Genomic DNA, 57,272 nt, shown 5'->3' on the forward strand with positions numbered 1-57,272 from the left:
GACGCGCTCGGTATCGGTGAATTGCGCTGCCAGAAGCGCCATTCCGGGATGGTCGGGATTGTCCTCGTAGTGTGCCCGGCAGAAGTCGCGCGCGCATTCGATGATGTCGCGGTGCTCGGACAACGATAGGAACCGTAGCGTGAGGGGGCGGCCGGACTGGTTGTAGCCCAGCACATCTCCCTCGCGACGCTCCTTCAGGTCGAGGTCGGCAAGCGCAAACCCATCGAGCGTGCTCGCCACCGCCTTCAACCTTTCGCCCCCCTTGGACGCCTCGGGCAGCTTCGTGGCCAGCAGGCACAGGCTGGCATGTTCCCCGCGGCCGATACGCCCGCGCAGCTGATGGAGCTGGCTGACGCCGAACCGGTCGGCGTCCATCACGAACATCACCGTCGCGTTGGGCACACTACGAGGACAATCCCGACCATCCCGGAATGGCGCTTCTGGCAGCGCAATTCACCGATACCGAGCGCGTCGAATACCTGGATAAGTCATGAGCCGCATACGGCTGATGTGGCTGGCGCTCGGCGTCACGGTAGCTGTTTTGGTGGCCATCCAGACGCTGGTCTCGGCGAACGAACGCGCCGCGTTGTTCGTCGCACAGGCCGACGCACCCATCGTCGCTCCCGGTGTCGATGTCCTCGGCGGAATCCCGCAGATTCCGGTGCGGATCCGTGGATTCGACTATCGCAGAGCGGCATTCGGTGAGTCGTGGACCGACGACAATTCTGCGCCTGGCGGTCACAACGGGTGCGACACGCGCAACGACATCCTCGACCGTGACCTGGTCGACAAGACTTACGTGTCAATCAAGCGGTGTCCCCACGCCGTAGCGACCGGCACGCTGCACGATCCCTACACCAACGCGACGATCCCGTTCATGCGCGGCAACCAGACCGGCGCCTCGGTGCAGATCGACCATATTGTTCCGTTGGCGCTGGCCTGGGATCTCGGTGCCCGGGACTGGCCCGACGACGTACGGCTGCGGTTCGCCAACGATCCGGCCAACCTGCTCGCCGTCGCGGGTCAACCCAATCAGGACAAGGGGGATTCCGAACCGGCGCTGTGGATGCCGCCCAACGTCGCATTCCGCTGTCAGTACGCCATTCAATTCATCGCGGTGCTGCGCGGTTACGGATTGCCCGTCGACGCGCCGTCGGCAGCCGTGTTGCACGACGCCGCCGCCACCTGTCCGACGGCCTGAGTTTGTCCTCGCGGGGAGCTGAAGTCAGCTGCCGGTGTAGGTGTCGGGATCGGGACGGAAGCGCGTGCCGTCGTCGAGCCCGTTGAGGGTCGCCATCTCATCGTCGGTCAGCTCGAAATCGAACACCTCGAGGTTCGACCTCACCCGCTCTGGCGACGACGAGCGCGGAATCACCACGTTGCCCAGTTGAATGCTCCACCGGATCAACACTTGTGCGGGCGTCTTGCCGTGACCCTCGGCGACCGAGACGATCGTCGGATTTTCCAGCAGCCTGCCGACGCCTAGCGGGCCGTAGGCCTCCGTGACGATCCCGCGGTCGCTGTGTACCCCGCGCAACGTCGACTGGTTGAGCAGGGGATGCAGCTCGATCTGGTTGACGGTCGGTGTCACGTACGACAGATCGATGATGTTGGACAGGTGCTCCTCGTGGAAATTGGCCACGCCGATCGACCGGGTGTGCCCGACCGACTGAGACTTCATCAGCCCGCCCCAACTGTCGATGTACTTGCCGTGCTCACCGGCGGGCCAGTGAATCAGGTAGAGATCGACGTAATCGAGCCCGAGCCGGTCCAGGCTCGCCTTGAGGGCGTCCTGCGACGATTGGAATCCCTGATCGGACGTCGACAACTTGGTGGTGACGAACAGTTCCTCGCGGGGCACATCCGATGCGGCGATCGCGCGCCCGACCGCGGCCTCGTTGCCGTAGCTCGCTGCGGTGTCGATCAACCGATAACCCGCTTCCAGCGCCGCGGCCACCGCTTCCTCGGTCTCGGCATCCGACAGCTCGCCGACGCCCAGGCCGAGGACCGGCATGGTGTGGTTGTCGTTGAGCGTCACGGTAGGAATTGCAGCCGCCGAAGTCATGTCACCTATCCCTACTGAGTTGGCCAATGGAAGTTCCGTGGATCGGGTCCCGACCGAGTTCGCTACTCGGTCAGCGAAGGTTCGAACACGTCAACGTTGCTCACAATCCGCTCTGGGGATCACCGACTCCGGATGACTATATTGCCGAGTTGGATATGCCACCTAATCAGTACCGGACGTTTCACCGCGCGGCTGACGCCAGCGTCGAGGCGGCGTTCTGCGATGGCGTTAGCATCGGTCAGCGTCAGCGAGGGAAGCGAGGGAGAAGTCATTGGCTCCGAGTCTGCCACCGCAACCTGAGACCCCCGCGGCGTGAACACCGTCGCCGCGCGGCCCGACCTGCGGGACCGACTGCTCACGGTGACCGGCGGTCCGACGCTGCGTGCAGTCGCCCGGATGCCCGACAGCGTCAAGCGTGCGCTGCTGGGCGGGCGCTCGGTCAGCATCGACGGCAACACACTGGACACCACACTGCAGTTCGTGCTGACCGCACAGCGGCTCAGCGGCAGGGAAGGACTGATCCTCAGCCACCACGTGCCGACCGCGCGGAGGCGGCTGAACCTGACGGCATCGCGATTTCCCAGGCTCCACGTTGACGTGACGTCGACGGACTTCACGATCGAGGGTCCCGCCGGCGCGATTCCGGTCCGGCACTACCGTCCCCGCGACGGCCAGGGCGCGCCGCTTCTGGTCTTCTACCACGGTGGAGGCTTCGTCGTCGGCGGCCTGGAAACCCACGGCCACCTGTGCGAGCTCATCTGTCAGAACGCCGGTTTGCACGTGCTGTTCGTTGGTTACCGGCTTGCCCCCGAGCACAAGGCTCCCGCGGCGATCGATGACGCCTACGCCGGCTATCTGTGGGCCCGCGAGCACGCCGCCGAACTCGGAGCCGACCCCCAGCGGGTGGCCGTCGGCGGCGACAGCGCAGGAGGCAACCTGACCGCGGTGGTCACGCTGCGGTCGCGAGACGACGACGCACCGCGGCCCGCCCTACAACTGCTGTTGTATCCGGTCACCAACTTCGCCGGCCAGACCCGGTCCTACGGCCTGTTCGCCGAGGGGTTCTTCCTTCGTCGCCAGGACATGGAATTCGGCCGCGGCCATTACATCGGCGGCTCGGGCATCGACCCCGCCGATCCCCGGGTGTCACCGCTGCTGGCCGACGATCTCGCCGGGCTGCCGCCGTCGATTCTGGTGACGACCGGCTTCGACCCGCTGCGCGACGAGGGCCGGTTGTACGCCGAGGCATTGCGCGCCGCGGGAAACTCGGTGGATTTCCGCGAGTACGGGTCACTGATTCACGCCTTCCCCAACTTCATGACGCTGGGCGGCGGCAGTGCGACCGCTATGGACGAGATCATCTCGGCGCTGCAAGAACATCTGAGCCGCAGCTGACAAGCGGCGTGAACCGCGCCGGTACCCTTGTCCCGTGGCCACGAAACCCAAGAAAAACGCCCGCTACGACCTCAACGCCGCTGATCGCCGGCGCAACCGTTTGATCCAGGTCGGGCTGACCGCGATCGTGGTGCTGCTCGGCGTCGGGTTGGTGCTCTACATCGTGATGGGCGGCGAGAAGAAACCGGCCTCGGGTGAGGTCAAGTCCATCCGGGTGGCGTCGGATTCGGTCATCACCAAGGAGGGCACCACGGAGCCCAAGGTGGTGCTCAGCATGTTCGAGGACTTCCTGTGCCCGGCATGCGGCAACTTCGAGAAGAACTTCGGCCCGACGGTGAACAAGCTCATCGACACCGGTGCCGTGGCCGCCGACTATTACATGGTCTCCATCCTCGATCGGGCCGGCGACGGATACTCATCGCGCGCGTCCAACGCGGCCTACTGCGTGGCCGACGAATCGATAGACGCGTTCCGGCGCTTCCACGCCGCCCTTTACGCCCAGCAGCCCGAGGAAAACGTCGGGCCGTTCCCCGACAACGCCCGCCTGATCGAGATCGCCCGCCAGGCCGGCGCCGGCGGCGGCGTGCCGGACTGCATCAACAAGGGCCGCTACGTCGAGATGGCCCAGGGCCTCGCGGCCGCGGCCGGCGTCCAGTCCACCCCGACCATCAAGATCAACGGTGAGGAATACAAGCTCGACACACCGCAGGCGCTGGTCGACAAGATCAAGGGAATCGTCGGCGACGTGCCCGGCCTGGTGGCGTTGCCGCCCAACCCTGACCGCAAGGCGCCGGCCGCGCCGTGACGTTCACCGCGGATGACGCCGCCGAGGCCGCCGAGGGCACGCGGTCATGTGTCGCGGTGCCCACCTCCAGCGCGGTATATGTGCTGGTCGCGGGGGTACTCGGGCTGGCGGCCGCGCTCGCGCTCACGGTCGAGAAGATCGAGATCCTGATCGACCCGAACTACGTGCCGTCCTGCAGCATCAACCCGGTGCTCTCCTGCGGTTCGGTGATGGTGACTCCGCAGGCGTCGGCGTTCGGCTTTCCGAATTCGCTGATCGGCATCGTGTCGTTCACCATCGTCGTCGTGACCGGTGTGCTGGCGATCGCCAAGGTGCGGCTGCCCCGCTGGTACTGGGGCGGCCTTGCCCTCGGCACGCTGCTGGGCGTCGCGTTCATTCACTGGCTGATCTTCCAGAGCCTGTACCGCATCGGCGCGTTGTGCCCGTACTGCATGGTCGTATGGGCGGTGACCATCCCGCTTCTGGTGGTGGTGGCCGCTCTCGCGCTGCAGCCCCACCTTGACGGTGGTGTGGTAGGAGTCGTCTACCAGTGGCGCTGGTCGCTGGTCACCCTGTGGTTCACCGCGCTGATCCTGATGATCCTGGTGCGGTTCTGGAGCTACTGGTCGACGCTTTCCTAGCCGCTTCGACGTGGGCGTTAGGGTTCTTGGGTGATCTCGAAAATCCTGGTGGCCAATCGCGGTGAGATCGCGATCCGTGCGTTTCGCGCCGCCTACGAGATGGGGATCACCACCGTCGCGGTGTATCCGTACGAAGATCGCAATTCCCAGCATCGGTTGAAGGCCGACGAGTCGTATCAGATCGGGGAGACGGGCCACCCGGTTCGCGCCTATCTGTCGGTCGACGAGATCATCCGCGTCGCCAAGCAGGCGGGCTGCGACGCCGTATACCCCGGCTACGGGTTCTTGTCGGAGAACCCCGATCTCGCCGCTGCCTGCGCCGAGGCCGGCATCACGTTCGTCGGACCCAGCGCCGAAGTCTTGGAGCTGACGGGCAACAAGGCGCGCGCGATCGAGGCCGCCCGCGCGGCGGGCCTGCCTGTCCTGAAGTCTTCGCAGCCCAGTTCGTCGGTCGACGAACTCGTCGAGGCTGCCGCGGGGATGGACTTTCCGTTGTTCGTCAAGGCGGTGTCCGGCGGTGGCGGCCGCGGCATGCGCCGAGTCGCCGATGCTGCTGCCCTACCCGAGGCGATCGAAGCCGCCAGCCGCGAGGCGGAGTCGGCGTTCGGCGACCCGATGGTCTATCTCGAGCAGGCGGTGCTCAACCCGCGCCACATCGAGGTGCAGATCCTGGCCGATACCCACGGCAACGTCATGCACCTGTTCGAACGTGATTGCAGCGTGCAGCGCCGCCACCAGAAGGTCATCGAGCTGGCACCCGCCCCGAACCTGCCCGAGCAGCTGCGCGAGAAGATCTGCGCCGACGCCGTCGCGTTCGCCCGCCAAATCGACTACTCGTTCGCGGGCACCGTCGAATTCCTACTCGACGAGCGCGGCCACCACGTGTTCATCGAGATGAATCCACGAATCCAGGTGGAGCACACCGTCACCGAGGAGATCACCGACGTCGACCTGGTCGCCAGCCAGATGCGAATCGCCGACGGGGAAACCCTCGACCAGCTCGGGTTGACTCAAGACACGCTGGTGCTGCACGGGGCTGCTCTGCAATGCCGGATCACCACCGAGGACCCTGCCAACGGCTTCCGGCCCGACACCGGCCGCATCACCGGGTACCGCTCACCGGGCGGTGCCGGTATCCGCCTCGACGGCGGTACCAATCTCGGTGCGGAGATCAGCGCGCATTTCGATTCGATGCTGGTGAAGCTCACCTGCCGCGGACGCGACTTTCCCGCGGCGATCGCCCGCGCCCGCCGCGCACTCGCCGAATTCCGGATCAGGGGCGTATCGACGAACATTCCGTTCCTGATGGCCGTGGTGAACGACCCCGACTTCCGGGCGGGCCGGATCACCACCTCGTTCATCGATCAGCGGCCCTACCTGCTGACCGCGCGCACACCTGCCGACCGCGGCACGAAGATCCTCAACTACCTCGCGGAAGTGACGGTGAACCAGCCGCACGGTCCGCGGCCGTCGACGGTCTATCCGCACGACAAGCTGCCGCAGATCGACCTGGAGGCGGCGCCGCCCAAGGGAAGCAAACAGGCGCTGGACGAGCTGGGACCCGAGGGGTTCGCACACTGGATGCGCGACTCGCCTGCGGTCGGGGTCACCGACACCACCTTCCGGGATGCGCACCAGTCGCTGCTCGCGACGCGGCTGCGCACCAACGGCCTGTTGATGGTGGCGCCGTATGTGGCGCGGATGATGCCGCAGCTGCTGTCGATCGAATGCTGGGGTGGGGCGACTTACGATGTGGCGCTTCGCTTTTTGAAGGAGGACCCGTGGGAGCGGCTGTCTGCGCTTCGGGAAGCCGTGCCCAACATCTGTCTGCAGATGCTGCTGCGCGGACGCAACACCGTCGGCTACACGCCGTACCCGGAAGTCGTCACCAAAGCATTCGTGGAGGAGGCGACGGCCACCGGGATCGACATCTACCGCATCTTCGATGCGCTCAACAACGTCGAGTCGATGCGGCCCGCGATCGACGCCGTGCGCGAAACCGGTTCCGCCATCGCTGAAGTCGCGATGAGCTACACCGGCGATCTTTCCGATCCCAGCGAGAAGCTCTACACGCTGGACTACTACCTGAAGCTGGCCGAGCAGATCGTCGACGCGGGTGCCCATGTGCTGGCGATCAAGGACATGGCCGGGCTGCTGCGACCGCAGGCCGCCACGGCGTTGGTTTCGGCGCTGCGATCGCGGTTCGATCTGCCGGTGCACGTGCACACCCACGACACCCCCGGCGGTCAGCTGGCGACTTACCTCGCGGCTTGGCAGGCGGGGGCCAGCGCGGTGGACGGAGCGGCGGCGCCGCTTGCCGGCACCACCAGCCAACCCGCGTTGAGTTCGATCGTCGCCGCCACCGCGCACACCGAATACGACACCGGCTTGTCGCTGGCTGCGGTGTGCGAGCTCGAGCCATATTGGGAAGCGCTGCGAAAGGTATACGCGCCCTTCGATGTTGCCGCAGCCGGCCCTCCTGCGCCGACGGGGCGCGTGTATCGGCACGAGATTCCCGGTGGCCAGCTGAGCAACCTGCGTCAGCAGGCCATTGCGCTCGGGTTGGGGGACCGGTTCGAAGAAATCGAGGAAAGCTATGCGGGAGCCGACCGGATTCTCGGCCGGCTGGTTAAGGTGACGCCGTCGTCGAAGGTGGTCGGCGACCTCGCGCTGGCATTGGTCGGCGCCGGTGTGACCGCCGACGAATTCGCCTCTGACCCTGCGCGATTCGACATTCCGGACTCGGTCATCGAGTTCCTGCGGGGCGAGTTGGGCGACCCGCCCGGCGGCTGGCCTGAACCGCTGCGCACCAAGGCGTTGGCGGGCAGGCCGCCTGCGAAGCCGACCGAGGAGCTCACCGCCGACGACGAGACGGTGCTGGCCACGCCGGGTCCCGAGCGTCAGGCGTGTCTCAACCGGTTGCTATTCCCTGGTCCGACAAAGGAATTCGATGCCCATCGCGATCAGTACGGTGATACCTCGAGCTTGTCGGCCAACCAGTTCTTCTACGGCCTGCGGCGCGGCGACGAGCATCGGGTGACGCTCGAGCGCGGCGTCGAACTGCTGATCGGGCTGGAGGCCATCTCCGAACCCGACGAGCGCGGCATGCGCACCGTCATGTGCATCCTCAACGGACAACTGCGTCCGGTGCTGGTCCGCGACCGCAGCATCGCCAGCGAGGTACCCACCGCCGAGAAGGCCGACCGGGCCAATCCCGACCATGTCGCCGCGCCGTTCGCGGGCGTGGTCACCGTCGCCGTCACCGACGGCGACACCGTCGAGGCCGGCCAGACCGTCGCAACCATCGAGGCGATGAAGATGGAGGCGGCCATCACTGCGCCCAAGGCCGGCACCGTCGAGCGGATCGCGGTATCGACGACGGCACAGGTCGAAGGCGGTGACCTGCTGGTGGTGGTGAGCTGACCCGCATCATCGCCGGAGTATTCGGCGGCCGGCGGATCGCGGTGCCCGCGCGGGGCACCCGCCCCACCACCGACCGGGTTCGCGAGTCGTTGTTCAACGTGCTGGCCGCACGCGTGGACCTGGCCGGTGTTGCCGTGCTCGATCTGTACGCGGGGTCGGGGGCGCTCGGGTTGGAGGCGCTGTCGCGCGGTGCGGCCACCGCGTTGCTCGTCGAGTCGGATCACAGGGCCGCGGCCATCATCGAGCAGAACATCAAGACGCTCGGCGTGACGGGTGCGAGGGTGCACCGCGGCGCGGTGGCCTCGGTGCTCGCCGCAGGCACCGACGCGCCGGTCGATGTGGTTTTCGCCGACCCCCCGTACGCCGTCGCGGCCGACGAGCTGGGCGACGTGCTCACCGCCCTCGCCGCCCGCGGCTGGACCACCGAGGGCACCGTCGTCGTCGTCGAACGCAGCGCATCGGGGCCCGAGCTGAGCTGGCCGCTGGGCTGGCAACCGTGGCAGGCCCGGCGCTACGGCGACACCCGCCTCGAGATGGCCGTCGCAACCGGTCGGGTCTGAGCTGCCCTGATAGCGTCTCGACCCATGAGCGGCGCGGTATGCCCGGGATCCTTCGACCCGGTGACCCTCGGCCATATCGACGTCTTCGAGCGCGCGGCCGCCCAGTTCGACGAGGTCGTGGTGGCTGTCCTCGTCAACCCCAACAAGAAGGGGATGTTCGACGTCGACGAACGCATCGCGATGATCGAGGAGTCGACGACGCACCTGCCGAACCTGCGCGCCGAATCGGGCCAGGGCCTAGTCGTCGACTTCGCGAAGGCCTTGGGCTTGACTGCGATCGTCAAGGGTCTGCGGACCGGTACCGATTTCGAATACGAGCTGCAGATGGCGCAGATGAACAAGCACATCGCCGGGGTGGACACGTTCTTCGTCGCCACCACGCCGCGGTATTCCTTCGTGTCGTCGTCGCTGGCCAAGGAAGTGGCATCGCTCGGCGGAGACGTCTCTGAGCTGCTGCCCGATCCGGTCAACGTGCGCCTGCGCGACAAGCTCAAGGGTTAACCTGCCGCACGCTCGGGTAGCCCTGGGGTGGCGCGACAGCCCCTCTGCGCCCATCAGCCCATAAATATCGGAGGTAGTTCCCTATGGTCGAGACATTCGTGCAGTCGACCGACGACGCGGTCAAGTTTTTGACCGATCAGCACAACCTGATCAAGGACCTGTTCGAAGAGGTGTTCGCCGCCTCCAGCGATGAGGCGCGCGAAAAGGCCTTCACCGAGCTGCGTCAGCTGCTCGCCGTCCACGAGACGGCCGAGGAGATGGTGATACATCCGCGTGCCCGGCACGAACTGCGCGACGGGGACGCCATTGTCGATGCCAGGCTCGCCGAAGAGCATTCCGCCAAGGAGCAATTGTCGAAACTGGAGAAGATGGACGTCGCCTCAAAGGATTTCATCTCTGAATTGACCACGTTCCGCGACGCCGTCGTCGACCATGCCCATCACGAGGAAACCGAGGAATTCAACAAGCTAGAGCGCAAGCTCAGCTCCGATGACCTCGAGCGGATGGCGAAAGCATTGCAGGCCGCAGAGGCGATCGCGCCGACGCGGCCCCATGCCGGCGTCGAATCGGCGAAGCTAAACTTCGCGGTCGGCCCATTCGCTTCGATGCTCGATCGGGCCCGCGATTTGATCAAGGCGGCGACCGGATAACGAATTCGTCGAACACAAAGACCGTCCCATGCGGGCGGTCTTTGTTTGTGCCCGATATCCTCTCCGCGCACGCGTTGACATAATGTGACGAAACTAGTAGACGACCGGCCTGGATGGGGCCGCTGGGCAGCCGGCGGGCGACACACCGACGGCGCTAGCGTAGTCACAGCGGTAACACCAGGCACACTGGTAACAACAACTACGCCTGGAGGGTGTGCCGTGTACCGAGTTTTTGAAGCGCTCGACGAACTGGGTGCGATCGTCGAAGAGGCCCGCGGTGTGCCGATGACGGCCGGTTGCGTGGTGCCCCGCGGTGACGTGCTCGAGCTGATTGACGACATCAAGGACGCCATCCCTGGCGAACTCGACGACGCCCAGGACGTGCTGGATGCGCGCGACCAGCTGCTCAACGAGGCCAAAGAGCATTCCGGCTCGATGGTGGCGACCGCGCGCGCCGAGGCCGATTCGATGCTGAACCACGCCCGCACGGAGGCCGATCGTCTGCTGGCCGACGCCAAGTCCCAGGCCGACCGCATGGTCGCCGAGGCGCGCCAGCACAGCGAGCGGATGGTCACCGAAGCCCGCGACGAGGCTGCCCGCATCAGCGCCACGGCCAAGCGCGAGTACGAGGCCAGCGCCGGCCGGGCCAAGGCCGAGGCCGACCGGCTCATCGAGAACGGCAACCTCTCCTATGAGAAGGCCGTCCAAGAGGGCATCAAGGAGCAGCAACGCCTGGTGTCGCAGACCGAGATCGTCCAGTCGGCGACCGCCGAGGCCACCCGGCTCATCGACGCGGCGCACGCGGAGGCCGACCGCCTGCGCGGCGAATGCGACATCTACGTCGACAACAAGCTCGCGGAATTCGAGGAGTTCCTCAACGGGACGCTGCGCTCGGTGGGCCGTGGTCGTCACCAGCTGCGCACGGCCGCCGGCACGCACGACTACGTGGCGCGCTAACTCGGCTCGGCCCGCCAGGTGCGGGTCGTACGATCTTAGGTATGGCCTCCCACTATTCGGGGCATAGGGATGCCCGTTCGCCGCTCGTGATCAACATCGCCCGGCTGGGGCGTCGACCGGGATCGATGATGACCGTCCACGAGACGGTGCCCAGCCCGACACGCATCGGCGTCGAGCTGGTGGCGATCGACAAAGGCGCGCCGCTGGAGTTGGACCTGCGGATCGAGTCGGTATCGGAAGGCGCGCTGGTCACCGGCACGGTGTCGGCGCCCACAACGGGTGAGTGCGCAAGGTGCCTGACACCGATCACCGGCGACGTCCGCATCGACCTCACCGAGCTCTACGCCTACCCGGACAGCACCACCGAGGCCACGACGGAACCTGATGAAGTAGGACACGTGGGCTCCAGTGGCCAGCCAAACACCATCGACCTAGAGCAGCCGGTCGTCGACGGTGTGGGGCTGGCGCTGCCGTTCTCGCCGCTGTGCGAAGCGGATTGCCAAGGACTGTGCCCTGATTGCGGTATCCCGATGGCGACGGCCGAGCCCGGGCATCGTCACGAGAAGCTCGATCCGCGCTGGGCCAAGCTCGCCTCGATGTTGGAGACCGACGACAAGTGACGGGTGATCGCGCCGCACTGGTCAAGGCGCTCGGAGTCGAGATGCCCGACGAGTTGCTCACCATGGCGCTCACACACCGCAGCTATTCCTACGAAAACGGCGGGCTGCCGACGAATGAGCGGCTGGAGTTTCTCGGCGATGCGGTGCTGGGGCTGACCATCACCGAGGAGCTCTACCACCGCCATCCCGACCGTTCGGAGGGCGATCTGGCCAAGCTGCGAGCCAGCATCGTCAACACCCAGGCGCTCGCCGACGTCGGCCGCGCGCTGACCGACGACGGTCTGGGCGCCTACCTACTACTGGGCAAGGGCGAAGAGAACTCCGGCGGCGCCGACAAGTCGAGCATTCTGGCCGACGGCATCGAATCTTTGCTTGGCGCAATATATCTCGAGCACGGCTTGTCGGTGGCGCGCGAGGTGATTCTGCGGCTTTTCGGTTCGTTGATCGACACCGCACCGACGCTGGGCGCGGGTCTGGACTGGAAGAGCAGCCTGCAGGAGCTGACCGCCGCCCGCGGCATGGGCGCGCCGTCATATGTAGTGACCGCGACGGGACCCGACCACGACAAGGAATTCACCGCAACCGTCGTCGTGTTCAACACCGAGTACGGCAGGGGAGTCGGGCGCACCAAGAAAGAAGCCGAGTTGAAGGCGGCCGCCGCGGCGTGGACGGCCCTCGCCGACTCTGACGTAGATGCCTGAACTGCCCGAGGTTGAGGTTGTTCGGCGGGGGCTCGACGCACATGTGGTCGGCAAGACGATCACGGCCGTGCGCGTGCACCATCCCCGTGCGGTGCGACGGCACGAGGCCGGCCCCGCGGATCTCACTGCGCGACTGCTGAATACGCGCGTCACGGGCACGGGCCGTCGCGGTAAGTATCTGTGGCTGACGCTCGGCGACGGGTCGGCGTTGGTCGTGCATCTGGGGATGAGCGGTCAGATGCTGGTGGGGACGCGCACGCGAGGAGCACAAGATGCATCCGTGCCAGAGGCACACCTGCGGATCGCGACGCTGCTGGACGACGGCACGGCGCTGAGCTTCGTCGACCAGAGGACGTTCGGCGGCTGGATGCTGACCGACATGGTGACCGTCGACGGGACCGACGTGCCGGTCCCTGTCGCCCATATCGCCCGCGACCCGCTGGATCCCCGGTTCAACCGCGATGCTGTCGTTACGGTGTTGCGGCGCAAGCATTCCGAGATCAAGCGTCAACTCTTGGATCAGACGGTGGTGTCGGGTATCGGCAACATCTACGCCGACGAAGCGCTGTGGCGCGCCAGGATCAACGGCGCACGGCTGGCGTCGTCGCTGAGCCGTAAACAGCTCGGCGAGCTGCTGGGTTCTGCGACCGAGGTGATGACGGAGGCCCTCGGTCAGGGCGGCACGTCATTCGACTCGCTGTATGTCAACGTCAACGGCGAGTCCGGCTACTTCGACCGGTCGTTGGACGCCTACGGCCGCGAGGGCGAGCCATGCCGGCGCTGTGGCGCGGTGATGCGACGGGAGAAGTTCATGAACCGCTCGTCCTTCTACTGCCCGAAATGCCAACCCCGCCCGCGGGTGCGGCGGTCCTAGATTCCCGCGAAACGGAATTCCAGCACCCGTCCACTCGCAGTTCTGGTGCTGGAATATCGTTTCGCGCGACGTTGTAGGAAGAGGAACCATGATGGAACTGTGGGTCGAGCGCACCGGCGTGCGCCGCTACACCGGGCACAGCACGCGGGGCGCGCAGGTGCTCGTCGGCAGCGAGGACGTCGAGGGCGTGTTCACCCCCGGCGAGCTGATGAAGATTGCGCTCGCGGCGTGCAGCGGCATGGCCAGCGACGTCCCGCTCCAACGCCGCCTCGGCGAGGACTACCAGACGACGATCAAGGTGTCCGGTGCGGCCGACCGCGACCAGGAGCGCTACCCGCTGCTCGAAGAGCGCATGGAACTAGACCTGTCCGAGCTGTCGGCAGACGAGCGGGTCCGGGTACTCACCGTCGTGAGCCGGGCGATCGACCAGGTGTGCACGGTCGGCCGGACGCTCAAGTCCGGGACAGAAGTGACATTTGAGGTTGTTGATGCAGGAGTTAGCTGACGTTCGGCTGACGGCCTGGGTGCACGGCCACGTGCAGGGGGTCGGATTCCGGTGGTGGACGCGTTCGCGGGCCCTGGAACTGGGGCTGACGGGATACGCGTCGAACCGCTCCGACGGACGTGTCCAGGTCGTCGCGCAGGGCCCCCGCGACGCCTGCCAACGGCTGCTTGACCTGCTGGAAAGCGGGAATACTCCGGGCCGCGTCGAGAAAGTCATCGCCGATTGGTCAGAAGTGGGCGACGCGATCGCGGGGTTCACCGAGCGATAGCCCTCGCGGCGGTAGTGTGGCCCATCGTGCACCTCAAGAGTCTGACGCTGAAGGGCTTCAAGTCCTTTGCTTCGCCGACGACTCTGCGCTTTGAACCAGGCATCACCTGCGTGGTCGGACCCAACGGTTCGGGCAAGTCGAATGTGGTCGATGCGCTCACCTGGGTGATGGGGGAGCAGGGCGCCAAGACCCTGCGCGGCGGCAAGATGGAAGACGTCATCTTTGCGGGCACGTCGTCGCGGCCACCGCTGGGCCGCGCCGAGGTCACCGTCACGATCGACAATTCCGACAACTCGCTGCCGATCGACTACTCCGAGGTCTCGATCACCCGACGGATGTTCCGCGACGGCGGCAGCGAATACGAAATCAACGGCAGCAGTTGCCGTTTGATGGATGTCCAGGAACTGCTGAGCGACTCCGGCATCGGCCGCGAGATGCATGTCATCGTCGGCCAGGGCAAGCTCTCGGAGATCCTGGAGTCACGCCCCGAGGATCGCCGTGCCTTCATCGAAGAGGCCGCTGGTGTCCTGAAGCACCGCAAGCGTAAGGAAAAGGCGGTCCGCAAGCTCGACGCGATGTCGGCTAACCTGGCCCGGCTGTCGGATCTCACCACCGAACTGCGCCGCCAGCTCAAGCCGCTGGGCAGGCAGGCCGAGATGGCGCGCCGCGCGCAGACCATCCAGGCCGATCTGCGCGACGCCCGACTGCGCCTTGCCGCCGACGATCTCGTCAGCCGCAGAGGCGAATTCGAGAACACCAACCAGGCCGAGACGTCGCTGCGCCGCGAACACGACGAGATGACCACCCAGCTGGAGACCGCCACCGTCGAACTCGACGCACACGAGTCGGCCGTCGCGGGGCTCAGCGAGCGCGCCGAGGCCGCCCAGCAGAGCTGGTTCCGGCTGTCGGCGCTGGCCGAACGCGTCAGCGCGACCGTCCGGATCGCCAGCGAGCGCGCCCAGCACCTCGACACCGAACCCGAGACATCCAGCGGCGCCGACCCGGAGACGCTCGAGGCCGAGGCCGACGAGGTCGCCGCCCACGAGCGGCAACTGCTGGCCGAACTGAACGAGTCCCGTGAGCGGCTGACCGCGGCCCGCGACGAACTCACCGAACGCGAGAGGGTCGCGGCCGAGGCCGAGCGCGCTCACCTCGCCGCCGTACGCGCCGAGGCCGACCGCCGCGAAGGGCTGGCCCGGCTGGCGGGCCAGGTCGACACCATGCGCACCCGCGTGGAGTCCATCGACGAGACGGTCGCTCGGTTGACGGTGAACATCGAAGAGGCCGGCGCCCGCGCTCAGCAGGCGCAGGCCGAGTTCGAGACCGTGCAGGGCCGCGTCGGTGAGCTCGATGCGGGCGAGGTCGGGCTCGACGAGCATCACGACCGAACCGTCGCCGCCCTGCGGCTAGCCGACGAACGCGTGGCGGAACTTCAGGCAGGTGAACGCAACGCCGAGCGTCATGTGGCGTCGCTGCGTGCCCGCATCGACGCCCTCTCTGTAGGTCTCGACCGCAAGGACGGCGCGGCGTGGCTTCAGCGAAACCTTTCCGGCGCAGGGCTTTTCGGCTCTGTGGCGAATCTGGTCAAGGTGCGCCCCGGCTACGAGGCCGCCGTCGCCGCGGTGCTTGGCGCGGCGGCCGACGCCGTCGCCGCCGAGAGTTTCGGCGCGGCTCGGTCCGCGGTCGCTGCGCTGAAAGAGTCCGACGGCGGCCGCGCGGCGATCGTGCTCGGCGACTGGCCGGACCAGGCGCCCGCGCCCCTCGGTCCGCTGCCTGAAGGCGCGCTGTGGGCTAGCGATCTGGTGGAGGTGCCGGCGCGGCTGCGCGGCGCACTGACAGCGATGCTGTCGGGCGTGGCAGTGGTGCGCGATCTGAGCGCGGCGCTCGATCTGGTCGCGCAGCGCCCGCAACTGCGTGCTGTGACCACCGACGGCGATCTCGTTGGCGCCGGCTGGGTCAGCGGGGGGTCGGATCGCAAGCCCAGCACGCTCGAGATCACCTCCGAGGTCGAGAAGGCCCGCGCCGAACTGGCCGAGGCTGAAAAGCAGGTCGGTGAGCTGAGCGCGGCGCTGGCCGGCGCGCTGGAAGAGCAGAAGGCGCGTCAGGACGCCGCCGAGCACGCCTTGGCCGCGCTCAACGAGTCCGACGCCGCGATCTCGGCGATCTATGAACAGCTCGGCAGGCTTGGCCAGGACGCCCGCTCTGCCGACGAGGAGTGGCAGCGGCTGATCCGGCAGCGCGACGAGCTGGAGGCCGGCCGGGTGCAAACGGTCGAGGAGCTGGCCGCGCTCGAGCAGCGGTTGCACAACGCCGAGCAGGCGCCGTTGGTCGACTCCGCACCTGCCGACCGCCAGGAGACGGTGGCGGCGGCCGAAGCCGCGCGTGCCGCCGAGGTCGAGGCCCGGCTGGCCGTGCGTACTGCCGAAGAGCGCGCGAATGCTGTTCGCGGACGAGCGGATTCACTGCGCCGCGCCGCGGCAGCCGAGCGCGAGGCCAGGCTGCGTGCGCAGCGCGCGCGGGAAGCCCGCGAGCATGCCGCGGCCGTCGCGGCGGCCGTCGCGGAGTCGGGACGTGCACTGGCGCAACGGTTGGCCTCGACGGTGAGCGTGGCATCGCGGCGCCGTGACGCCCTGGCCAACGAACGCCGTCAGCGGATCGAGGCGTTGGCGAAGGTGCGTGAGCAGGTCACCGAACTCACAACGAAGATCGCCGCGGTCACCGAGGCGCTGCATCGTGACGAGGTCGCGAAAGCCGAAGCGGCACTTCGGATTGAGCAGCTCGAGCAGCAGGTCCTCGACCAGTTCGGGATGGCTACCGCCGACCTGATCGCCGAATACGGTCCCGATGCGCCGCTGCCGCCGTCCGAACTCGAGATGGCCGAGTACGAACAGGCCCGCGAACGCGGCGAGCAGGTCACAGCGCCGGCGCCGATGCCGTTCGATCGGCCGACGCAGTTGCGTCGCGCGAAGAAGGCCGAACGCGAACTCAACGAACTCGGTCGGGTGAACCCGCTGGCGCTGGAGGAGTTCGCGGCGCTCGAAGAGCGCTACAACTTCCTGTCCACCCAGCTGGAGGACGTCAAGGCCGCGCGCAAGGACCTGCTCGACGTCATCGCCGATGTCGACACCCGCATCCTGCAGGTGTTCACCGAAGCGTTCGTCGACGTGGAACGTGAATTCCAGCAAGTGTTTTCGACGCTGTTCCCCGGCGGCGAGGGCAGGCTGCTGCTCACCGATCCCAACGACATGCTGACTACGGGCATCGAGGTCGAAGCGCGTCCGCCGGGCAAGAAGATCAAGCGGCTGTCGTTGCTGTCCGGCGGTGAGAAGTCGCTGACCGCGGTGGCGATGCTGGTGGCGATATTCCGGGCGCGGCCTTCGCCGTTCTACGTGATGGACGAGGTGGAAGCCGCGCTGGACGACGCCAACCTGCGCCGCCTGATCGCCTTGTTCGAGCAGCTGCGGGAACGCTCGCAGCTGATCGTCATCACCCACCAGAAGCCGACAATGGAAGTCGCCGACGCGCTCTACGGCGTGACGATGCGCGATGACGGCATCACGGCGGTGATTTCGCAGCGCATGCGCGGCCAGGAGCTGGTGACCGCGAGCTGACCGGCGCTCCTTCGTCCCTGTCTCGCCGTGATCGACGAAATGGCGTGAGTTACTCGCACTTTTGCGCCCACTTGTTGGTTCGGGCGCACGAGGGCCGGTCGTCACCGTCGTCGACCGCCACTGGGACAATGACACGGTGTCTGAAGGTCTCTGGATCGCAATCGCGGTCATCGCCGTACTGGTCGTCGTCGCTCTTGTGGTGGTCGGCCTGGTCCGATCCCGCCGCGCAAAGATCCGCCTCGACTCGTCGACCAGCACCGACACCGCCATTGACCGCTCCGGCGGCTACACCGCCTCTTCGGGCATCACGTTCACTCAGTCATCTGCAAACGCCGCGCCGGCGGCTCCTCCGCAGTCCTTGGACACCAGCGGCCTGCCGGCCGTCGGTGACGACGCCTCCATCCCGCGCGACGCCCCGAAACGGCCCATCGCCGAGGTCCAGCTGCCCGACGCGCCCGCGCCCCCTGAGACCCAGGAAGCGCCTCCCGCGCCTGACCTCGACGCCATTGCGCCGACTGCGCCAGATGTCGACGCCATTGCGCCGACTGCGCCAGATGTCGACGCCATTGCGCCGACTGAAGGTCGCCTCGAGCGGCTGCGGGGACGGTTGGCCAAGTCGCAGAACGCTCTCGGCCGCAGCGTGCTCGGCCTGCTCGGCGGTGGCGATCTCGACGAGGACTCCTGGGAGGCCGTCGAGGACACCCTGCTGATCGCCGATCTGGGCTCGGTCGTCACCGAGTCGGTGGTCAGCGCGCTGCGCGAACGGCTGGCCAGCGGCCGGGTGCGCACCGAAGCTGACGCCAGGGCTGTGTTGCGCGAGGTGCTCATCGCCGAGCTGCACCCGCAACTGGACCGCTCGGTCAGGGCGCTACCCCACGATGACCACCCGTCGGTGCTGCTCGTGGTCGGCGTCAACGGCACCGGCAAGACGACCACGGTCGGCAAGCTGGCCCGTGTCCTGGTCGCCGACGGACGCCGGGTGGTGCTCGGCGCCGCGGATACTTTCCGCGCGGCGGCCGCTGACCAGCTGCAGGCGTGGGCGTCGCGCGTCGGCGCCGACGTCATCCGGGGCGCCGAGGGCGCCGACCCCGCATCGGTGGCGTTCGACGCTGTCGACAAGGGCATCGCCGCAGGCGCCGACGTGGTCCTGATCGACACCGCGGGACGGCTGCACACCAAGACCGGGCTCATGGACGAGCTCGGCAAGGTCAAGCGCGTGGTGAGCAAACGCGCGGCGGTCGACGAGGTGCTGCTCGTGCTCGACGCGACGATCGGCCAGAACGGGCTGGCCCAGGCCCGGGTGTTCGCCGACGTCGTCGACATCACCGGCGTGGTGCTCACCAAACTCGACGGGACCGCCAAGGGCGGAATCGTGTTCCGCGTGCAGCAGGAACTCGGCGTGCCGGTCAAACTCGTCGGGCTCGGCGAAGGTCCCGACGACCTCGCGCCGTTCGAGCCTGCAGCATTCGTCGACGCGCTTCTGGGGTGAGCACAACGCGCCCGAAAAGCGCGATGTAACGCGGGCGAAACGTAACCGGCGTATCCGTTCACACGAGCGAAACACCAAGGCGTCTTAGCCGAAACAACCACTCAGCATTGTCTTGGACCAGGCCAACGGTCGTAAAACCTTTGCGGCCCTGCCTTGTCGAAGGAGGAAACTGCGAGTGGATCAATTCCCGACAATGGGCATACCGGACACCGGTGACACCGCGTGGATGCTTGTCAGTTCCGCGATGGTGCTGCTGATGACCCCGGGCCTGGCGTTCTTCTACGGCGGCATGGTCCGCGCCAAGAGCGTGCTCAACATGATCATGATGAGCATCAGTGCCATGGGTGTTGTGACGGTGCTGTGGGTGCTCTACGGCTATTCGTTGGCGTTCGGCAATGACGTCAGCAACCTCTTCGGTGATCCGTCGCAGTTCTTCGGTTTGAAGGGGCTGATCGGCGGAAACGGAGCCGAGGCGGTTGTCGCCGACCCGGCCGCGGGAGTTGAGGCCGCTGAGGCGGTGAACATTCCCCTGGTATTCACGTTCCCTGCCACGGTCTTCGTCGCATTCCAGTTGATGTTCGCAATCATCACCGTCGCGCTGATCTCGGGTGCGGTCGCCGACCGCATCAAGTTCGGCGGCTGGCTGCTGTTCTCCGCATTGTGGGCGACGGTGGTGTATTTCCCGGTGGCGCACTGGGTGTTCTCCTTCGACGGCGGCACCGCCGAGACCGGCGGGTGGATCGCCAACAAGCTCCACGCGATCGACTTCGCCGGTGGCACAGCGGTTCACATCAACGCGGGCACCGCGGCACTGGTGCTGGCGATCATCCTCGGCAAGCGCAAGGGCTGGCCGAGCACGCCGATGCGGCCCCACAACCTGCCATTCGTGATGCTCGGCGCGGGCCTGCTGTGGTTCGGCTGGTACGGGTTCAACGCCGGCTCGGCCACCGCGTCGAACGGTCTGGCGGGTTCGACGATGGTCACCACGACGATAGCCACGGCGGCTGCGATGCTCGCCTGGCTGCTGACGGAGCGTATCCGCGACGGCAAGGCCACCTCGCTGGGGGCGGCATCGGGCATCGTGGCGGGTCTTGTCGCCATCACCCCGTCGTGCTCCTCGGTCAACGTCGTCGGCGCGCTCGTCATCGGGGTGGTCGCCGGCGTCTTGTGTGCGCTGGCCGTCGGACTGAAATACAAACTCGGCTACGACGATTCGCTCGACGTCGTCGGTGTCCACCTCGTCGGCGGCATCCTCGGCACCCTGCTGATCGGGTTGGTGGCCGCTCCCGAAGCGGGCGCGGGTGTAACCGGGCTGTTCTACGGCGGCGGATTCGACCAGCTGTGGCGCCAGGCGGTGGGCGCGGGCGCGGTTCTTGCCTACTGCGCGATTGCGACGACTATCTTGGCCTTGATAGTGAAGTTCACCGTGGGACTCCGTCTTGACGAGGAAGATGAATCCACCGGACCTGATGAGGCCGAGCACGCCGAGACGGGCTACGACTTCGCGACGGTCGGGGCGGGTTCAACACTTGGTCGTCACCCGGGCGTGGAGGGATAAGGAAGAACATGAAGCTGATTACTGCGATCGTTAAGCCGTTCACGCTCGAAGACGTCAAAACGGGCCTTGAGCAGACGGGAATCCTCGGGATGACCGTGAGCGAGGTGCAGGGATACGGTCGGCAGAAGGGCCACACCGAGGTGTACCGCGGCGCGGAATATTCGGTGGACTTCGTGCCGAAGGTGCGCATCGAGGTGCTCGTCGACGACTCGGCTGTCGACAAGGTGGTGGACGTGATCGTGCAGGCCGCTCGCACCGGCAAGATCGGCGACGGCAAGGTGTGGGTGAGCCCGGTCGACACCGTGGTCCGGGTCCGCACCGGCGAGCGGGGGTCTGACGCCCTCTGACAGAAGCGAAGTGAGACGTCGTCTCCCGGCCTTGCACCGTGAGCGTTAACAGGTAAAGGGTCGGGGGAGGACACGAAATGACAGAGCAGAAGCCAGTTTCCGCCGCCGGTGCCCCTGCAAACGGGGCTCCGGCGGCGGTTACGTCCAAGGCGGCCACTGATCTCACCGCCGCCTGCGACAAGCTGCTGTCCGCCTCGCATCATCTGGATGCCGCCGCGCTCCGCGACGCGCTGCTGGACCTGCACGAATTCTGGTTGTCGACGAAGGCCGCCGAAATCGGGATCACCGACACCAGCGGCTTCGCCATCGTGGCCACTGGCGGGCTCGGACGCCGAGAACTATTGCCGTACTCCGACCTTGACCTGATGCTGCTGCACGACGATCTGCCGAAGAAGCTTGTCAGCGAGGTCGCCGAGAACCTGTGGTATCCCTTGTGGGACGCCAACATTCGGCTCGACCACAGCGTCCGGACCGTCGGCGAGGCAATGAAGGTTGCCGCACAAGACATCTCGGCGGGTCTGGCGATGCTCGAGGTGCGTCACATCTCCGGCAACTCCGACCTGTCGTCGTCGTTGATCAGCGGGGCGCGTCGGCAGTGGCGTACCGGAATTGCCTCGCGCTTCGGCGAACTCGTCGAGCACACCCAGCAGCGATGGCAGCGCAGCGGTGAGATCGCCCACCGCGCCGAGCCAGACCTCAAGACCGGCCGCGGCGGGTTGCGCGACGTTCAGCTGCTGAATGCGCTGGCGATCGCCCAACTGGCCGACGTGTATCCGAGCCAGTCGTTGGCCTCGCCGACGGGGACGCTCGGCGAGGCGCACCTTGCCCTGCTCAACGTGCGCACCGAGCTTCATCGGGTGGCCGGCCGTGGCCGGGACCTGGTGCTGGCCCAGCACGCCGACGAGATCGGTGCGGCCCTGCGGATCGGTGACCGTTTCGACCTGGCCCGCACGCTCTCCGACGCTGCCCGCACCATCAGCTTCTACGTCGACGCCGGCCTGCGCACCGCATCGAACGCGTTGCCGCGACGTGGACTTGCCGCATTCAAGCGTCCCGTTCGCCGTCCGTTGGATGAAGGCGTCATCGAGTTCGGCGGCGAGGTCATCCTGGCGCGCGATGCACGACCCGAGCGCGACCCCGGCCTCATCCTGCGCGTAGCAGCGGCATCGGCGACCACCGGCCTGCCGATGGCGGCGTCCACGTTGGCCCGCCTCGCCGAAACGGCACCCGAACTGCGTGCGCCGTGGCCACCGCAGGCCCTCAAGGATCTGCTGGTGATGCTGGCCGCCGGACCCCCGGCCGTGGCCACCATCGAGGCGCTGGACCGGACGGGCCTGTGGGGCAGGCTCTTCCCGGAGTGGGGTGCAGTGCGCGACTTGCCGCCCCGCGACGTCGTCCACATCTGGACCGTCGACCGTCATCTTGTCGAAACAGTCTCGCGGGCAAGCGCATTCACCACACGCGTGTCGCGTCCGGATCTTTTGCTTCTCGGTGCGCTCTGCCATGACATCGGCAAGGGCAGAGGCGGCGACCACAGCGTCATCGGAGCAGACCTCGCGACGCAGATCGGCACCCGCCTCGGGCTATGGCCGTCGGATGTCGACCTGCTTTCCAAGGTCGTGCGACACCACCTGCTGCTGCCGCACACCGCCACGCGCCGTGATTTGCAGGATCCGAAGACCATCGCAGCGGTGGTGGACGCGCTGGACGGCGACACCGTTCTGCTCGAGCTGTTGCACGTGCTGGCAGAGGCCGATTCGTTGGCAACCGGCCCCGGCGTGTGGGGTGACTGGAAAGCGTCGCTGCTCGGCGACCTGGTGCGGCGCTGCCGCCTGGTGATGGCCGGGGAGGACTTACCGCATCCCGATCCCATTGACCCACGGCATCTTTCACTGGCATCGACTGTCGGCGTTCATGTGGAGATGACACCCGCCGACAGCCCGCACATCTACAACATGACGATGATCGCGCCGGATCAGCGCGGTCTGCTGTCGAAGGCCGCCGGCGTGCTGGCGCTGAACTCGCTTCGGGTGCATTCGGCATCGGTCAACGGGCACCAGGGTTCGGCGATCAACACGTTCGTCGTCTCACCGCATTTCGGATCGCCCCCCGCCGCCGAGCTGCTGCGCCAACAGCTGATCCTGGCTCTCAAGGGTGAGCTCGATGTGCTGGCCTCGCTGGACAAGCGCGACCGCGACGCGGCCAAGCACGGCACCAAGCGCGCCGGCGAGATTCTGGCCGCTGTGCCCATCAACCACGCGGCCGCACCGCCGCGCATCCTGTGGTCGGATGGCGCGGGACCAGGCGAATTGGTGGTGCAGATTCGGTCCACCGACCGCGCCGGCCTGCTGGCCCGCCTGACCGCGGTGTTCGAGCGTGACGGCGTCGACATCGCGTGGGCGAAGGTCACCACGCTGGGCTCGTCGGTGGTCGACCTGTTTGGCATCGTGATCCCCGCGACGGTGAACGGCGACGCCGCAGCGATTCGCGAGGAACTCGAACACGACCTGTACGCGGTGCTGCCCGCCCCGCCGCCCGCCGAGCCGGCCACCGAGGCCAGCTGAGCTTCCATAGTTGGGATCGATAGGCCTCGCACAGGTGTGTACTGCGGTCGTGAAAACCACCCCCTGCGGCACTCGATCATTGCCGGCGCGCTGCTGTGCAGCGGCATCACCGCCGCGGGGCTGGGTCTGGCCGCTGAGGCCAGTGCCACTGGGCCGGTCGGCCCGTTGGCACTGGTGTCCCGGACAACCACTGCCGAAGGTGGATGTCATCTGGGGCATCGACGTCTGCCACATCTACTACGTCGTCGGTTACCAGCAGGCAAATGTGGGTGACTACATCTGGGACATCTGGGACGCAGCCGGTGGGCCGCCGCCTCGGCCCCGCCAATGCCCGCCGATTGCCTTCACGTGTCCCTGACAGCGCCTCCACCGAGCCCAAGTAGGCTTGCGGCGTGTTTGAATCCCTGTCCGACCGGTTGACCGGAGCCCTTTCAGGGCTGCGCGGCAAGGGGCGGTTGACCGACGCCGACATCGACGCGACCACCCGCGAAATCCGGTTGGCACTGCTCGAGGCCGACGTCTCGCTGCCCGTAGTGCGCGCGTTCGTCGCCCGCATCAAGGAACGCGCGCGCGGCGCTGAGGTTTCGGCCGCGCTGAACCCCGCCCAGCAGGTCGTCAAGATCGTCAACGAGGAGCTTATTGGCATCCTCGGCGGCCAAACGCGCCAACTGGCATTCGCCAAGACGCCCCCGACCGTTGTGATGCTCGCCGGCCTGCAGGGCTCCGGTAAGACCACGCTGGCCGGCAAGCTCGCCAAATGGCTTCGCGGACAAGGCCATACGCCGTTGCTGGTGGCGTGCGACCTGCAACGCCCCGGCGCGGTGAACCAGCTGCAGGTGGTCGGCGGCCAAGCCGGCGTCGAGGTGTTCGCACCGCACCCCGGCGCATCGGCCGAAGGCGCCGCAGACGCCGGCCCGGGCGACCCCGTCAGGGTAGCCTCCGACGGGCTTGCCGAGGCGCGGGCCAGGCACTTCGACGTGGTGATCGTCGATACCGCGGGCCGGCTCGGCATCGACGACGAGCTGATGGCGCAGGCCGCCTCCATCCGTGCGGCCATCGATCCCGATGAGGTGCTGTTCGTCGTCGACGCAATGATCGGCCAGGACGCCGTGACCACCGCCGAGGCGTTCCGCGAGGGCGTCGGGTTCACCGGTGTGGTGCTGACCAAGCTGGACGGCGACGCCCGTGGTGGCGCCGCGCTGTCGGTGCGCGAGGTCACCGGGGTGCCGATTCTGTTCGCGTCGGCCGGCGAGAAGCTCGACGACTTCGACGTCTTCCATCCCGACCGGATGGCCAGCCGCATCCTCGGCATGGGCGACGTGCTGACGCTGATCGAGCAGGCCGAACAGGTCTTCGATGCGCAACGAGCCGAAGAGGCCGCCGCCAAGATCGGCAGCGGCGAGCTGACGCTGGAGGACTTCCTCGAGCAGATGCTGGCGATCCGCAAGATGGGACCCATCGGCAACCTGCTCGGCATGCTGCCCGGCGCGGGGCAGATGAAGGATGCGCTGGCAGCCGTAGACGACCGCCAGCTCGACCGGGTGCAGGCGATCATCCGCGGTATGACACCGCAGGAGCGCGCCGACCCGAAGATCATCAATGCGTCCCGTCGGCTGCGCATCGCCAACGGCTCCGGAGTCACTGTGAGCGAGGTGAACCAGCTTGTCGACCGGTTCTTCGAGGCCCGCAAGATGATGTCGCAGATGGCCGGGCAAATGGGAATGCCGTTCGGCCGCAAGAGTTCTTCACGCAAGAACGCGAAGAACAAGAAGAAGGGCAAGAAGGGTGGCCGGGGCCCGACGCCGCCGAAGGTGAGAAGCCCGTTCGGCGCGGGCGGCGTACCGGAAGGCTTCCCCGACCTGTCCAACATGCCCAAGGGTCTCGATGAACTTCCGCCGGGGTTGGCCGACATCGATTTGTCGAAGCTGAAGTTCCCGAAGAACTGATCGCGCACGCGAGGAGCAATACACATGCGACTTCATGTGCGCGGTCGAGGACTGCCTGACGAACAGCCCGTGGAGTGGTGGATCGTCGACGGCACCCTCAGCGCCGAACCGGTCGCCGATGCGCATACCGTCTTTGACGGCGGCTGGATCGTGCCCGGTCTGGTCGACGCGCACTGCCACGTCGGCCTCGGCGAGCACGGCCCCCTTGACAACCTCGACGAGTGTGCCGAGCAGGCCGAAACCGAGCGCGGCGTCGGTGCCTTGCTGTTGCGCGACTGCGGTTCGCCGGTCGACACCCGAGCCCTCGATGACCGCGACGATCTGCCACGCATCATCCGGCACGGCCGGCATCTGGCCCGACCCAAGCGCTATCAGCGCGGTTTCGCCATCGAATTGGAGGACGAGTCACAGCTGCCCGAAGCGGTCGCCGAGCAGGCGCGCTGGGGCGACGGCTGGGTGAAACTGGTCGGCGACTGGATCGACCGCGAGGTCGGCGACCTGGCGCCGTTGTGGTCCGACGAGGTGCTCAAGGCGGCCATCGACGCCGCCCACGCCGAGGGGGCGCGCGTCACCGCGCACGTCTTCAGCGAGGATGCGCTGCCGGGGCTCATCAAGGCGGGCATCGACTGCATCGAGCACGGCACCGGCCTGACCGATGACACTGTCGACCTGATGGTGTCCTACGGCACCGCGTTGGTGCCTACGCTGATCAACGTCGAGAACTTTCCCGGAATCGCCGACGGCGCAGGGAAATACCCGGCCTATGCCGCCCACATGCGCGATCTGCATGAGCGTGCGCGACCCCGTATCGCCGCCGCGCGCGAAGCCGGCGTGCCGATCTACGCGGGCACCGACGCCGGCAGCATGGTCGCCCACGGCCGCATCGGCGACGAGATCGACGCGTTGAAACGCATCGGCATGACACCCACCGAGGCGCTGGGTGCGGCGAGCTGGGCCGCCCGGGACTGGCTGGGTGGGCCATCGCTGGAGCATGGCGCTCCGGCGGACCTGGTCTGTTACGCCGAGGATCCGCGGACGGGCGCGGACGTCATCCACCACCCGGACGTGGTCGTGTTGCGTGGCCGGGTGTACTGACTTCCGGCTTGTTCGTCTCATGGCCGCGCTGCTCGCGGTGTTGGCCCTGGCAGGCTCGCCCAAAGCCGCCGCCGATCCGAACGCGCTGTGGTCGATCGTGGACGGGCAGTGCATACAGCATCAACTCGCCAACGACGACCCGAAGCCCTGCGAGCTGGTCGATGTCGACGGCGGCTACGCGGTGCTGAAAGACATCGTCGGGGCCACGCAATTTCTGCTCATTCCCACCGCGCGCGTCGGCGGCATCGAGAGCCCGCAGATCCTCGCGCCCGGTGCGCCCAACTATTTCGCGGACGCGTGGCGCGCCCGCTCGTTCGTCGAACAGCGCGCCCGACGCGCGATACCCCGCGATTGGATGAGCCTGGCGATCAACTCTGCGGATGCCCGATCGCAGGACCAGCTGCACATCCACATCGACTGCGTGCGCGCCGACGTCCACCAGGCGCTCGCCGCCCATGTCGGCGACATCGGCCCGACGTGGGCGCCGCTGCCGGTCGCGCTGGCGGGTCAGCGATATCAGGCGATGACGCTGCAGGACCGGGACTTGGACTCGCACAACGTGTTTCGGTTGCTCGCTGACAGCCTGCCCGCCGCCGACGACATGGGCGCTCAGACGCTCGTGGTGGTCGGATCACCTGCGCCCGACGGGTTCATCGTTCTGGGGGGTCGCGCCGAACCCGACGTCCCCGGCAGCGGTCACGGCGAGGATCTGCAGGATCACGTCGCATGCCCGCCCGCTGCCGAGGTGCCCGCGCGCTAGCCGGCTTGCGCGAAACCCCAGTCGAACAGGCCGATCGCCTGGCCGTACAGATCGCCGTCGCCGAACATCTCGACCACGATCAGCCTGCGGTTACCCCGCTGCGCGGCCGCCACGAAGGTGTCGTGCGCGAGGTCGGTATATCCGGTCTTGCCAGCGATGGTGCCCGGATAGCGGGTCAGCAGCTTGTTCTGGGCGGTGATCGTCTTGCCGGGGAACTGCGCCGACCGTTCCTGGAAGATCTCGGCGATCAGCGGATAGGTCAGCGCGGCCCGATAGATCACCGCGAGATCGTGCGGCGTGGTCAGCGACTCCCAGCCCGGGCCGTCGAGACCCGACGGCGACCCCGCGCGTGTGCTTTTCGCGCCGACGGCGGCCGCTTTCCGGTTCATGGCGGCCACCGCGACCTGCTGGCCGCCGAGCATGTCGGCCAGCATGTTCGCCGCGTCGTTGCCCGACACCATCAACAGCGCTTCCAACAGCTGCCGCGTCGTGTAGGCCTGTCCGGGGTTCAGCCCGACACAGGAACATTCGACCTCGGTGTGCGATTGGTTTGCGCGAGCGAAATTGTCGGGCCGCAGGTTGTCGAGAACCACCATTGCGAGCAGAGGCTTGATGGTGCTGGCCGGCGCGTGCTGGGCGTACGGATCATGGCTTGCCAGAATGCGTCCGGAGTCGAGATCGGCCAGCAGCCACGCGTGCGCGGGACCGTCGGGGATGGCGACAGCGCCTGGCGGCGCGACGTCGGGCTCAGCCGTGGCGGTGTGCGCGGTCACCGCGGAACTCGCGATCGCGAGCGCGGTCGTCAACGCAGCCACCATTCTTCGCACGGACGCCGAGCGTATCCTGTGCAGTCGCTGGTTCTTGGCGCGCTCAGGTCTCGGATCCGTTGCGGATCAACAACTTTTGAATGTGCGCTGTTACAGCGAGCCGATGCTCAGCTGGCGGTCCTGCGCGAAACCCCAGTCGAACAGGCCCATAGCCTGATCCCAGTACGTCGGCCCGCCTTCCTTGATGAGCCCGTACATCATCGCGATCACCAGCCGCCGTCCACCCCGCTCGGCCGCCGCGACGAAAGTCTTCTTCGCCGCGTCGGTGAAGCCCGTCTTGCCGCCGAGCGTGCCCGGATAGCGGTGCAGCAGCTCGTCGTCGTTGACGATCGGCTTGTCGCCGGCCTTCGTCGGGAACGTCGCCCTCGGCTGCGCGATGACCGAGGCGAACACTGGATTGGCCATCGCGGTGCGGAAGATGACGGCCAGATCGTGCGGGGTCGTCGCGCCGGAACCGCCGGGTCCGTCCAACCCCGACGGCGTCGACGCATGGGTCCCCGAGGCGCCGATCGCGGCGGCCTTGGCGTTCATCTTGGCGACCGCGGTGTCGTAGCCGCCGATCATGTCGGCCATGGCATTGGCTGCGTCGTTTCCCGACATCAGCAGGACCGCGTCCAGAAGCTGGCGAGCGGTGTAGGTGCGGCCGGGCTCGATGCCCGCGCAGCTGCATTCGACGCGGGTGTCGGCCTCGGTGCCGACGACCGTCGCATCGAGATTGGTCACCTCGTCGAGCACGGTGAGCACCAGCAGCGTCTTGATCGTGCTCGCGGGCGGGTGGGCGACGTTCATCTCACGCTCGGCCAGCACCTGGCCGGTGTCCATGTCGGCGACGATCCATGCCGGCGCAGGCCCGTCGGGGGGTTGCACGTTGCCGATGGGCTGGATGTTCGGTTCGGCGTCGGCCAGCGGAGCGGACAAGAAGACCAAGCTCAGGCATGCGACGGCAGCGGTGAAAAACCTCCCCATGGGTCAAGCAGCCTAGTGGCACCCCTCCTGGTTGCAAGAGGCGTAGCAAGATGGACGGATGCTGAGCGCCGAAGAGATCTCCGACCGCATCGAACTCCAGCAGCTGCTGATCAGCTATTCCGAAGCCATCGACCGCCGCGAGTTCGATGAGCTGGACGAGATCTTCACCGCCGACGCCTACATCGACTATCGCGACACCGGCGGTATCGACGGGCAGTACCCGCAGGTCAAGGTGTGGTTGGCCGAAACGCTGCCGGCCTACTTCGAGCGCCACGCCCACATGCTGGGTCTGCCGGCGATCAAGCTCGCCGGCGATACCGCCACGGCCAGGACTTTCTGCTTCAACCCGATGGTCCTCAAAGGGGGAAAGCCCCCGAAAAATGCAAAGGTGATGGAGGTCGGGCTGTGGTACGACGACGAGTTCGTCCGCACCGCCGCCGGGTGGCGGTTGTCCCGTCGCGTGGAGATCAAGTGCTACGACCGGATCCTGTGAGCAGCAAGCGCCAGCGATTTCTCCCGGTAAGGCCTGTTCTGGCACAATGGGCGGCTGTCTGCCGCAGGATTACGGCCCTGCCGCGGTCACACACGTAAGGCAAAACCGGATCCGGGCAGCCCGCCCGCGATCGCTGAATTGCAGCGTGGCAATAACAGGAGAGTTTGCTTAACCATGGCTGTCAAGATCAAGCTGACCCGGCTTGGCAAGATCCGCAATCCCCAGTACCGCATCGCCGTCGCCGACGCGCGCACCCGCCGCGACGGGCGCGCCATCGAAATCATCGGCCGGTACCACCCGAAGGAAGACCCGAGCCTCATCGAGATCGACTCGGAGCGCGCCCAATACTGGCTCGGCGTCGGTGCCCAGCCCACCGAACCGGTGCTGCAGCTGCTGAAGATCACCGGCGACTGGCAGAAGTTCAAGGGGCTGCCCGGCGCGGAGGGCACGCTGAAGGTCAAGGAGCCCAAGCCGTCCAAGCTCGACCTGTTCAACGCCGCGCTCGCCGAGGCCGACGGCGGCCCGAGCACAGAGGCCACCACCGCCAAGAAGAAGAAGGCGCCCGCCAAGAAGGCGGCCAAGGGCGACGACGCGACGGCCACCGAGGCCCAGGCCGCGCCGATCAAGGACAAGTCCGAGCCGGCCGCCGAAGGCGCAGATGCCGCGCCGGCCGAGCAGGCCGACGAAAAGTGAGTTCGGTCGTCGTCGACGCGGTCGAGCACCTCGTCCGCGGCATCGTCGACAATCCCGACGACGTCCGGGTGGACATGGTCACGTCGCGCCGCGGCCGCACCGTCGAGGTGCACGTGCACCCCGACGATCTCGGCAAGGTGATCGGCCGCGGCGGCCGCACCGCCACCGCATTGCGGACGCTGGTGGCAGGCATCGGCGGTCGGGGCATCCGCGTCGACGTGGTGGACACCGACCAGTAGCGCCTGCGATGGACCTCGTAGTCGGGCGGGTCGTCAAAGCGCACGGCATCAGCGGCGAGGTCGTCGTCGAGGTTCGCACCGATGACCCCGACACCCGGTTCGCCTCCGGCACCCGGCTGCGGGCGAAACCGGCCCGCGGCGGAAGCCAGCGCACATACGTCATCGAGTCCGTGCGCGAACACAGCGGCCGCCTGCTGATGCGGTTGGACGGCGTGACCGATCGTAATGCGGCAGATGCGTTGCGCGGCACGGTCTTTCTCGTCGACACTGAGGAACTACCGCCGATCGAGGATCCCGACGAGTTCTACGACCACCAGCTCGAGGGTCTGCGGGTGGTGACCACCGACGGTCGGTTGGTGGGCAACGTCGCCGAAGTTCTGCACACCGCCGCGGGGGAGTTGCTGTCGGTGACCACGGAGGCCGGTGCCGAAGTGCTGGTGCCGTTCGTCAGCGCGATCGTCACCGACGTCTCCCTACAGACTCAGACCATCGAGATCGACCCGCCCGAGGGTCTTCTGGAGCTGGGCTGACGTCATGCTCATCGACGTGGTGACGATCTTCCCCGACTACCTTGACCCGCTCCGACAGTCGTTGCCGGGCAAGGCAATCGAGGCGGGTATCGCCGAAGTCCGGGTGCATGACCTGCGGCGGTGGACTCACGACGTGCACCGCTCGGTCGACGACTCGCCGTACGGCGGCGGTCCCGGAATGGTGATGAAGGCGCCGGTGTGGGGTGAGGCACTCGACGAAATATGTTCGCAGGAAACACTTCTGGTCGTTCCCACCCCGGCGGGCAGATTGTTCACGCAAGCGACCGCCCAGCGCTGGGCCGGCGACGCGCACCTGGTCTTCGCGTGCGGGCGCTACGAGGGCATCGATCAACGTGTGATCGACGATGCCGCGCGGCGGATGCGCGTCGAAGAGGTGTCCATCGGTGACTACGTGCTGCCCGGCGGTGAATCCGCGGCCCTGGTGATGATCGAGGCCGTCGTGCGCCTGCTTCCCGATGTGCTCGGCAATCCCGAGTCACACCAACAGGATTCGCACTCGGACGGTCTCCTGGAAGGACCGAGCTACACCAGGCCGCCCAGCTGGCGCGGTCTGGACGTGCCTGACGTGCTGTTGTCCGGAGACCACGCCAAAATCGCGGCGTGGCGCCGGGAACAGGCGCTGGCGCGCACCAGGGAACGCCGCCCCGATCTGCTGGGAGAGAATTAGATCTTCCCGCCAGGGAACATCGTCTTGACGGCTTGGGTGATGGTCGCGCGGGCGTCCGCCTCGTCGTCTGGTTCCAGCGAGGCGATCGCCATCACATACCGATGGTCGGCGCCGATCACGCCGGTGGACACATGCAATTGATTGGCGCCGTCCCAGCAGCAGAACCAGCCCTGTTTGACCGCGACCGGCTCGGCGTAGAGGCCCTCTGGAATGCCGAATCGCTGCGGGTAGCCATCGCTTCCCGTCGGTGTGGACTGCGCGAGGTTACCGACGATGATGTTGGCCTGCTCGGCCGGCAGGCCGCCGGTGCCGTCGAGCAGCATGTCGTAGTAGCGGACCAGATCGCTTGCAGTGCTTAGTGTCACGTCCCAGTGCCCGTTGTACGGCGCAGTCGTGCCTTTGAGGCCGTACCGCGCGACGACGCGGCTGATAATCGCGTTGCCCCCGCTGCGGTCCCAGAAGATCTGCGCCGCGCTGTCGTCGGAGGACCGCAGCATGACCTCGAGGGATTTACGGTCGGCCGGTGACAGCTGCGTCTGTCCCTTGGATACCTGCAGCAGCAGATCGTCGGCGATGAACACCTTCACCACCGACGCGATCGGAAACGGCGTGTTGTCCGCGTTGGAAACGATCTGGCCGCTGTTGCGGTCCATGACGACGCTCTCGATGTCGGCTCCGGTCTTGGCGGCCTCGGCGATCGCCTGACGGGTGCGCGACTCGAGACCGTCGAAGGTCGCGGCCGGCGGGGCGGCCGGCGGGGCGACGGTCACTTGCGGCGGCGGCGGTGATTTCGGTGGCGTGCCGTACACCCGTGCCTCACAGCCCACCAGCAGCGCCGCACACACGAGGGCTGCGATCGCGGTCACCCCACTTGCCCGCCGCCGACGCATACCCCTCCTCACACAACGAGCGAAAACCTCAAGCCGGCGTAACGGGGCCTCGTCGCCGCACCGCCCGCCGGCAATACCAACCCAGCCTAATACGCGCCGGGCTAGACCCGCCCGCCAGGAAACATCGTCCTGACCGCCTGCGTGATGGTCGCGCGTGCGGCCTCGTCACTTGTCGGTTGATCGGATGCGATTGCCATCACATAGCGGTGGTCGGACCCGATGACCCCAGTCGACAGGTGCATCCAATCGGAGCCGATGCAACACATCCAGCCCTGTTTCACCGCGACGGACTCGGCATAGAGACCATCGGGGATGCCGAATCGCTGCGGGTAGACGCCGCCGGGCATCATGCCGTCAATCCCCACGGGCGCGGATTGCGCCAGGTTGTCGACGATCATCTCGGCCTTGTCCTTCGGCAGCCCGCCGGCGCCGGAGAGCATCATCGCGTAGTAGCGCACGAGATCATCGGCGGTGCTGATCGTGTTGAACCACCGGCCGTTGCCCGGCGGCCTGGTGCCGGCGAGGCCGTAGCGGGCCGCGACCCGGGTGACGATCGCGCTGCCGCCCCCGCGGTTCCAGAACCCCTCGGCGGCGCTGTCGTCGGAATTGCGCAGCATCGATTCGAACATCTTCTGGTCGTCCGGAGACAGCGGCGGACCGTGCAGCAGCAGGTCGTCGGCGATGAACAGCTTGACCACCGAGGCAATAGCGATGCCCCTGCCGTTGCCGTTGGTCACCCGCCGTCCCGTCGAACGGTCCAGCACGACCGCGGTGAGGTCGGCCCCCTTGGCCGCGGCCTCGGTCGTCGCCCGCATGACGCGCTTCTCGAGGCCGGTGAAGCCGGACGCGGGTTCATCGGGTGCGGCTTCGGGCAGGGGCGCCAACGGGCCCTGCGGGGCGATCACGGTCAGCTGCGGCGCTTCGGGGCTCACCGGTGGTGGCGAGCCGTAGGAACGGGCCTCGCAAGCGGTCAGGACGAGTCCCACGGAGGCCATTGAGACCACCGCGACCAGCCTCGACGGCCGCCGACGCATATGTATCCTCCACATTGTCGGTGAGTGATTCAGGCTTCGGAAACGGTCGATACCCGCCTGCCCGTCGAGCCTAACCGCTGTGCAGCGATCATGCGGCGGCCCACGATTTCACTGCATGCGGCCCTATCTGGCACAATTGACCAGTTGTCTGAGCGAGGCGCGGACCCGGCAGGTCTGTCCGCCGCAGGCCCGCCGATTGCGCGAAAACGTTAACTGCTAAGGAAGAGTCACCGATGAACACGCTGGATTTCGTCGATCAGTCGTCGTTGCGCGACGACATTCCGGACTTCAGCGCCGGCGACACCGTCAACGTGCACGTGAAGGTCATCGAGGGCGCCAAGGAGCGCATCCAGGTCTTCAAGGGTGTCGTGCTGCGCCGTCAGGGCGGTGGTATCCGCGAGACTTTCACCGTGCGCAAGGAAAGCTACGGCGTCGGCGTGGAGCGCACCTTCCCCGTGCACTCGCCGAACATCGACCACATCGACGTCGTGACCCGTGGTGACGTGCGTCGCGCCAAGCTCTACTACCTGCGCGAACTTCGTGGCAAGAAGGCGAAGATCAAGGAAAAGCGCTGACGTCGCGCCAGACTCGACGCCATCTTTCGATGGTCGTCAGAGGCGTCGTGGATACGCTGTTGCCGTGAGCGGACCCACGGACTCCCCAGACCCCTCATCCGAGCGCACGCTCGACGACGACGCCCCGGCCGCGGTTGAACCGCATGCCGACGAGGCCGACGAGGCGTCCGCAGTCACCGACAAGTCGGAGCGCAAACGGGGAGCGTTGCGCGAAGCCGTCATTCTGGTGGTGATCGCGGTCGGGCTGTACTACCTGATGCTGACGTTCATCGCCCGGCCCTATCTGATCCCGTCGGAGTCGATGGAGCCCACGTTGCACGGCTGCGCCGGTTGCGTGGGGGACCGCATCATGGTCGACAAGCTGACCTATCGATTCTCCGAGCCCAAACCGGGCGACGTGATCGTGTTCAAGGGCCCGCCGAACTGGAATGCCGGCTATAAGTCGATCCGCTCCGACAACCCCGCGGTGCGGTGGGTGCAGAACGCGTTATCGTTCGTCGGTTTCGTCCCGCCGGACGAGAACGACCTGGTCAAGAGGGTGATCGCGACGGGCGGGCAGACCGTCGAATGCCGTCAGAGCACCGGCCTGACCGTGGATGGGAAGCCGCTGAAAGAGCCCTACCTCGACCTGCAGACGATGAACGTGCCCGACCCCGACAAGTACCGCTGCTTCGGATTCGAATTCGGACCGGTGAAGGTGCCCGACGGGCGGGTCTGGGTGATGGGCGACAACCGCACTCATTCGGCCGACTCGCGGGTGCACTGCGCCGACAACGTCGCCGACTTCCAGAGCGGAATCAAATGCACCGGCGACCCCAATGCCGGCACCGTTCCGCTGAGCAATGTGATCGGAAAGGCGCGGTTCATCGCCTGGCCGCCATCGCGATGGGGTGGGGTTAGCTCGGTGGATCCGCAGACGCAATAAGTTGGGGTGTGCGATGAGCGTGCTGCGCGAAGAGGAGACGTCCTAATTGCCGGCGACATGGCCGCCGCGAACGGTGATCCGGAAGTCCGCCGGGCTTCGCACCCTGGAGTCGGCGCTGTACCGGTCGGGGCTCGGCCCGGTGGCGGGAGTCGACGAGGTCGGTCGCGGCGCCTGCGCAGGACCGCTGGTGGTCGCCGCCTGTGTGCTCGGGCCCAACCGGCTGGAGAGCCTCGCCGCGCTCGACGACTCCAAGAAGCTCACCGAGAAGGAACGCGAGCGGCTGTTCCCGCTGATTAGGCGCTACGCGCTGGCCTATCACGTGGTGTTCATCCCGTCGACCGAGGTGGACCGCCGCGGGGTGCATGTGGCCAACATCGAGGGGATGCGCAGGGCGATCGCGGGCCTGTCGGTTCGACCGGGCTACGTGCTCAGCGACGGCTTCCGCGTTCCGGGGCTGCCCGCGCCGTCGCTGCCGGTCGTCGGAGGTGACGCCGCCGCGGCCTGCATCGCCGCCGCCAGCGTGCTCGCCAAGGTCAGCCGCGACCGGCTGATGGTCAAGATGGAGGCCGAACACCCAGGCTACGGGTTCGCCGACCACAAGGGCTACAGCACACCGGCCCACGGCGCGGCATTGGCTCGGCTCGGGCCCTGTAGCCAGCACCGATACTCGTTTATCAATGTCCGCCGCGTGGCCAGCCCGCTGGAGCCGACTGGAACCAAGCTGGTGGCCGAACTGGCTGGTGACATCCATACCGGACCCGCGCGGCGAAGTGGGGTAGGAGAGAATGGTTCTAACCGCAACGAAGGACTGCTGAAGCGATGAGTGCCGAAGATCTCGAGAAGTATGAAACCGAGATGGAACTCTCGCTGTACCGCGAATATAAGGACATCGTGGGCCAGTTCAGCTACGTCGTGGAAACCGAGCGGCGGTTCTATCTGGCAAACAGCGTCGAGATGGTGCCGCGCAACGCCGACGGCGAGGTGTACTTCGAGTTGCGCCTGGCCGACGCCTGGGTCTGGGACATGTACCGCCCGGCCCGGTTTGTCAAACAGGTGCGGGTGATCACGTTCAAGGACGTGAACATCGAAGAGGTGGAGAAGCCTGAACTGCGGCTGCCCGAATAGTCACGGCTTGAAGCCGTACACCATCGACGTCGGGCCGATCAGGTGCCGGACCGTGACGTCGCAGAATCCTCTGCCACGCAACATGGCCGCGCAGTCGGTGGTGGTGGCCTCGTAGCCGTCGCGGGTTTCGAGCATGATGTTCAGACTCGACAGCAGGCTGTGAAAGTGGTTCATTGACCGCCGCCATGTAGGCATCGCGTCATAAACGATCAAGGCTCCGCCGCCGGGAAGGGCGTCGAACGCGTGTGCCGCCAGGTCACACCGGTCCTGGTAGCTCTGGCCGTGGAAGACGTGACCGAACGACAGCACGTCGGCGCGGGGCAGGTCGTCGGTGAAGAAGTCGCCCGCGACGAAGGCGAGCCGGTCATCGAGCCCGAACGATTTCACGTAGTCGGTGAAGATCGGCTCGACAACCGGTAGGTCGAAGCCGATGCCGCGCAGATGCGAATGCGTCAGCGCGACCCGCACCGCCAACGCGCCCTGCGCACAACCCATGTCGGCGAACGTGGCAAACCGCTTCCACGGGAAACGGGCCGCCAGCATGGTGGCCTCGCCCGTCGAGATCCCCGTCATGCCGGACAGAAACGTCCTCAGCACCACTGGGTCTCGGTACAGCATGTCGAAGAACTTGTTCTCGCCCCGCTCCTCCTCCGCGGCGGGTACACCGGTCTCCAACAAGCCGTCCAGCCCTGCCCAGAGCTCGTAGAGACGCGTGCTCGACAGCTCCATCAGGCCGCCGATGTAGGTCGGCTTCTCGCGGTCCAGAAACATCGACGCGCGGAAGCTGTTCGAATACCGCCCCGCCTTGTCACGCCGGAGTAGCCCGCAGGCGACCAACGCCTCGAGCGCCGTCGGGGCGGCGCGCGGATGCCAGCCCAGCCGCTCGATCAACTCGTCGCCTGTCAGGGGCTCCAGCGCCAACAGTGTGAATATGCCCCGATGGACCGCGCTGAGGATGAGCCGCGACGACCAGAACGCCATCCCGGCCTCGATGATCGCCTGCGGCCCGGCAAGCTTGCGCAGCGCCGGCCCCAGCAGCGTGTTCTGGAACGCGCGCATCATCAGGCGCTCACGCCGGACATCCACGGTGGGTTTTTCAGTTGACATGGTCTTCCACCTCCGCATCGGGCGGCAGTCCTCATTGTGGTCCCGCGAGCCTGCCCACAGATCGGAATCCGGGGCGTTATTGCGATCTGGCCGCAGTCTCGCGGGACAGGGCACGGCGATTGATAGCTTGACCCGGTGAAGGTTTCCCCGAACGCGGCGCGACCACTGGCCGGGGTCAGGATCGTCGAGATCTCCAGCTTCGTCGCGGTGCCGTTGGCCGGTATGACGTTGGGGCAGCTCGGCGCCGAGGTGGTGCGGGTCGATCCGGTCGGCGGCGCCGCGGACTACCACCGCTGGCCGATCACCGCCGGCGGAACCAGCATTTACTGGGCGGGTCTGAACAAGGGCAAGCGTTCAGTCGCCGCCGATATCCGCTCGCCGGACGGTCAGCAGCTCGTGCAGCGGCTGATCGCCGACAGCGGCGTGCTGATCACGAACGTGGCCGGGCGCGAATGGCACTCCTACGACAAATTGAGGACGCTGCGGCCAGACTTGATCCACGTCGAGGTGTCCGGCCGCGCCGATGGCGGCACCGGTGTGGACTACACCGTCAACGCGGGCCTCGGATTTCCGATGGTGACCGGTCCGCCGGAGCTCGCCGCGCCGGTCAACCACGTGCTGCCGGCCTGGGACGTGTCGTGCGGGCTGTATGCCGCGCTGTCGGTGGTCACCGCCTTGCGGCACCGTGACGCAACCGGCGAAGGGCAGCGGATCTCGATACCGCTGGAGAACGTCGCGCTGGCAACCGCGGGCAACCTCAGCTTCCTCACCGAGGTGATGGTCAATGGCGACACCCGCGAACGCATCGGCAACTCCATCTACGGCCAATACGGCCAAGAATTCGCCAGCAGCGACGGGGTGTCGTTCATGATCGTTGCGCTCACCAAGCGCCACTTCCACGATTTGACCGAGCTGACGGAGACCACGAAAGCCGTTGCGGTGCTTGGTGAAACGATCGGCGCCGATTTCACCGACGAAGGCGAGCGATACCGGCATCGCGAGGCACTGACGGGGCTGTTCGCCGAGTGGTTCTCGACGCATACCGGGCCCGAAATCACCGCGGCATTGTCGTCGACGTCGGTTCTGTGGGAGCGATACCGCACCTTCGCCGAGGTCGCCACAGACGAGCGGGTGACGGCCAACCCGCTGTTCACCCCGCTCGACCAACCGCGAATCGGCGAATACCTGGCGCCGGGCTTGCCGGTGTCGATCAACGGGGAGTATGTGAAGGCGGTGCCGGCCCCCGCATTGGGCGACGACACCGCCGGTGTACTGGCCGACTGGTTGGGTCTCAGCGAGGACGACGTGACGAAGCTCAGCGACGCGGGAACCGTCCGATGAGCCGGCTGCTGGGACTGCTCGAGCTCGAATCGGGCGCCGATGATCACACGTTCATCGGCCCGGCCAGCGGGCCGGAGGGCAAGCGTGCCTTCGGCGGCCAATTCATGGCCCAGAGCCTGGCCGCCGCGTGCGCCACCGTCGAGAAGAACCGGCTGCCGACCAACATGCACCTGCAGTTCCTGCGCGGCGGGGCGGCCGGCGAGGCCGTCGAGTACACCGTCACGCCGGTCTTCGACGGTCGCACCGCCTCGGCGCGCCGGGTCGATTCGCGCCAGGGCGATCGGCTGCTGACGACGGCGTCGCTGTCGTTCGCGGTAGAGCTGCCCGGGCCCGAACACGGCCATCTGGAACGCATGCCGGGCGATCCCAACATGCTTCCGCAATCCGGGCCCGCAGGGCCCGCTCCGTCGATGCCGTTGGAGGAGTTGGACATCCGGATCGCCGACACCATCGCCAGCGGTGAGTTCGTGCGGCGATTCTGGTGGCGGGCCATGGTTCCGCTACCCGATGACCTGATGATCCACACGCTTGTCGCGGTGTATGTGACCGACGTGTACATGATCGATCCGGCGTTGCAGGTGCATGGGCACTCGATGGAGGCCCGCACTCATCGCAGCGGGACCACCGATTCGTCGATCTGGTTCCACCAGCCGGTCCGCGCCAACGAATGGAACCTGTTGGAGACCCGGTCGCCCGCCGCGGCGCGTGGGCGCGGTGTCGTGACGGGCCGTTTGGTGCGTACGGACGGCGTCATCGCCGCCACCTTGGTGCAGGAGGGTCTTATCGCAGAGCGGGGACCGGATCCGCAGTAGCGGAACGCCGATTGCGTTCACGCAGCCACGTTCGCGCCGCGTTCAGCGCGCGGGTGAGCAGCACGCCCACGACGATCGCGCCGACGACACCGAGCAATGGATGCGCGTCGAACAACGGATACACCTGGTAGTGCGTCAGGTAGGTGTACAGCGAGGCTTCGGCCACCGTGCCGGCGACGGCGGTCAACCAGGCCGGGCAGCGGATTGCGGGCAGCCAGATCAGCAGCAGGAGGCCCGCCAGCACCAGCACTTCTCGGTGGGTGTTGTCGAAGTAGCCGTGCAGGCTGACGATCAGCGCCAGCGTCACCGCGAGCCGCTGCCACACCGCTGACGACTTCGCCGCGGCCCAGCCGACCGCGAAGAACCAGAACGCCAAGACGGTGAACCAGGCGTCGTGGCCGAAGTTCAGGCCCAGCAGGTCGTAGCGCAGCGCCAAGCCGACGGACAGGAAGGCCGCGGCGAACGCGAAGGGGTGGCGCCGCTCCACCCGGTCGGCCGCCGGTAGCCAGCACACGGCGGTCAGCGCGAGCAGAATCCAGACGAGCACCTCGACGAACCACAACCGTCCCGCGGTCATGCTGCTGGCCGGACCGAAGAACTTCTCGATCAACAGCAGGTTCGTCCAGTGGTAGTCGTCGGTGATCAGCAGCGCGGTTGCGATCCAAATCATCGACGGCACGACGATCCAGCCGATCGTGTTGCGCAGGTGGCGAACTCGATTGGGCCGCGCGACCGGGGTCAGGCAGAACCGGCCGAAGTTGTAGCCGGCGATCCCGAGCAGAAGATGCGCGCCGCCCCACATCTCGTACAGCGTGGCGTGCGATCCGACGATCAACACTATGGCGGCCGCGCGCAGCGCCACACTGGTCTCGAGGGTGGCGCCCAGCCACGTCCACCGCCGCCGCTCCGGCGGGGTGGTGCGCTCCAGTTCGGCCAATGACCGTCGTTGCCAGTCGCCCGGCAGCCGGCCGAGGGCCCGCTCGAGCCGGACCGACATGGCCACATACGACAGCGAGTTGCCGCCGAGGTCGACGAAGCTTTGATCGGAGCGGATGGTGCGCGCGTCGATCTGTAAGACGTCGGCGAACAACGTCCGCAGATCCCGCGGCGACTGTGCGGTCTCATCACGGCGACGGGCGGCGAGGCGGATCGCGTGATAGTCGGGTTTACCCGAGGGCAGCAGGGGAAGTTCGGCCATGGTGACCGCGCGGACGGCCGCAGCCGGAAGCCCGGAGGCCGTCACCGCGAGACGCTGGACGGTGTGCCCCTCGGATCCGGCAGTGGCCACCACGAGCCGTTCGTCGTCGTCGATGCAGAACGCTGTCACCCCGTCGGCGCTGAGCGCGGACTCAACCCGCTGCAGGTCGATGCGCAACCCGTACAGCTTGACGAAACGACTTGTGCGGCCGATAACTTCGTAGAGACCGTCGGGCGTACGACGCGCGACGTCTCCGGTGTGCAACGTGTCGACCGTGTTACCGAGCGCCAGATCCGACGCGGTGCGCGCGTAGCCCATCATCACGTTCGCGCCGTGATAGACCAGCTCGCCGACTTCGGGATCCGTCCAGCCGTCGAGCGGCTCGATGGTGAACGAGCCGCCCGGGATGGGCCGGCCGATCGCGGTCGGATGTGACTGCGCGAGATCCGGTGGCAGATAGGCCATCCGAGCGGTGGCTTCCGTCGCGCCGTACATGACGAACAGCTGCCAGCCCTTCTCGTCGCCCAGCGCGGCGAACCTGCGGACGCGGTCGGGCGACAGCCGTCCGCCCGCCTGGGTGACATAGCGAAGGTCGGGCAGCTCGATGCCGTCGAAGCCAACGCGTTCGAGCATCTCGAACGTGTAGGGCACGCCGGCGAACGATGTGCCGCGATGCCGACTGAACAGCGACCAGAAGTCGGCGTCGACGACCGAGAGATCGGTGAGGATCAGTCCGGCCCCGCGAAGCAGGTGGCTGTGGATGACCGACAGGCCGTAGCAATAGGACATTGGCAGAGTGGTTGCGGCCCTGTCGGTTTCCTCGATATCGAGGTACTCGGCTATGGCGGTCGCGTTCGCTATGAGGTTCTCGCGGGACAGTCGCACGAGCTTTGGCGAGCCGGTGCTGCCCGACGTCGACAACAGCAGCGCGAGATCGCGATGCAGCCGGTGACCACTTTCGGGGCGCATCTGGTGGATACCGTCGGCATCGATGACGACGTCGGGGTCGTATGACCGCATCATCGTCGCGTGGCTGCCCCCCGCCGACACCGGCAACACGACGTGGCCGCCGGTGAGTGCCCCGAGGTAGTGGATGAGCGTCGCGAGGTCGTTGCGCGTCTCCAACAGCACCAGCCTGCGGGTCTCGCCCAGTGCGGCGGCGACGGTGGACACCTTTTCGGCCAGGTCGGCGTAGGTCAGCGACGCGGTATCCGTCAGCGCTGCAACACGATCGCCGTGGTCCCGCAGATAGTGGACAAGCGGGCTCACCTCAGCGCGACCCCGTTACCGATCACCTCGATGCGCACCTTCGCGTCGATCGGCGGCGGGTTGAGACTGTGCTGTCGCACGATGATCGGCGCGATATCGGCGCCCGGGTCGATCGTCAGGAGCACGTCGTGTCCCAGGAACTCCGTCGCCATCACTGTGCCGACGCTGTCGCGATGATCGCTGTCTCCTTCGCCCTTCACGTGCGCGACGTCGGAAACCTGCTTTGCAACAAGCTGTTCCGGCCGCAGCGCCAACGTCGCCGGGCCGTCGAGGGCGGAGGCCTGCACCGGCACCAGGCCCAGAGCGCACTCGGCGACACCGGAGGACACGGTGCACGGAACGGCGATGCAGTCACCGAGGAACTCCGCGGTGAAGCGGTCGTTGGGGGTGCGGTACACGTCCTGTGGTGCGCCGACCTGAGTGAACCGCCCGTCGCGCATGACCGCAATCTGGTCGGCGATCGACAGTGCTTCTTCCTGATCGTGCGTTACCAGCAGCGTGGTCACGCCTGCGTCGGCGAGCAACCCGGCGACCGCCTTGCGGGTGGAGGCACGCAGTCCCGTGTCCAATGCGCTGAACGGTTCGTCGAGCAACATCAGCACCGGCTTGCGGGCCAATGCTCGCGCCAGTGCGACACGCTGCTGCTGACCACCCGAGAGCTCATGGGGTCGGCGCGACGCGAATGACGGCTCGAGAGAGACGGTTTCAAGCAACTCGCCGATGCGGGCGCGCACCTCACGGCTGCGCGGCGAACCCGGCAGTCCGTAGGCGATGTTCTGGCCGACGGTGAGATGCGGGAACAGCGCGCCGTCCTGCGCGACGTAGCCGACACTGCGCCGGTGAGGTGCGACCGAACGCTCGGAACCGGCCACCGGTTTGCCGGCGATCGTGACGGTGCCCGTGTCAGGCGTCTCGAACCCGGCGACTAGCCGCAACAGCGTGGTCTTGCCGCAACCGGACGACCCAACCACGACGGTGGTGCTGCCCGCGGCCACGGTGAGGTCGATGTGGTCGAGAACGGTGTGGCCGTTGAAGGACTTGGCCAGACCGCGGACGTCGAGCATGGCGGTCATGCCGCGGCCGCCTTCGTCGACTGCCGGAACAGGATCAACGTGACGGGTATGGCGAGGACCACGAGCGCGAACGCGTATGGTGCAGCGGCGGCGTAGTCCAGCTCGCTGCTGAACGACCAGAACAGCATCGACAACGTTCTGGTTCCGGTGGGCGCCAGCAGCAGTGTAGCAGTCAATTCCGTTGCCACAGCGACGAATACGAATGCCGCTGCTGCGGCTGCGGCCGGCGCGGTCAGCCGCAGGGTGACCCGCAAGAACGTGGCGGTGGGCGACTTGCCCAGGGTGCGGGACGCCTCTTCCAGACCGGGCGGAACCTGGGCAAGCCCCGCGCGGACGTTGACCAGGGCGCGCGGCATGAACAACAGCACGTAGGCGAACACGATCAGCGGCACCGATTGGTACAGCGGGCGGGCGAAGTGGATGGCCACGGTCACCAGCGCCAGCGCGGTGACGATGCCGGGAAGCGAGCTGGTGATGTAGTTGGCGCCTTCCACTGCACGGGCTAGCACCCCGTGGGAGCGGACGGCCACCCAGGCGACGGGGAAGGCCAGCATCGTCGTCAGCACCGCGGCCACGGCCGCCAGCGCGACGGTCTGGCCGAGCGCGGTGGTGATCGCGGCGACATCCCAGGCGTCGGCGCCGCCGATCCACAGCCACCGCAGGATGGTCCACACCGGCACCCCGACCGCCAGCGCGATCAGAGCGGTGAGCGCGGCAATGGCCGGAATCTTGTTCCGGCCCAAATGGAGCGGGGCCGCGGCGCGGGGCGCGCCCGAACCGATCCTGGCGTACCGCGCGCCGCCGCGGGCGGCGGCCTCGACGACCAGCAGCACCAGGCACAGCACGACGAGGACGCCGGCGAGCATGCTGCCCGCCGCGCCGTCGAACGTGACCTGGAACTGCTGGAAGATCGCCACGGTGAAGGTATCGAACCGCACCATGGCGAACGCGCCGAACTCGGCGAGCAGGTGCACGCCGATCAGCAGGCTGCCACCGAGGACCGCGAGCCTCAGCTGCGGCAGCACCACCCGGAAGAACACGCCGACGGTATCGGAACCCAGCGCGCGGGCCGATTCCTCGACGGCGGGATCGAGGCGGCGCAGCGTGGCCGCCGCAGGCAGGTACATGAACGGGAAGTACGACAACGTGGTGACCAACACGGCCGCCCAGAGGCCGTTCAACGACGGGATGACGCCCACCCACGCGTAGCTGTTGACGAAGGCCGGAACGGCAAGCGGCGCAACGAACAACGGCCGCCAGAAGTCCCGCCCCGGGAGGTCGGTGCGCTCGACCAGCCAGGCGACGCCCACCCCAAGCACCACACACAGCGGCACGGTGACCACGACCAGCGCGACGGTGTTTAACAGCAGCTCACCGACGCGCGGCCGTACCACCAGCTCGTAAGCGCGCGTCGGACCCACAGAGACCGCACCCCACACGACGTAGCCAAGCGGAATGGCGGTGGCGGCGACCAATATTGCCACCGTGGCCGAGACCAGCGGGCCGGGCCGCGCAGCCTGCACCGCCCGCGGAGCGGGTGCCGCGGTGCGCAGGGCTGAGGGAGCGACGACCACCTACAGCAAGCCCGCCTTCGTCATGAGATCGGTCACCTTCTGGGCATCCAGCGTCGACGGATCCACCTTCGGCGCCTGCAACGAATCAAGCGGCGGCAGGGCCGGATTCGCGGGCACGTTGCTGGCCACCGGGTACTCGAACGAGGTGCCCTTTTCGAGCACTTCCTGTCCGGTCTTGCCCGTGACGAACTTGATGAACTTCTGCGCCTCGTCGGCCTTCTTGCTCGACTTCAGCACGCCGCCGCCGGACAGACTGATGAATGCGCCGGGGTCTTCGTTCTTGAAGTAGTGCAACGCCGTATCGCCGCTGCCCTCTTTGGTCTTTGACTGATCGCGGAACCAGTAGTAGTGGTAGATGATGCCGCCGTCGACCTCACCGGCGTTGACGGCCTTCATCGTCGCGATGTTGTCGTTGTAGATCTTGGCGTTCGCTTTCATGCCGGCCAACCACTGGGCGGTAGCCGCTTCGCCCTTCAATTGCAGCAAGGCAGACACGATGGCCTGAAAGTCCGCCTTGGCGGGAGCGCCGCCCCATCGGCCCTTCCAGGCGGGCTGCTGGAGGTCCAGGATCGATTTGGGCAGTTGATCCGGCTGCACCTTCGTCGTGTTGTAGACGAAGACCGTGCTGCGCGCCGCGACGCCGGTCCACTTTCCAGTCGAGGGGCGGAATTGGGCGGGCACCTGGTCGAGGGTGTCGGAGTTCAACTCGGCGAACAGACCGGCCTTCTCCACCGCCGCCATGGCGGGGGAGTTCTCGGTGAGGAACACATCGGCCGGTGAGGACTCGCCCTCGGCCACCAGTTGGTTGCCCAGCTCCGTGTCACCGCCCTGGCGGTAGGTGACCTTGATGCCGGTCTCCTTGGTGAAGGCGTCGATCCACTCCTTGGTGAGGGACTCGTGCTGAGCGTTGTAGACGAGCAGTTCGTCGTTGTCGCCCGATTTCGAGCACGCGGTCATCCCGAGAACGACAGTCACGATCGACAGGAGGGCGGCGATCCGCCCCCACGGCATTCTGCGGCGCTCGGGTGCTCGCATCCAGGCGGTCCTTCCCGCGCCCACCGGCGCCTTTAGTGAGGTTTACCTAAATGAACATACCCGTAGGCGGGAGGCGCAGCGGCGGCCCCGTCGCGAAACAAAGCGCTTTCATAGCTGCGGCTTACGCCGGCACATCGTGGGTATCAGCGTGGAAGACTTTCAGTCAGCCTGGCCTGCTATGACGCGAGGGGATACCACTGCCATGACCAAGCCCGAATCCGTACTTCGCCGTGCCATCGCCGGCGTGATCGCCGCATCCGCACTCGGCGCCGGCATCGCCGCGCCGGCGGCAAGCGCCGCGCCGTGCACCGCAAGCGGTCTGTCCTCGACGGCCAGCGGAGTGCTGGCCTCGGCGGGCGCGTTTCTTGCCAACCACCCTGGCGCGGACGACGTGCTGACCAAGGCCGGTTCCCAGCCGACCGATGAGGCCAAGACCAACGTCCAGAACTACTTCGCGGCACATCCTGGCGAGTTCCTGGAATTGAAGGGTATCGCGCAGCCCCTCACCGATCTGCGGGCCCAGTGCGGGGTCGCGGTGTCGCCGGGACAGTTGGCCGCGCTTGTTGAGCAGTTCCAATAGAGGCGGCTACATCCTGCCGTGCCTGCTGCGCACGAAGCTGTAGGCGCCGAACGCGGCGATTCCGACCGCGGCGAGGATCAGCAGGAACTTGCCGAACGGTGCCTGCCCGAGCGTCTTGACTGCCGCATCGAGACCGGTGGACTTGGACGGGTCGGCCTGCAGGGTGGCGATCATGACCAGCAGGCCCGCACCGGCCAGCACGAGGCCCTTGGCCACGTAGCCCGTCACGCCGACAGCGGTGATCGCGGTGCCGCCCGACACGCGGAGGTCTTTGAGGAACTTCTTCGCAGCACCCTTGTATATGTGGTAGCCGCCGACAACGGCGAGGCCCAGGCCGACGGCGATCAACAGGGCCTTGCCCCAACCGGATTGCATGAGCTGGGCCGACATTCCGGCGTTCTGTTGGCCGCTGGACTGTCCGCTGCCCATCGCAAAACGCGCCGCTGACACGGCGATTGCGAAGTTGACGATCGCCAGCCCGAGCGACTTGACCCGCTTCCACGCCGCGGAGTCGCCCGCCTGCTGGCCGGATTTTTCACCGGGCTTGGATCCGACGACGGCCTCGCTGACGCGCCACAGCCCCAGCGCCAGCAGGCCGACGGCGGAGACCCACAGCATGACCGCCCCGCCGGGTTGCTTGGCCAGCGTGGCTAGAGCGCCCGACTGGTCGGCGTTGCCGCTGGTGCCGAACGCCAGTCGCAGCACGATGAATGCGACGAGCAGGTGCAGTACCCCGCTGGCCGCGAAGCCGCCACGCGCCGCGTATTCGAACGCCTTGCTGTCGGTGGCTCTGTCGACGACCCCGTGTACTGACGCGTCGCTCATGTCGACCTCCTCGCGGGGCCGAGTACCCAGATTTTGACGGCCGCGAAACTCTCGAGTCGGGGAAGCACAACGGCTCAGTCGCCGATGCGCTCCGCGGCGCCGATGAGCGCGTGGATCTGCACATAGATATCGCTGTAGTCGTCGCGGATGGCTTCGCGTGCCGACGCGACGTCCTTCGACGCCAGCAGTCGGACCGCGGCGCCAGCCCGGGTTTTCTGGTCGGTCGCCTCGGTGTAGGCCTGCAACTGATCCTCGAGTTGTTTCGCCGGTGGAACGCAAGCGGTCCGGACTGCGCCTCGCCGGTCTCCGTCGCCCCCTTCAAATTGGGCTGCGCCATGGTGGCTGACTGTACCGCCGTCGCCGTACCCCATTCGCTGAATGACGCGTGCGCACCTGCGGTTTCATCGACCGGGACGCGTTAACGGACGGCGACGCGGTCGAGGAGTTCGGCCACCTTGTGGGGTTCGGTGATCATCAGGTCGTGGCCGGTGTCGATGTCCCATACCCGCCCGTCGGCCTTCTCCCGCAGCCGGTCGACGTTGCGTAGCGACATGAAGGTCGTCGTGCTGATGTGCGATTGCGGAATCGACTGCAGCGCAGCGCTGTTCGTGAGCGTCAGGGGTTGTTCGAAGCATCGCCACGGATGGGGTGTCAGCCGCTCGCGCATCCAGGACAGCGTGTCTGGATCCGTTACCCCGTAGAACGGCAGTGTCTCGTCGCTGGGAAACAGGCACATCTGCACGCCGTCGATGATCCGGCTGTCCAGCTGGGCGGCCGACATGAAGGGGCCCGCGATGTCCACGAGCGATTGGCCGTCTTTGGGCTCCATCGTGTCCAGGTAGACGCGATGGGCGACGCGATCAGGTGCCCGGTCGGCGGCCCCTGTGATCACCACGCCGCCGTAGCTGTGCCCGACCAGGATGGCGTTCCGAAGGTCCTCGTAGTGCAGCACCGCAACGATGTCGTTGATGTGGCAGTCGAGGTCCACGTCGGCGCGGAACAGGTGGGCCCGCTCGCCCAGTCCGGTCAGCGTCGGGGTGTACACGTCGTGCCCGTGCTCCCGCAGAATGCGGGCGAGTGGCTGAAAACACCACCCGCCGTGGGCGCCGCCGTGGACCAGAACGAAAGTTGACATCAGGGCCAAACCCTATCCCTCGACCTGTGGATGAAGTCGGCATTGGGGATAAGTGCCGTCGCAAGCACTGCGATGTCGGCGGCGGGCTGCATCGTGACGGCATGACCACATGGACTCGTGCCGAGATCGGCGCGCTTGGCGAACAGCTCGCGGTCGACCACCTGACATCGCAGGGGTTGGCCGTGTTGGAGCGCAACTGGCGCTGCCGCTATGGCGAGCTGGATGTCATTGTCGCCGACAACACCACGCGCACAGCTGTTTTCGTCGAGGTGAAGACCCGCACCGGCGATCAGTTCGGTGGTGTCGAGCAAGCCGTCACCCCCGTTAAGGTGCGGCGGCTGCGGCGGTTGGCGGGGCTGTGGCTCGCAAGTCAGGACCGCCGCTGGGCCTGCGTGCGCATCGACGTGATCGGCGTGCGGATCGGGCGCCAGCGCACCCCTGAGATCATCCATCTGCAGGCGGTCGGCTGATGGCGCTGGGCAGAGCGTTCTCGGTTGCCGTGCAAGGACTGGAGGGCGAGATCGTCGAGATCGAGGCCCACATCGCCTCGGGGCTGCCTGGTGTACACCTTGTCGGGCTCCCCGACACCGCGCTGCAGGAATCACGTGATCGGGTCCGGGCGGCGATCACCAACTGCGGCAGCGACTGGCCGAAGACGCGGCTGACGCTGGCGCTGTCTCCGGCGACGCTTCCCAAGATGGGCTCGGTGTATGACCTGGCGCTCGCGGTGGCCGTGTTGTCGGCCGACGGGAGGAAGCCGTGGCCCAGATTGGAAAAGACCGTGCTGCTGGGCGAATTGGCGCTTGATGGCCGGGTGCGGCCGGTCAAGGGCGTGCTGCCCGCTGTGCTCACCGCCAAGCGCCAGGGCTGGCCTGCGGCCGTGGTCCCCATCCACAACCTTCGCGAGGCGAGCCTCATCGACGGCATCGAGGTGCTGGGCGCGAGAACCCTGGGCCAGCTGAAGGCTTGGCTCTCGGGCAAGGCGCAGCTCGCCGAGAGGGTCGAGGCGCCGACAGCGGTACGGCAAGACGACACGGACCTCGCCGATGTCGTCGGTCAAACCCACGCCCGCTTCGCCATCGAGGTAGCCGCCGCAGGAGCGCACCACATTACCCTGACCGGTCCGCCGGGAGTCGGCAAAACCATGCTCGCGCAACGGCTTCCGGGGCTGCTGCCGGGCCTGACGCCCGATGAAGCGCTTGAGGTCACCGCGATCCACTCGGTCGCCGGTCTGCTGTCGGGCGATACGCCGCTGATCACCCGCCCGCCGTTCGTCGCGCCGCATCACACGTCGAGCGTGGCCGCGCTGGTCGGCGGCGGCTCCGGGATGGCGCGACCCGGTGCCGTCAGCCGTGCCCATCGCGGCGTTCTCTTCCTCGACGAGTACGCCGAGGTCAGCACGAATGCGTTGGAGGCGTTACGGACACCGTTGGAGGACGGCGAGATTCGGCTCGCCCGACGTGACGGAGTCGCCCGCTATCCGGCCCGCTTTCAATTGGTGCTCGCATCCAATCCGTGTCCGTGTGCATCGCCGGATCCCTGCGACTGCGTCTGTACCTCGGCTGCCAAGCGCCGCTACGTGACCAAGTTGTCGGGGCCCCTGGCCGACCGCGTCGACTTGCAGGTGGTCATGCACCGTGAGAGGGCGGGAGCCTTCACCGCGGAGGCCGGCGAATCGACGGCAACGGTGCGCGAGCGGGTGAGGGCCGCACGTGAAGTGGCCGCAGACCGGTGGCAGCCTTACGGGATTCGGACCAACGCGGAGGTCAGCGGTGTGCTGTTGCGACGCCGCTTCCGGCTCGGAGCACAGGCCATGCAGCCCGTGAAGACGGCGTCGGACCGCGGAGTGCTGAGCATTCGCGGTGTCGACCGCACGCTGCGCGTCGCGTGGACGCTGGCTGACTTGGCCGGGCGCACCGCGCCGGGGGTGGAGGATGTCAAGACCGCACTGAGTTTCCGAGAACTCGGTGGTGGGCAATGAGCGACGACACCCGGCTTGCATGGGCCTACCTGTCGCGGGTAGCCGAGCCGCCATGTCCGGAGCTCGCGGCGTTGGTCGACCAGGTGGGGCCGTGCGAAGCCGCCGACCGCATCAAGTCCGGCCGGATCGACAACCACGAGCTCGCCAGATGTGTCGAGGCTCGCCGCGGGATAGACTGTGCCGCAGCCGATCTCGATCTCCTCAACCGCCGCGGCGGGCGGTTGATCACATCCGACGACGAGGAATGGCCGTGGCTGTCGTTCACCGCGTTCTCCGCCGTCAACCAGGACGACCGGCCACAAGCACATCCGCCGCTGGTGCTGTGGGCTGTCGGACCGGCCCGCATCGACGAGATGGCCGAGCGCGCCGCCGCGATCGTCGGGACCCGAGCGTCGACCGCATACGGCGAGCACGTCGCGGCCGATTTGGCCGCGGGCCTCGTCGAGCGGGACGTAACGGTGGTGTCGGGTGCGGCCTACGGCATCGACGGCGCTGCGCACCGCGCCACTTTGGCCTGCGAGGGCTTCACCGTGGCCGTGCTCGCGGGCGGCATCGACGTCCCGTACCCCTCAGGTCACGCCGGGCTGCTGCAGCGAATCAGCAGAGACGGCCTGGTGGTGACGGAGTATCCGCCGGGGTTGCGCCCTGCCCGCTATCGGTTCCTCACCCGTAACCGGCTGGTGGCCGCGCTTTCGGGCGCGACGGTGGTCGTGGAGGCGGGCGCCCGCAGCGGCGCCGCGAACACCGCCGCCTGGGCGCGGGTGCTGGGGCGTTCGGTATGTGCGGTGCCCGGCCCCGTCACATCAGCGGCGTCGGTGGGATGTCACGCACTGATCCGCGGCGCAGCCCACATCGTCACGCGGGCCGCCGATGTTGTCGAGCTGGTGGGACGAGTCGGTGAGCTTGCGCCCGACGAGCAGCGGCCCGAGACGGCGCTCGATAGCCTCGGAGAGGCCGAGCAGCGGGTCTATGAGGCGTTTCCGGCCCGCGGTCGTCGCACCATCGACCAGATCGCGGTGGCCTCGGGACTGGCACCAACGCACGTGCTGGGACCGCTGTCCATGCTTGAAGTGTGCGGTTTGATCACCCGGCACGAGGGCTACTGGAAGCTCAGCCGAGCCGCAAGGGAGAACACCGCGGAATAGCCGGTGCTCGTAGAGTCGTTGAGAACAGCTAACAATTAGTCAGGATTCTGGAGGAGCCGTGGCAGGACGCCCGATACACACCTTCGAGGTGGTGCGCACCGAGCAGGTGACGCCGCACATCATCCGCGTGGTGCTGGGCGACGCCGGCGAAGGCACGGGCTTCGACACGTTCACCCCGAACGACTACACCGACGCGTATGTGAAAGTCGTGTTCGTCCGCGAGGGCATCGACGTCTCCGCGCTGCCGCAACCGCTCACAGTGGACAGCTTCAACGAGTTGCCCGTCGAGAAGCGCCCGGCCGTGCGCACGTACACCGTCCGCAGCGTTGATACCGACCGTCGCGAACTGGCCATCGACTTCGTCGTGCACGGAGAACACGGGGTGGCGGGTCCGTGGGCGCTGTCGGCCAAGGCGGGACAACCGGCGTATCTGATGGGTCCCAGCGGCGCCTACACGCCGGATCCGACTGCCGACTGGCACTTGATGGCAGGCGATGAAGCCGCCCTGCCGGCGATCAGCGCGGCGTTGGAAGCGTTGCCCGACAACGCAATCGGGCGGGTCTTCATCGAGGTGGCCGGTCCGGAGGACGAGATCCCGCTCAAGGCACCCGAGGGTGTCGAGGTGAGCTGGATCTATCGTGGCGGGCGCGCCGACCTGGTGCCCGAGGAGAAGGCTGGCGACCACGCACCGCTGATCACCGCGGTCAAGGAGGCCAACTGGCTTCCGGGCCAGGTGCAGGTCTTTGTCCATGGCGAGGCGCAGACGGTGATGCACAACCTGCGGCCCTACATCCGCAAGGAGCGCGGCGTCGACGCCAAGTGGGCGGCCTCCATCTCCGGCTATTGGCGCCGCGGCCGCACCGAGGAGACGTTCCGCCAATGGAAACGCGAACTCGCCGAAGCGGAGCAAGGCGCCAACGCTTGATCGTCGGCCTGGCACGCTAGGCCCATGGCATTCGGTGACTACCAACTAGAGATCTATCTGCAGGGCTTGTCCGGCATTGTGCCGAAACTCCCGATGTCCTATGCGGAATGGGAGGCCAAAGCCGAAGCCGCGATGCCGCCGTCGGTGTGGTCCTATGTCGTCGGAGGCGCGGGCGACGAGCACACGCAGCGGATCAATCGCACCGCGTTCGACCGCTGGGGCCTGATGCCGCGGATGTTCGTCGGCGCCAAAGAGCGCGACCTGTCGGTCAACCTCTTCGGCCTCACGCTGCCGTCGCCGATCTTCATGGCACCCATCGGGGTGATCGGCCTGTGCGCGCAGGACGAACACGGTGACCTCGCGACCGCGCGGGCCGCCGCCCGCACCGGGGTGCCGATGGTCATCTCGACGCTCACCGAAGACCCGATGGAGGACATCGCCGCCGAATTCGGCAACACCCCAGGCTTTTTCCAGCTCTACACGCCCGCCGACCGCGACCTGGCCGCCAGCTTCGTGCACCGCGCAGAGGCCGCCGGCTACAAGGGCATCATCGTCACCCTCGATACCTGGGTGCCCGGTTGGCGTCCGCGTGACCTGTCCACATCGAACTTCCCGCAGCTCCGTGGGAAGTGCCTCAGCAACTACACCAGCGACCCGGTCTTCCGCGCCGGGTTGGCCCAGCCTCCCGAGGAGAACCTTCAGGCCGCGGTGCTGAGCTGGGTGCAGACCTTCGGTAATCCGCTGCGCTGGGACGACCTGCCGTGGCTGCGGTCGCTGACCAAGCTGCCATTGATCGTGAAAGGTATCTGCCATCCCGACGACGCCCGGCGTGCTATCGACGGGGGAGTCGACGGCATCTACTGCAGCAACCACGGCGGACGTCAGGCCAACGGCGGCATCCCTGCGATCGACTGCCTGCCCGGTGTCGTCGAGGCCGCCAACGGTGTTCCGGTGCTTTTCGACTCCGGCATCCGCAGCGGCGCCGACATCATCAAGGCGCTGGCGTTGGGCGCCACCGCGGTCGGCATCGGCCGGCCCTACGCCTACGGTCTCGCGCTAGGGGGCACCGACGGCGTCGTCCACGTGCTGCGATCATTGCTGGCCGAGGCCGACCTCATCATGGCCGTGGACGGCTATCCGACGCTGAAAGATCTCACCCCGGACACGCTTCGGCGCGTCACCTGAGCCCACGCACGCCTGTCTGCGACGGTTGGCCGGTGGAGGCGATCCTCGACGAGTTCGACGAGCACCTCGCGCTGGAGCGCGGCCGCTCGGACCATACCCGTCGCGCATACCGGGGCGATCTGCGGTCGCTGTTCGGGTTCCTCGCCCAGCGCGTGCCCGACGCGCAGTTGAGCCACCTGACCCTGCCCCTGCTGCGGGCATGGCTGTCGACGCAGGCGGCCGCGGGCGTGGCCCGCACCACGCTGGCGCGGCGCACCTCGGCGGTCAAGACGTTCACCGCGTGGGCGACGCGGCGGGGGCTGATGTCGAGCGATCCCGCGGTACGCCTGCAGATGCCCAAGGCGCGGCGGACGCTGCCCGCGGTGCTGCGTCAAGACCAGGCGCTCGACGCCATGTCCGCCGCCAATTCCGGTGCGCAGCAAGGTGATCCGATGGCTCTCCGAGACCGCCTCATCGTCGAGCTGCTCTACGCCACCGGCATCCGGGTGAGTGAACTGTGCGGGCTCGACATCGACGACGTCGACATGTCGCGGCGGCTGCTGCGGGTGCTCGGCAAGGGCAACAAGCAGCGCACCGTGCCGTTCGGCGAGCCGGCCCAAGCCGCCTTGACGGCCTGGGTGAGCGACGGACGGCCCGCGTTGGCCACCGGTGAGTCGGGACCGGCGCTGTTGCTCGGCGCCCGAGGTCGTCGGCTCGACCAACGACAGGCCCGAACCGTGGTGCACCAGACCGTCGCCGCGGTCGACGGCGCGCCGGACATCGGACCGCATGGGCTGCGGCACAGCGCGGCCACCCATCTGCTCGAGGGCGGCGCGGATCTGCGCATCGTGCAGGAACTGCTGGGGCACTCCACGCTGGCGACCACCCAGCTCTACACCCACGTGACGGTCGCGAGGCTGCGCGCCGTGCACGACCAGGCCCACCCACGCGCCTGAACTAGCGGACTAAGTGCCGCAGAAGGTTCGGTAGCAGCTGCCGAACTCGTCGGGAGCGGGTTCGGCGTAGCGCTCGAAGCCCGGACGTGCGGTATAGGGCGACGTGACAACCGACAACAACCGTTCCAGCGGATCCAGATCGCCCGATATCGCGGCCGCGAGAGCCTCCTCGACCAGGTGGTTGCGCGGCACGTAGACGGGATTGACGCGATCCATCGCATCGGCATCTGGGTCGAGCGCCCGCCAGCGCGCCACCCACTGGTCGGGCCCCAAACTGTCATCGCCGCGAGCGAGCCGGCTCAACCGACGGAAAGACGAAGTGAAATCGAGCTTTTCGTGTTCGAGGTGCTCGAGCCACCCGTCGGCGAGATCCTCCACCACCGAGTCGTCGACGGCGTCGGCGAGGCCGAGCTTCGCGCGCATGCCGGCCGTCCACGCGGATGCATAGCGCCTCGGGAATTCCTGCAGTGAGGCGGTGGCCAGCGCGACCCCTTGGTCCTGATCGTCGGCGATCAGCGGCAGCAACGCCTCGGCGAACCGCGCCAGGTTCCAGCCGGCCGCGGTGGCCTGGTTGCCGTAGGCGTAGCGGCCCCACGAGTCGATCGAGCTGAATACCGTCTTGGGATCGAAGGTGTCCATGAACGCACACGGGCCGTAGTCGATCGTCTCGCCGGATATTGTCATGTTGTCGGTGTTCATCACGCCGTGGATGAACCCGACCAGCATCCACTGCGCGATCAGCTGCGCCTGAGCCGAAACGACCGCGTCGAGCAGCGTCAAGTAGGGGTTGTCGGCGTCCGCGGCGGCGGGGTAGTGGCGGGCGATCGCGTGGTCGGCGAGGCGGCGCAGCACTTCCAATTCGCCTGCCGCCGAGACATATTCGAAGCTGCCGACCCGCAGGTGACTAGCAGCGACCCTGGCCAGGACGGCGCCGTCGAGCATCGTCTCGCGTTGGACAGGACGGCCGGTGGCGACCACCGACAGCGAACGCGTGGTCGGGATGCCGAGCGCGTGCATCGCCTCGCTGACGATGTACTCGCGAAGCATCGGGCCGACGGCCGCCAGGCCGTCGCCGCCGCGGGCGAACGGGGTGCGGCCAGCGCCCTTGAGGTGCAGATCGCGCAGTCGGCCGCTGGTGTCGATGAGTTCACCCAGCAGCAGCGCGCGCCCATCGCCTAGCCGTGGCACCCAGCCACCGAACTGGTGGCCCGCATAGCCCTGCGCGACGGGTTCGGCACCGTCGGGCAGGCTCGTCCCGATCAGCAGGCCCAACCCGTCGGGGGTGCGCAGCCAATTCGCGTCAAGTCCGAGCTGCGCGGCCAGCGGTTCGTTGAGGACCAGCAGCCGTGGCTGCGCAACGGCTTCGGCCTGCCAGCGCACCGCGAGTTCGGGCAACTCGCTGGCGAACCGATGGCCCAGCACGACGGTGGTATCTGGGGCGATGCTCATCATCCCCCAGCGTACGGACCCGCATCGTGCGCCAGCGGAAGGAAATCAGCCGTGCAGGGGCTTGAGGCGGATCGGGGTCGTGTCCAGCAGCCCCAGCGGGTCGACGTAGTCGGCGTCGGCGGCCGGGCCCCACATAGCACCCCAGTGCAGGCACGCCGACGCGGCGCAGCCCTGGTGTCCGGCAATCAATTCGCCCAGCGGCGAGCCGGCGGCCACCAACTGCCCCGCCCGGACCGACGGGATGACGGGCTCGTAGCTGGTCCGCAGACCGCCGGGATGCGCCATCGACACCACCGGCCGACCGGCCAGGTTTCCCGCGAAGACGACCGTGCCCGGCCCGGCGGAGTAGACCGCCTGACCTGGCACGCCGACCAGGTCGACGCCGCGATGGCCGCGCTGCCAGTTCGGCGTCGGCGCGTCGAATGCCCGCACCACCGCAGGCCGAGGCCGTAGCGGCCAGCCCAGGCGGCCGGCGTCGGCCCACGCGGGCGCGCCGCATACCAATGCGAGGACCACCACGACCGCCGCTACCCGCATACGCCCAGCTCAGCGAATCCACGCCGGTTTTCCAAGCCCCCGACCGGTCAGCTGGGGATCGACACATCGGTGTGGACAAAGCACCTGCTGGAACGGTGTAAACTCAGACCCGCAATTCGCGCGAGCGAATTGACTTCGCGCGCCTGCGCCGCAACCCCGTACCACTAGGGTCGCATCCGCATGCCGGGCGGTCCCGAATCGGAAACCTCCGACCGGGTCCGGCATGCAGCAGACGCCAGGGCCTGGCATCACCCGACGCCGGGCGACAACCGTCAACATTAAGAGGCATAACCATGGCCGTAGTGACCATGAAACAGCTGCTGGACAGCGGCACCCACTTCGGGCACCAGACCCGACGCTGGAATCCCAAGATGAAGCGGTTCATCTTCACCGACCGCAACGGCATCTACATCATCGATCTGCAGCAGACGCTGACCTACATCGACAAGGCATACGAGTTCGTCAAGGAAACCGTCGCCCACGGCGGGTCCATCATGTTCGTCGGCACCAAGAAGCAGGCGCAGGAGTCCATTGCCGAGGAGGCCACCCGCGTCGGCATGCCGTACGTGAACCAGCGCTGGCTGGGCGGCATGCTCACCAACTTCTCCACCGTGCACAAGCGTCTGCAGCGCCTCAAGGAGCTCGAGGCGATGGAACAGACCGGTGGCTTCGAGGGTCGCACCAAGAAGGAAATCCTGATGCTGACCCGCGAGAAGAACAAATTGGAGCGGTCGCTCGGCGGTATCCGCGACATGCAGAAGGTGCCCAGCGCCGTCTGGGTCGTCGACACCAACAAGGAGCACATCGCCGTCGGTGAGGCCCGCAAGCTAGGCATCCCGGTCATCGCGATCCTCGACACCAACTGCG

57 protein-coding genes and 1 pseudogene (1 of these 58 running past the window's edge) are annotated in these 57,272 nt (G+C 67.2%); 42 read left to right on the forward strand and 16 right to left on the reverse strand.

Translation table 11 applies throughout. The features are described from left to right. Positions 1–402 (reverse strand): annotated as a pseudogene (locus A5651_RS16955) (ATP-dependent DNA helicase RecG); the annotation flags it as partial. An 88-nt stretch (positions 403–490) separates the two neighbouring features. Between A5651_RS16955 and A5651_RS16960 the strand changes: the two are divergent. Continuing rightward, complete coding sequence (locus A5651_RS16960) at positions 491–1,201, forward strand: HNH endonuclease family protein (RefSeq protein ID WP_066983218.1); 711 nt, start codon at positions 491–493, stop codon at positions 1,199–1,201. A 24-nt stretch (positions 1,202–1,225) separates the two neighbouring features. Here A5651_RS16960 and A5651_RS16965 read toward each other — a convergent pair whose 3' ends face one another. Further along, positions 1,226–2,065 carry an aldo/keto reductase gene (locus A5651_RS16965; protein ID WP_066983221.1) on the reverse strand — a complete coding sequence of 280 codons (840 nt, stop codon included), beginning with the start codon at positions 2,063–2,065 and terminating at the stop codon, positions 1,226–1,228. A gap of 312 nt (positions 2,066–2,377) precedes the next feature. On the opposite strand from A5651_RS16965, the gene A5651_RS16970 reads away from it, so the two are divergent. From A5651_RS16970 to A5651_RS17070, 22 genes are all read left to right on the forward strand, one after another. After that, a complete protein-coding gene (locus tag A5651_RS16970; protein ID WP_066983224.1) occupies positions 2,378–3,460 on the forward strand; it encodes an alpha/beta hydrolase in 1,083 nt (360 codons plus the stop codon). A 34-nt stretch (positions 3,461–3,494) separates the two neighbouring features. Next, positions 3,495–4,265: a DsbA family protein gene (locus A5651_RS16975; RefSeq protein ID WP_066983228.1), complete on the forward strand. Its 771-nt coding sequence runs from the start codon at positions 3,495–3,497 to the stop codon at positions 4,263–4,265. Beyond that, positions 4,262–4,885 carry a vitamin K epoxide reductase family protein gene (locus tag A5651_RS16980; RefSeq protein ID WP_066983231.1) on the forward strand — a complete coding sequence of 208 codons (624 nt, stop codon included), beginning with the start codon at positions 4,262–4,264 and terminating at the stop codon, positions 4,883–4,885. Before A5651_RS16975 ends, A5651_RS16980 begins: the two co-directional genes overlap by 4 nt. A 30-nt stretch (positions 4,886–4,915) precedes the next feature. After that, positions 4,916–8,308 (forward strand): pyruvate carboxylase, encoded by a 3,393-nt coding sequence (locus tag A5651_RS16985; RefSeq protein ID WP_066983235.1) that lies wholly within the window; start codon positions 4,916–4,918, stop codon positions 8,306–8,308. Further along, positions 8,305–8,868 carry a 16S rRNA (guanine(966)-N(2))-methyltransferase RsmD gene (gene rsmD, locus A5651_RS16990; protein ID WP_066983237.1) on the forward strand — a complete coding sequence of 188 codons (564 nt, stop codon included), beginning with the start codon at positions 8,305–8,307 and terminating at the stop codon, positions 8,866–8,868. Before A5651_RS16985 ends, rsmD begins: the two co-directional genes overlap by 4 nt. 24 nt (positions 8,869–8,892) lie before the next feature. After that, positions 8,893–9,369, forward strand: coding sequence for a pantetheine-phosphate adenylyltransferase (gene coaD / locus A5651_RS16995; RefSeq protein WP_066983239.1), 477 nt, complete (start codon positions 8,893–8,895; stop codon positions 9,367–9,369). A gap of 83 nt (positions 9,370–9,452) precedes the next feature. Continuing rightward, positions 9,453–10,019, forward strand: a complete 567-nt coding sequence (locus A5651_RS17000; RefSeq protein WP_066983242.1) for a hemerythrin domain-containing protein — start codon at positions 9,453–9,455, stop codon at positions 10,017–10,019. Positions 10,020–10,238: 219 nt separating this feature from the next. Continuing rightward, positions 10,239–10,976, forward strand: a complete 738-nt coding sequence (sepIVA, locus tag A5651_RS17005) for a cell division protein SepIVA (RefSeq protein WP_066983245.1) — start codon at positions 10,239–10,241, stop codon at positions 10,974–10,976. Positions 10,977–11,017: 41 nt separating this feature from the next. Further along, positions 11,018–11,596 (forward strand): DUF177 domain-containing protein, encoded by a 579-nt coding sequence (locus A5651_RS17010; RefSeq protein ID WP_066983248.1) that lies wholly within the window; start codon positions 11,018–11,020, stop codon positions 11,594–11,596. Continuing rightward, positions 11,593–12,297 carry a ribonuclease III gene (gene rnc / locus A5651_RS17015; protein WP_066983251.1) on the forward strand — a complete coding sequence of 235 codons (705 nt, stop codon included), beginning with the start codon at positions 11,593–11,595 and terminating at the stop codon, positions 12,295–12,297. The genes A5651_RS17010 and rnc overlap by 4 nt, the downstream gene beginning before the upstream one ends. Then, on the forward strand, positions 12,290–13,171 hold the full coding sequence (gene mutM / locus A5651_RS17020) for a bifunctional DNA-formamidopyrimidine glycosylase/DNA-(apurinic or apyrimidinic site) lyase (protein ID WP_066983254.1): 882 nt from the start codon (positions 12,290–12,292) through the stop codon (positions 13,169–13,171). Before rnc ends, mutM begins: the two co-directional genes overlap by 8 nt. 88 nt (positions 13,172–13,259) lie before the next feature. Further along, positions 13,260–13,676 (forward strand): OsmC family protein, encoded by a 417-nt coding sequence (locus A5651_RS17025; RefSeq protein WP_066983257.1) that lies wholly within the window; start codon positions 13,260–13,262, stop codon positions 13,674–13,676. Further along, the gene (locus A5651_RS17030; RefSeq protein ID WP_066983260.1) at positions 13,660–13,944 is read left to right on the forward strand and encodes an acylphosphatase; all 285 of its coding nucleotides are present in this window, start codon (positions 13,660–13,662) and stop codon (positions 13,942–13,944) included. The genes A5651_RS17025 and A5651_RS17030 overlap by 17 nt, the downstream gene beginning before the upstream one ends. 26 nt (positions 13,945–13,970) lie before the next feature. Further along, positions 13,971–17,555 carry a chromosome segregation protein SMC gene (gene smc, locus A5651_RS17035; protein ID WP_066983477.1) on the forward strand — a complete coding sequence of 1,195 codons (3,585 nt, stop codon included), beginning with the start codon at positions 13,971–13,973 and terminating at the stop codon, positions 17,553–17,555. 136 nt (positions 17,556–17,691) lie between these two features. Further along, positions 17,692–19,044: a signal recognition particle-docking protein FtsY gene (gene ftsY / locus A5651_RS17040; RefSeq protein ID WP_066983480.1), complete on the forward strand. Its 1,353-nt coding sequence runs from the start codon at positions 17,692–17,694 to the stop codon at positions 19,042–19,044. A 175-nt stretch (positions 19,045–19,219) separates the two neighbouring features. Further along, positions 19,220–20,602: an ammonium transporter gene (locus tag A5651_RS17045; protein WP_197496653.1), complete on the forward strand. Its 1,383-nt coding sequence runs from the start codon at positions 19,220–19,222 to the stop codon at positions 20,600–20,602. Between the two features lie 8 nt (positions 20,603–20,610). Further along, complete coding sequence (locus A5651_RS17050; RefSeq protein ID WP_066983268.1) at positions 20,611–20,949, forward strand: P-II family nitrogen regulator; 339 nt, start codon at positions 20,611–20,613, stop codon at positions 20,947–20,949. 77 nt (positions 20,950–21,026) lie between these two features. After that, the gene (locus A5651_RS17055) at positions 21,027–23,513 is read left to right on the forward strand and encodes a [protein-PII] uridylyltransferase (RefSeq protein WP_066983271.1); all 2,487 of its coding nucleotides are present in this window, start codon (positions 21,027–21,029) and stop codon (positions 23,511–23,513) included. Between the two features lie 199 nt (positions 23,514–23,712). Beyond that, entirely contained in the window at positions 23,713–23,871 is a 159-nt protein-coding gene (locus tag A5651_RS25505; RefSeq protein ID WP_156663011.1) for a hypothetical protein, read from the forward strand. A gap of 34 nt (positions 23,872–23,905) precedes the next feature. Further along, the gene (ffh, locus tag A5651_RS17060) at positions 23,906–25,459 is read left to right on the forward strand and encodes a signal recognition particle protein (RefSeq protein ID WP_066983273.1); all 1,554 of its coding nucleotides are present in this window, start codon (positions 23,906–23,908) and stop codon (positions 25,457–25,459) included. Positions 25,460–25,483: 24 nt separating this feature from the next. Beyond that, positions 25,484–26,554, forward strand: coding sequence for an amidohydrolase family protein (locus tag A5651_RS17065; RefSeq protein WP_066983277.1), 1,071 nt, complete (start codon positions 25,484–25,486; stop codon positions 26,552–26,554). 19 nt (positions 26,555–26,573) lie between these two features. Next, positions 26,574–27,314: a CDP-diacylglycerol diphosphatase gene (locus A5651_RS17070; RefSeq protein ID WP_066983280.1), complete on the forward strand. Its 741-nt coding sequence runs from the start codon at positions 26,574–26,576 to the stop codon at positions 27,312–27,314. Here the strand turns inward: A5651_RS17070 and A5651_RS17075 are convergent. Together A5651_RS17075 and A5651_RS17080 are read right to left on the reverse strand one after the other, a co-directional pair. Then, complete coding sequence (locus tag A5651_RS17075) at positions 27,311–28,141, reverse strand: D-alanyl-D-alanine carboxypeptidase family protein (RefSeq protein ID WP_066983283.1); 831 nt, start codon at positions 28,139–28,141, stop codon at positions 27,311–27,313. The genes A5651_RS17070 and A5651_RS17075 overlap by 4 nt on opposite strands. A 90-nt stretch (positions 28,142–28,231) precedes the next feature. Beyond that, the gene (locus A5651_RS17080; RefSeq protein ID WP_066983285.1) at positions 28,232–29,107 is read right to left on the reverse strand and encodes a D-alanyl-D-alanine carboxypeptidase family protein; all 876 of its coding nucleotides are present in this window, start codon (positions 29,105–29,107) and stop codon (positions 28,232–28,234) included. A 58-nt stretch (positions 29,108–29,165) separates the two neighbouring features. On the opposite strand from A5651_RS17080, the gene A5651_RS17085 reads away from it, so the two are divergent. From A5651_RS17085 to trmD, 5 genes are all read left to right on the forward strand, one after another. Beyond that, positions 29,166–29,600, forward strand: a complete 435-nt coding sequence (locus A5651_RS17085; RefSeq protein ID WP_066983286.1) for a nuclear transport factor 2 family protein — start codon at positions 29,166–29,168, stop codon at positions 29,598–29,600. Positions 29,601–29,774: 174 nt separating this feature from the next. After that, positions 29,775–30,293 carry a 30S ribosomal protein S16 gene (gene rpsP, locus A5651_RS17090; RefSeq protein WP_066983287.1) on the forward strand — a complete coding sequence of 173 codons (519 nt, stop codon included), beginning with the start codon at positions 29,775–29,777 and terminating at the stop codon, positions 30,291–30,293. Then, on the forward strand, positions 30,290–30,532 hold the full coding sequence (locus A5651_RS17095) for an RNA-binding protein (protein ID WP_003881089.1): 243 nt from the start codon (positions 30,290–30,292) through the stop codon (positions 30,530–30,532). The genes rpsP and A5651_RS17095 overlap by 4 nt, the downstream gene beginning before the upstream one ends. 8 nt (positions 30,533–30,540) lie before the next feature. Next, positions 30,541–31,062: a ribosome maturation factor RimM gene (gene rimM / locus A5651_RS17100; protein WP_066983290.1), complete on the forward strand. Its 522-nt coding sequence runs from the start codon at positions 30,541–30,543 to the stop codon at positions 31,060–31,062. A 4-nt stretch (positions 31,063–31,066) separates the two neighbouring features. Beyond that, on the forward strand, positions 31,067–31,750 hold the full coding sequence (gene trmD, locus A5651_RS17105; RefSeq protein ID WP_066983293.1) for a tRNA (guanosine(37)-N1)-methyltransferase TrmD: 684 nt from the start codon (positions 31,067–31,069) through the stop codon (positions 31,748–31,750). Here the strand turns inward: trmD and A5651_RS17110 are convergent. Continuing rightward, complete coding sequence (locus tag A5651_RS17110) at positions 31,747–32,640, reverse strand: serine hydrolase (RefSeq protein ID WP_066983296.1); 894 nt, start codon at positions 32,638–32,640, stop codon at positions 31,747–31,749. The genes trmD and A5651_RS17110 overlap by 4 nt on opposite strands. Before the next feature lie 101 nt (positions 32,641–32,741). Further along, entirely contained in the window at positions 32,742–33,674 is a 933-nt protein-coding gene (locus A5651_RS17115; RefSeq protein WP_066983299.1) for a hypothetical protein, read from the reverse strand. Between the two features lie 233 nt (positions 33,675–33,907). Between A5651_RS17115 and rplS the strand changes: the two genes are divergently transcribed. The 4 genes from rplS (at position 33,908) to A5651_RS17135 (ending at position 36,299) form a co-directional block, all read left to right on the forward strand. Beyond that, the gene (gene rplS, locus A5651_RS17120) at positions 33,908–34,249 is read left to right on the forward strand and encodes a 50S ribosomal protein L19 (protein ID WP_066983302.1); all 342 of its coding nucleotides are present in this window, start codon (positions 33,908–33,910) and stop codon (positions 34,247–34,249) included. 64 nt (positions 34,250–34,313) lie between these two features. Beyond that, on the forward strand, positions 34,314–35,174 hold the full coding sequence (gene lepB, locus A5651_RS17125) for a signal peptidase I (protein ID WP_066983305.1): 861 nt from the start codon (positions 34,314–34,316) through the stop codon (positions 35,172–35,174). A 46-nt stretch (positions 35,175–35,220) separates the two neighbouring features. Beyond that, the gene (locus A5651_RS17130; protein WP_066983308.1) at positions 35,221–35,997 is read left to right on the forward strand and encodes a ribonuclease HII; all 777 of its coding nucleotides are present in this window, start codon (positions 35,221–35,223) and stop codon (positions 35,995–35,997) included. After that, positions 35,994–36,299, forward strand: coding sequence for a DUF2469 domain-containing protein (locus A5651_RS17135; protein WP_066983311.1), 306 nt, complete (start codon positions 35,994–35,996; stop codon positions 36,297–36,299). The genes A5651_RS17130 and A5651_RS17135 overlap by 4 nt, the downstream gene beginning before the upstream one ends. Here the strand turns inward: A5651_RS17135 and A5651_RS17140 are convergent, their stop codons facing one another. Then, entirely contained in the window at positions 36,300–37,406 is a 1,107-nt protein-coding gene (locus tag A5651_RS17140) for an acetylserotonin O-methyltransferase (protein WP_231988724.1), read from the reverse strand. 135 nt (positions 37,407–37,541) lie between these two features. On the opposite strand from A5651_RS17140, the gene A5651_RS17145 reads away from it, so the two are divergent. Together A5651_RS17145 and A5651_RS17150 are read left to right on the forward strand one after the other, a co-directional pair. Then, complete coding sequence (locus A5651_RS17145; protein WP_066983314.1) at positions 37,542–38,747, forward strand: CoA transferase; 1,206 nt, start codon at positions 37,542–37,544, stop codon at positions 38,745–38,747. After that, complete coding sequence (locus A5651_RS17150; protein ID WP_066983316.1) at positions 38,744–39,559, forward strand: acyl-CoA thioesterase II; 816 nt, start codon at positions 38,744–38,746, stop codon at positions 39,557–39,559. Before A5651_RS17145 ends, A5651_RS17150 begins: the two co-directional genes overlap by 4 nt. On the opposite strand, the gene A5651_RS17155 is transcribed toward A5651_RS17150, so the two are convergent. Genes A5651_RS17155 through A5651_RS17170 form a run of 4 tightly spaced genes read right to left on the reverse strand, consistent with a single transcriptional unit; the run spans position 39,528 to position 45,708 of the window. After that, positions 39,528–42,026, reverse strand: a complete 2,499-nt coding sequence (locus tag A5651_RS17155) for an AMP-binding protein (RefSeq protein ID WP_066983319.1) — start codon at positions 42,024–42,026, stop codon at positions 39,528–39,530. The two genes, A5651_RS17150 and A5651_RS17155, sit on opposite strands and share 32 nt — an antisense overlap. After that, positions 42,023–43,099: an ABC transporter ATP-binding protein gene (locus A5651_RS17160; protein ID WP_066983322.1), complete on the reverse strand. Its 1,077-nt coding sequence runs from the start codon at positions 43,097–43,099 to the stop codon at positions 42,023–42,025. The genes A5651_RS17155 and A5651_RS17160 overlap by 4 nt, the downstream gene beginning before the upstream one ends. Beyond that, on the reverse strand, positions 43,096–44,673 hold the full coding sequence (locus A5651_RS17165; protein ID WP_066983325.1) for an iron ABC transporter permease: 1,578 nt from the start codon (positions 44,671–44,673) through the stop codon (positions 43,096–43,098). Before A5651_RS17165 ends, A5651_RS17160 begins: the two co-directional genes overlap by 4 nt. Then, complete coding sequence (locus tag A5651_RS17170; RefSeq protein ID WP_082943821.1) at positions 44,674–45,708, reverse strand: iron ABC transporter substrate-binding protein; 1,035 nt, start codon at positions 45,706–45,708, stop codon at positions 44,674–44,676. Between the two features lie 202 nt (positions 45,709–45,910). Here A5651_RS17170 and A5651_RS17175 point away from each other — a divergent pair, with 202 nt between their 5' ends. Continuing rightward, complete coding sequence (locus tag A5651_RS17175; protein ID WP_066983331.1) at positions 45,911–46,288, forward strand: heme-binding protein; 378 nt, start codon at positions 45,911–45,913, stop codon at positions 46,286–46,288. A 6-nt stretch (positions 46,289–46,294) separates the two neighbouring features. On the opposite strand, the gene A5651_RS17180 is transcribed toward A5651_RS17175, so the two are convergent. The 3 genes from A5651_RS17180 to A5651_RS17190 all read right to left on the reverse strand — a co-directional run bounded on the left by A5651_RS17180 (position 46,295) and on the right by A5651_RS17190 (position 48,248). Continuing rightward, complete coding sequence (locus A5651_RS17180) at positions 46,295–47,113, reverse strand: DUF1206 domain-containing protein (RefSeq protein WP_066983334.1); 819 nt, start codon at positions 47,111–47,113, stop codon at positions 46,295–46,297. Between the two features lie 74 nt (positions 47,114–47,187). Next, on the reverse strand, positions 47,188–47,358 hold the full coding sequence (locus tag A5651_RS25510; protein WP_156663013.1) for a hypothetical protein: 171 nt from the start codon (positions 47,356–47,358) through the stop codon (positions 47,188–47,190). 173 nt (positions 47,359–47,531) lie between these two features. After that, positions 47,532–48,248, reverse strand: a complete 717-nt coding sequence (locus A5651_RS17190; RefSeq protein WP_066983340.1) for an alpha/beta hydrolase — start codon at positions 48,246–48,248, stop codon at positions 47,532–47,534. A 101-nt stretch (positions 48,249–48,349) separates the two neighbouring features. On the opposite strand from A5651_RS17190, the gene A5651_RS17195 reads away from it, so the two are divergent. From A5651_RS17195 to A5651_RS17220, 6 genes are read left to right on the forward strand one after another with little or no spacing between them, the layout of a single operon-like run. Then, entirely contained in the window at positions 48,350–48,718 is a 369-nt protein-coding gene (locus A5651_RS17195) for a YraN family protein (RefSeq protein WP_066983486.1), read from the forward strand. Beyond that, on the forward strand, positions 48,718–50,229 hold the full coding sequence (locus tag A5651_RS17200; protein ID WP_066983343.1) for a YifB family Mg chelatase-like AAA ATPase: 1,512 nt from the start codon (positions 48,718–48,720) through the stop codon (positions 50,227–50,229). The genes A5651_RS17195 and A5651_RS17200 overlap by 1 nt, the downstream gene beginning before the upstream one ends. Beyond that, positions 50,226–51,374, forward strand: a complete 1,149-nt coding sequence (gene dprA, locus A5651_RS17205; RefSeq protein ID WP_066983347.1) for a DNA-processing protein DprA — start codon at positions 50,226–50,228, stop codon at positions 51,372–51,374. Before A5651_RS17200 ends, dprA begins: the two co-directional genes overlap by 4 nt. 58 nt (positions 51,375–51,432) lie before the next feature. Further along, positions 51,433–52,299, forward strand: coding sequence for a siderophore-interacting protein (locus A5651_RS17210; protein ID WP_066983349.1), 867 nt, complete (start codon positions 51,433–51,435; stop codon positions 52,297–52,299). A 24-nt stretch (positions 52,300–52,323) separates the two neighbouring features. Continuing rightward, positions 52,324–53,484 carry an alpha-hydroxy-acid oxidizing protein gene (locus tag A5651_RS17215; protein ID WP_066983352.1) on the forward strand — a complete coding sequence of 387 codons (1,161 nt, stop codon included), beginning with the start codon at positions 52,324–52,326 and terminating at the stop codon, positions 53,482–53,484. A gap of 32 nt (positions 53,485–53,516) precedes the next feature. Continuing rightward, positions 53,517–54,419: a tyrosine recombinase XerC gene (locus A5651_RS17220; RefSeq protein ID WP_066983355.1), complete on the forward strand. Its 903-nt coding sequence runs from the start codon at positions 53,517–53,519 to the stop codon at positions 54,417–54,419. Positions 54,420–54,428: 9 nt separating this feature from the next. On the opposite strand, the gene A5651_RS17225 is transcribed toward A5651_RS17220, so the two are convergent. After that, positions 54,429–55,868, reverse strand: a complete 1,440-nt coding sequence (locus A5651_RS17225) for a YdiU family protein (protein ID WP_066983489.1) — start codon at positions 55,866–55,868, stop codon at positions 54,429–54,431. Positions 55,869–55,913: 45 nt separating this feature from the next. After that, the gene (locus A5651_RS17230) at positions 55,914–56,405 is read right to left on the reverse strand and encodes a M23 family metallopeptidase (RefSeq protein ID WP_066983358.1); all 492 of its coding nucleotides are present in this window, start codon (positions 56,403–56,405) and stop codon (positions 55,914–55,916) included. A 293-nt stretch (positions 56,406–56,698) separates the two neighbouring features. Here A5651_RS17230 and rpsB point away from each other — a divergent pair, with 293 nt between their 5' ends. Continuing rightward, on the forward strand, positions 56,699–57,272 hold the 5' portion of the coding sequence (gene rpsB / locus A5651_RS17235) for a 30S ribosomal protein S2 (RefSeq protein ID WP_066983362.1). It continues 299 nt past the right edge of the window; 574 of the gene's 873 nt are visible here — the first part of the coding sequence; its start codon is at positions 56,699–56,701; its stop codon lies off the right edge, out of view.

It is taken from the genome of Mycobacterium sp. 1274761.0 (genome assembly GCF_001668615.1).
GTDB lineage: Bacteria > Actinomycetota > Actinomycetes > Mycobacteriales > Mycobacteriaceae > Mycobacterium.

Bases quoted from the DNA above. Each gene is read 5' to 3' on its own strand.
- A5651_RS17080 (WP_066983285.1), bottom strand. From the start codon at position 29,107: ATGGGGAGGTTTTTCACCGCTGCCGTCGCATGCCTGAGCTTGGTCTTC.
- mutM (WP_066983254.1), top strand. From the start codon at position 12,290: ATGCCTGAACTGCCCGAGGTTGAGGTTGTTCGGCGGGGGCTCGACGCA.
- A5651_RS17195 (WP_066983486.1), top strand. From the start codon at position 48,350: ATGACCACATGGACTCGTGCCGAGATCGGCGCGCTTGGCGAACAGCTC.
- A5651_RS17030 (WP_066983260.1), top strand. From the start codon at position 13,660: ATGCAGGAGTTAGCTGACGTTCGGCTGACGGCCTGGGTGCACGGCCAC.
- A5651_RS17115 (WP_066983299.1), bottom strand. From the start codon at position 33,674: ATGCGTCGGCGGCCGTCGAGGCTGGTCGCGGTGGTCTCAATGGCCTCC.
- A5651_RS17225 (WP_066983489.1), bottom strand. From the start codon at position 55,868: ATGAGCATCGCCCCAGATACCACCGTCGTGCTGGGCCATCGGTTCGCC.
- A5651_RS17085 (WP_066983286.1), top strand. From the start codon at position 29,166: ATGCTGAGCGCCGAAGAGATCTCCGACCGCATCGAACTCCAGCAGCTG.
- A5651_RS17000 (WP_066983242.1), top strand. From the start codon at position 9,453: ATGGTCGAGACATTCGTGCAGTCGACCGACGACGCGGTCAAGTTTTTG.
- A5651_RS17200 (WP_066983343.1), top strand. From the start codon at position 48,718: ATGGCGCTGGGCAGAGCGTTCTCGGTTGCCGTGCAAGGACTGGAGGGC.
- A5651_RS17175 (WP_066983331.1), top strand. From the start codon at position 45,911: ATGACCAAGCCCGAATCCGTACTTCGCCGTGCCATCGCCGGCGTGATC.
- A5651_RS17170 (WP_082943821.1), bottom strand. From the start codon at position 45,708: ATGCGAGCACCCGAGCGCCGCAGAATGCCGTGGGGGCGGATCGCCGCC.
- A5651_RS17190 (WP_066983340.1), bottom strand. From the start codon at position 48,248: ATGTCAACTTTCGTTCTGGTCCACGGCGGCGCCCACGGCGGGTGGTGT.
- A5651_RS16965 (WP_066983221.1), bottom strand. From the start codon at position 2,065: ATGACTTCGGCGGCTGCAATTCCTACCGTGACGCTCAACGACAACCAC.
- A5651_RS17050 (WP_066983268.1), top strand. From the start codon at position 20,611: ATGAAGCTGATTACTGCGATCGTTAAGCCGTTCACGCTCGAAGACGTC.
- A5651_RS17230 (WP_066983358.1), bottom strand. From the start codon at position 56,405: ATGCGGGTAGCGGCGGTCGTGGTGGTCCTCGCATTGGTATGCGGCGCG.
- A5651_RS17150 (WP_066983316.1), top strand. From the start codon at position 38,744: ATGAGCCGGCTGCTGGGACTGCTCGAGCTCGAATCGGGCGCCGATGAT.
- rimM (WP_066983290.1), top strand. From the start codon at position 30,541: ATGGACCTCGTAGTCGGGCGGGTCGTCAAAGCGCACGGCATCAGCGGC.
- A5651_RS17055 (WP_066983271.1), top strand. From the start codon at position 21,027: ATGACAGAGCAGAAGCCAGTTTCCGCCGCCGGTGCCCCTGCAAACGGG.
- dprA (WP_066983347.1), top strand. From the start codon at position 50,226: ATGAGCGACGACACCCGGCTTGCATGGGCCTACCTGTCGCGGGTAGCC.
- coaD (WP_066983239.1), top strand. From the start codon at position 8,893: ATGAGCGGCGCGGTATGCCCGGGATCCTTCGACCCGGTGACCCTCGGC.
- A5651_RS16960 (WP_066983218.1), top strand. From the start codon at position 491: ATGAGCCGCATACGGCTGATGTGGCTGGCGCTCGGCGTCACGGTAGCT.
- trmD (WP_066983293.1), top strand. From the start codon at position 31,067: ATGCTCATCGACGTGGTGACGATCTTCCCCGACTACCTTGACCCGCTC.
- A5651_RS17070 (WP_066983280.1), top strand. From the start codon at position 26,574: ATGGCCGCGCTGCTCGCGGTGTTGGCCCTGGCAGGCTCGCCCAAAGCC.
- A5651_RS17180 (WP_066983334.1), bottom strand. From the start codon at position 47,113: ATGAGCGACGCGTCAGTACACGGGGTCGTCGACAGAGCCACCGACAGC.
- A5651_RS17065 (WP_066983277.1), top strand. From the start codon at position 25,484: ATGCGACTTCATGTGCGCGGTCGAGGACTGCCTGACGAACAGCCCGTG.
- A5651_RS17135 (WP_066983311.1), top strand. From the start codon at position 35,994: ATGAGTGCCGAAGATCTCGAGAAGTATGAAACCGAGATGGAACTCTCG.
- A5651_RS17160 (WP_066983322.1), bottom strand. From the start codon at position 43,099: ATGACCGCCATGCTCGACGTCCGCGGTCTGGCCAAGTCCTTCAACGGC.
- A5651_RS17010 (WP_066983248.1), top strand. From the start codon at position 11,018: ATGGCCTCCCACTATTCGGGGCATAGGGATGCCCGTTCGCCGCTCGTG.
- A5651_RS17140 (WP_231988724.1), bottom strand. From the start codon at position 37,406: ATGTCAACTGAAAAACCCACCGTGGATGTCCGGCGTGAGCGCCTGATG.
- A5651_RS17025 (WP_066983257.1), top strand. From the start codon at position 13,260: ATGATGGAACTGTGGGTCGAGCGCACCGGCGTGCGCCGCTACACCGGG.
- A5651_RS17215 (WP_066983352.1), top strand. From the start codon at position 52,324: ATGGCATTCGGTGACTACCAACTAGAGATCTATCTGCAGGGCTTGTCC.
- A5651_RS17110 (WP_066983296.1), bottom strand. From the start codon at position 32,640: ATGCGTCGGCGGCGGGCAAGTGGGGTGACCGCGATCGCAGCCCTCGTG.
- rpsP (WP_066983287.1), top strand. From the start codon at position 29,775: ATGGCTGTCAAGATCAAGCTGACCCGGCTTGGCAAGATCCGCAATCCC.
- rplS (WP_066983302.1), top strand. From the start codon at position 33,908: ATGAACACGCTGGATTTCGTCGATCAGTCGTCGTTGCGCGACGACATT.